49 protein-coding genes (1 of these 49 cut by a window edge) are annotated in these 52028 nt (G+C 73.5%); 25 read left to right on the top strand and 24 right to left on the bottom strand.

Annotated elements, in window-relative coordinates:
- Nucleotides 1-226: hypothetical protein (locus Asi03nite_RS09420; RefSeq protein WP_203678176.1), on the bottom strand; the 226-nt coding region annotated here is incomplete at its 3' end.
- 185 nt (nt 227-411) lie between these two features.
- On the opposite strand from Asi03nite_RS09420, the gene Asi03nite_RS09415 reads away from it, so the two are divergent.
- Nucleotides 412-786, top strand: a complete 375-nt coding sequence (locus Asi03nite_RS09415) for a response regulator transcription factor (protein ID WP_203678175.1) — start codon at nt 412-414, stop codon at nt 784-786.
- 92 nt (nt 787-878) lie between these two features.
- On the opposite strand, the gene Asi03nite_RS09410 is transcribed toward Asi03nite_RS09415, so the two are convergent.
- Complete coding sequence (locus Asi03nite_RS09410; RefSeq protein ID WP_203678174.1) at nt 879-3053, bottom strand: glycoside hydrolase family 3 C-terminal domain-containing protein; 2175 nt, start codon at nt 3051-3053, stop codon at nt 879-881.
- Between the two features lie 100 nt (nt 3054-3153).
- Here Asi03nite_RS09410 and Asi03nite_RS09405 point away from each other — a divergent pair, with 100 nt between their 5' ends.
- Complete coding sequence (locus Asi03nite_RS09405; protein WP_203678173.1) at nt 3154-3750, top strand: TetR/AcrR family transcriptional regulator; 597 nt, start codon at nt 3154-3156, stop codon at nt 3748-3750.
- Between the two features lie 105 nt (nt 3751-3855).
- Here the strand turns inward: Asi03nite_RS09405 and Asi03nite_RS09400 are convergent, their stop codons facing one another.
- The 3 genes from Asi03nite_RS09400 to Asi03nite_RS09390 are packed head-to-tail and all read right to left on the bottom strand — an operon-like array spanning nt 3856 to nt 5783.
- Complete coding sequence (locus Asi03nite_RS09400; RefSeq protein ID WP_203678172.1) at nt 3856-5076, bottom strand: NYN domain-containing protein; 1221 nt, start codon at nt 5074-5076, stop codon at nt 3856-3858.
- A gap of 48 nt (nt 5077-5124) precedes the next feature.
- On the bottom strand, nt 5125-5394 hold the full coding sequence (locus Asi03nite_RS09395) for a GlsB/YeaQ/YmgE family stress response membrane protein (RefSeq protein ID WP_203678171.1): 270 nt from the start codon (nt 5392-5394) through the stop codon (nt 5125-5127).
- Nucleotides 5395-5405: 11 nt separating this feature from the next.
- Entirely contained in the window at nt 5406-5783 is a 378-nt protein-coding gene (locus Asi03nite_RS09390; protein ID WP_275409350.1) for a YccF domain-containing protein, read from the bottom strand.
- A 101-nt stretch (nt 5784-5884) separates the two neighbouring features.
- On the opposite strand from Asi03nite_RS09390, the gene Asi03nite_RS09385 reads away from it, so the two are divergent.
- Nucleotides 5885-6469, top strand: a complete 585-nt coding sequence (locus tag Asi03nite_RS09385; RefSeq protein ID WP_203678169.1) for a hypothetical protein — start codon at nt 5885-5887, stop codon at nt 6467-6469.
- 140 nt (nt 6470-6609) lie between these two features.
- Here the strand turns inward: Asi03nite_RS09385 and Asi03nite_RS09380 are convergent, their stop codons facing one another.
- Nucleotides 6610-7878, bottom strand: a complete 1269-nt coding sequence (locus Asi03nite_RS09380; RefSeq protein WP_203678168.1) for an alpha-hydroxy-acid oxidizing protein — start codon at nt 7876-7878, stop codon at nt 6610-6612.
- A 66-nt stretch (nt 7879-7944) separates the two neighbouring features.
- On the opposite strand from Asi03nite_RS09380, the gene Asi03nite_RS09375 reads away from it, so the two are divergent.
- The 4 genes from Asi03nite_RS09375 (at nt 7945) to Asi03nite_RS09360 (ending at nt 13889) form a co-directional block, all read left to right on the top strand.
- Nucleotides 7945-9393, top strand: a complete 1449-nt coding sequence (locus Asi03nite_RS09375) for a DNA polymerase IV (RefSeq protein ID WP_203678167.1) — start codon at nt 7945-7947, stop codon at nt 9391-9393.
- 164 nt (nt 9394-9557) lie between these two features.
- A complete protein-coding gene (gene ctaD / locus Asi03nite_RS09370; RefSeq protein WP_203678166.1) occupies nt 9558-11300 on the top strand; it encodes an aa3-type cytochrome oxidase subunit I in 1743 nt (580 codons plus the stop codon).
- Between the two features lie 115 nt (nt 11301-11415).
- Nucleotides 11416-12924 (top strand): serine/threonine-protein kinase, encoded by a 1509-nt coding sequence (locus Asi03nite_RS09365; protein ID WP_203678165.1) that lies wholly within the window; start codon nt 11416-11418, stop codon nt 12922-12924.
- A 404-nt stretch (nt 12925-13328) separates the two neighbouring features.
- On the top strand, nt 13329-13889 hold the full coding sequence (locus Asi03nite_RS09360; RefSeq protein ID WP_203678164.1) for a TetR/AcrR family transcriptional regulator: 561 nt from the start codon (nt 13329-13331) through the stop codon (nt 13887-13889).
- A gap of 187 nt (nt 13890-14076) precedes the next feature.
- Here Asi03nite_RS09360 and Asi03nite_RS09355 read toward each other — a convergent pair whose 3' ends face one another.
- The 8 genes from Asi03nite_RS09355 to Asi03nite_RS09320 all read right to left on the bottom strand — a co-directional run bounded on the left by Asi03nite_RS09355 (nt 14077) and on the right by Asi03nite_RS09320 (nt 22636).
- Complete coding sequence (locus Asi03nite_RS09355) at nt 14077-14916, bottom strand: GtrA family protein (RefSeq protein WP_203678163.1); 840 nt, start codon at nt 14914-14916, stop codon at nt 14077-14079.
- A gap of 424 nt (nt 14917-15340) precedes the next feature.
- Nucleotides 15341-16222, bottom strand: coding sequence for an NAD-dependent epimerase/dehydratase family protein (locus tag Asi03nite_RS09350; protein ID WP_203678162.1), 882 nt, complete (start codon nt 16220-16222; stop codon nt 15341-15343).
- On the bottom strand, nt 16219-17358 hold the full coding sequence (locus Asi03nite_RS09345; RefSeq protein ID WP_203678161.1) for a cytochrome P450 family protein: 1140 nt from the start codon (nt 17356-17358) through the stop codon (nt 16219-16221). Before Asi03nite_RS09345 ends, Asi03nite_RS09350 begins: the two co-directional genes overlap by 4 nt.
- Nucleotides 17355-18113 carry a glycosyltransferase gene (locus Asi03nite_RS09340; RefSeq protein WP_203678160.1) on the bottom strand — a complete coding sequence of 253 codons (759 nt, stop codon included), beginning with the start codon at nt 18111-18113 and terminating at the stop codon, nt 17355-17357. The genes Asi03nite_RS09345 and Asi03nite_RS09340 overlap by 4 nt, the downstream gene beginning before the upstream one ends.
- A complete protein-coding gene (locus tag Asi03nite_RS09335) occupies nt 18110-19546 on the bottom strand; it encodes a class I adenylate-forming enzyme family protein (protein ID WP_203678159.1) in 1437 nt (478 codons plus the stop codon). Before Asi03nite_RS09335 ends, Asi03nite_RS09340 begins: the two co-directional genes overlap by 4 nt.
- Nucleotides 19547-19552: 6 nt before the next feature.
- The gene (locus Asi03nite_RS09330) at nt 19553-20287 is read right to left on the bottom strand and encodes a glycosyltransferase family 2 protein (RefSeq protein WP_203678158.1); all 735 of its coding nucleotides are present in this window, start codon (nt 20285-20287) and stop codon (nt 19553-19555) included.
- Nucleotides 20284-21279 (bottom strand): 3-oxoacyl-ACP synthase III family protein, encoded by a 996-nt coding sequence (locus Asi03nite_RS09325; RefSeq protein ID WP_203678157.1) that lies wholly within the window; start codon nt 21277-21279, stop codon nt 20284-20286. Before Asi03nite_RS09325 ends, Asi03nite_RS09330 begins: the two co-directional genes overlap by 4 nt.
- A 16-nt stretch (nt 21280-21295) precedes the next feature.
- Nucleotides 21296-22636, bottom strand: coding sequence for a serine/threonine-protein kinase (locus Asi03nite_RS09320; protein ID WP_203678156.1), 1341 nt, complete (start codon nt 22634-22636; stop codon nt 21296-21298).
- Nucleotides 22637-22847: 211 nt separating this feature from the next.
- On the opposite strand from Asi03nite_RS09320, the gene Asi03nite_RS09315 reads away from it, so the two are divergent.
- Complete coding sequence (locus Asi03nite_RS09315; RefSeq protein ID WP_203678155.1) at nt 22848-23456, top strand: TetR/AcrR family transcriptional regulator; 609 nt, start codon at nt 22848-22850, stop codon at nt 23454-23456.
- 29 nt (nt 23457-23485) lie between these two features.
- Nucleotides 23486-26311, top strand: a complete 2826-nt coding sequence (locus Asi03nite_RS09310) for a PAS domain S-box protein (RefSeq protein WP_203678154.1) — start codon at nt 23486-23488, stop codon at nt 26309-26311.
- A 220-nt stretch (nt 26312-26531) separates the two neighbouring features.
- On the opposite strand, the gene Asi03nite_RS09305 is transcribed toward Asi03nite_RS09310, so the two are convergent.
- The 3 genes from Asi03nite_RS09305 to Asi03nite_RS09295 all read right to left on the bottom strand — a co-directional run bounded on the left by Asi03nite_RS09305 (nt 26532) and on the right by Asi03nite_RS09295 (nt 30031).
- On the bottom strand, nt 26532-27170 hold the full coding sequence (locus Asi03nite_RS09305; protein ID WP_203678153.1) for a hypothetical protein: 639 nt from the start codon (nt 27168-27170) through the stop codon (nt 26532-26534).
- Between the two features lie 287 nt (nt 27171-27457).
- A complete protein-coding gene (locus Asi03nite_RS09300) occupies nt 27458-28693 on the bottom strand; it encodes an SLC13 family permease (RefSeq protein ID WP_203678152.1) in 1236 nt (411 codons plus the stop codon).
- A 39-nt stretch (nt 28694-28732) separates the two neighbouring features.
- Complete coding sequence (locus tag Asi03nite_RS09295; protein ID WP_203678151.1) at nt 28733-30031, bottom strand: hemolysin family protein; 1299 nt, start codon at nt 30029-30031, stop codon at nt 28733-28735.
- Nucleotides 30032-30359: 328 nt separating this feature from the next.
- Here Asi03nite_RS09295 and Asi03nite_RS09290 point away from each other — a divergent pair, with 328 nt between their 5' ends.
- The 4 genes from Asi03nite_RS09290 to Asi03nite_RS09275 all read left to right on the top strand — a co-directional run bounded on the left by Asi03nite_RS09290 (nt 30360) and on the right by Asi03nite_RS09275 (nt 33933).
- On the top strand, nt 30360-30818 hold the full coding sequence (locus tag Asi03nite_RS09290) for a putative universal stress family protein (RefSeq protein ID WP_203678150.1): 459 nt from the start codon (nt 30360-30362) through the stop codon (nt 30816-30818).
- 142 nt (nt 30819-30960) lie between these two features.
- Nucleotides 30961-32499, top strand: a complete 1539-nt coding sequence (locus Asi03nite_RS38460) for a methyl-accepting chemotaxis protein (RefSeq protein ID WP_275409348.1) — start codon at nt 30961-30963, stop codon at nt 32497-32499.
- 25 nt (nt 32500-32524) lie between these two features.
- Nucleotides 32525-33640 (top strand): WD40/YVTN/BNR-like repeat-containing protein, encoded by a 1116-nt coding sequence (locus tag Asi03nite_RS09280; protein WP_203678148.1) that lies wholly within the window; start codon nt 32525-32527, stop codon nt 33638-33640.
- Nucleotides 33637-33933: a MoaD/ThiS family protein gene (locus Asi03nite_RS09275; protein WP_203678147.1), complete on the top strand. Its 297-nt coding sequence runs from the start codon at nt 33637-33639 to the stop codon at nt 33931-33933. Before Asi03nite_RS09280 ends, Asi03nite_RS09275 begins: the two co-directional genes overlap by 4 nt.
- A gap of 70 nt (nt 33934-34003) precedes the next feature.
- Here Asi03nite_RS09275 and Asi03nite_RS09270 read toward each other — a convergent pair whose 3' ends face one another.
- Both Asi03nite_RS09270 and Asi03nite_RS09265 read right to left on the bottom strand, forming a co-directional pair.
- Entirely contained in the window at nt 34004-34384 is a 381-nt protein-coding gene (locus Asi03nite_RS09270) for a hypothetical protein (RefSeq protein WP_203678146.1), read from the bottom strand.
- Between the two features lie 90 nt (nt 34385-34474).
- Entirely contained in the window at nt 34475-35230 is a 756-nt protein-coding gene (locus tag Asi03nite_RS09265) for a hypothetical protein (protein ID WP_203678145.1), read from the bottom strand.
- A 160-nt stretch (nt 35231-35390) separates the two neighbouring features.
- On the opposite strand from Asi03nite_RS09265, the gene Asi03nite_RS09260 reads away from it, so the two are divergent.
- The 7 genes from Asi03nite_RS09260 to Asi03nite_RS09230 all read left to right on the top strand — a co-directional run bounded on the left by Asi03nite_RS09260 (nt 35391) and on the right by Asi03nite_RS09230 (nt 40809).
- Nucleotides 35391-35936 (top strand): TetR/AcrR family transcriptional regulator, encoded by a 546-nt coding sequence (locus Asi03nite_RS09260; RefSeq protein WP_203678144.1) that lies wholly within the window; start codon nt 35391-35393, stop codon nt 35934-35936.
- A 310-nt stretch (nt 35937-36246) separates the two neighbouring features.
- Entirely contained in the window at nt 36247-37443 is a 1197-nt protein-coding gene (locus Asi03nite_RS09255) for a DUF1444 domain-containing protein (protein WP_203678143.1), read from the top strand.
- A 143-nt stretch (nt 37444-37586) separates the two neighbouring features.
- Nucleotides 37587-38057 carry a nucleoside/nucleotide kinase family protein gene (locus Asi03nite_RS09250; protein WP_239102563.1) on the top strand — a complete coding sequence of 157 codons (471 nt, stop codon included), beginning with the start codon at nt 37587-37589 and terminating at the stop codon, nt 38055-38057.
- A gap of 45 nt (nt 38058-38102) precedes the next feature.
- The gene (locus Asi03nite_RS09245) at nt 38103-39038 is read left to right on the top strand and encodes an aliphatic sulfonate ABC transporter substrate-binding protein (protein WP_239102562.1); all 936 of its coding nucleotides are present in this window, start codon (nt 38103-38105) and stop codon (nt 39036-39038) included.
- Nucleotides 39035-39862, top strand: a complete 828-nt coding sequence (locus Asi03nite_RS09240; protein WP_203678140.1) for an ABC transporter permease — start codon at nt 39035-39037, stop codon at nt 39860-39862. The genes Asi03nite_RS09245 and Asi03nite_RS09240 overlap by 4 nt, the downstream gene beginning before the upstream one ends.
- On the top strand, nt 39859-40560 hold the full coding sequence (locus Asi03nite_RS09235) for an ABC transporter ATP-binding protein (RefSeq protein WP_203678139.1): 702 nt from the start codon (nt 39859-39861) through the stop codon (nt 40558-40560). Before Asi03nite_RS09240 ends, Asi03nite_RS09235 begins: the two co-directional genes overlap by 4 nt.
- Before the next feature lie 63 nt (nt 40561-40623).
- Complete coding sequence (locus Asi03nite_RS09230) at nt 40624-40809, top strand: hypothetical protein (RefSeq protein ID WP_203678138.1); 186 nt, start codon at nt 40624-40626, stop codon at nt 40807-40809.
- Here the strand turns inward: Asi03nite_RS09230 and Asi03nite_RS09225 are convergent.
- Nucleotides 40806-43013, bottom strand: a complete 2208-nt coding sequence (locus Asi03nite_RS09225) for an ATP-binding protein (protein ID WP_203678137.1) — start codon at nt 43011-43013, stop codon at nt 40806-40808. The two genes, Asi03nite_RS09230 and Asi03nite_RS09225, sit on opposite strands and share 4 nt — an antisense overlap.
- A 193-nt stretch (nt 43014-43206) precedes the next feature.
- Here Asi03nite_RS09225 and Asi03nite_RS09220 point away from each other — a divergent pair, with 193 nt between their 5' ends.
- Nucleotides 43207-45222, top strand: a complete 2016-nt coding sequence (locus Asi03nite_RS09220; protein ID WP_239102561.1) for a sensor histidine kinase — start codon at nt 43207-43209, stop codon at nt 45220-45222.
- Nucleotides 45223-45290: 68 nt separating this feature from the next.
- Nucleotides 45291-46520, top strand: a complete 1230-nt coding sequence (locus Asi03nite_RS09215; RefSeq protein ID WP_203678135.1) for a GAF domain-containing sensor histidine kinase — start codon at nt 45291-45293, stop codon at nt 46518-46520.
- Here the strand turns inward: Asi03nite_RS09215 and Asi03nite_RS09210 are convergent.
- Both Asi03nite_RS09210 and Asi03nite_RS09205 read right to left on the bottom strand, forming a co-directional pair.
- Entirely contained in the window at nt 46511-47308 is a 798-nt protein-coding gene (locus tag Asi03nite_RS09210; RefSeq protein ID WP_203678134.1) for an isocitrate lyase/PEP mutase family protein, read from the bottom strand. The genes Asi03nite_RS09215 and Asi03nite_RS09210 overlap by 10 nt on opposite strands.
- A 9-nt stretch (nt 47309-47317) precedes the next feature.
- A complete protein-coding gene (locus tag Asi03nite_RS09205; protein ID WP_203678133.1) occupies nt 47318-48295 on the bottom strand; it encodes an NAD(P)-dependent alcohol dehydrogenase in 978 nt (325 codons plus the stop codon).
- A 93-nt stretch (nt 48296-48388) separates the two neighbouring features.
- Here Asi03nite_RS09205 and Asi03nite_RS09200 point away from each other — a divergent pair, with 93 nt between their 5' ends.
- Complete coding sequence (locus tag Asi03nite_RS09200; RefSeq protein ID WP_203678132.1) at nt 48389-49054, top strand: TetR/AcrR family transcriptional regulator; 666 nt, start codon at nt 48389-48391, stop codon at nt 49052-49054.
- A gap of 9 nt (nt 49055-49063) precedes the next feature.
- Here the strand turns inward: Asi03nite_RS09200 and Asi03nite_RS09195 are convergent, their stop codons facing one another.
- Nucleotides 49064-49561 carry an FBP domain-containing protein gene (locus Asi03nite_RS09195; RefSeq protein WP_203678131.1) on the bottom strand — a complete coding sequence of 166 codons (498 nt, stop codon included), beginning with the start codon at nt 49559-49561 and terminating at the stop codon, nt 49064-49066.
- Nucleotides 49562-49831: 270 nt separating this feature from the next.
- Here Asi03nite_RS09195 and Asi03nite_RS09190 point away from each other — a divergent pair, with 270 nt between their 5' ends.
- Both Asi03nite_RS09190 and Asi03nite_RS09185 read left to right on the top strand, forming a co-directional pair.
- A complete protein-coding gene (locus tag Asi03nite_RS09190; protein WP_203678130.1) occupies nt 49832-50413 on the top strand; it encodes a cadmium resistance transporter in 582 nt (193 codons plus the stop codon).
- A 67-nt stretch (nt 50414-50480) separates the two neighbouring features.
- Nucleotides 50481-51362 carry a shikimate dehydrogenase family protein gene (locus tag Asi03nite_RS09185; RefSeq protein WP_203678129.1) on the top strand — a complete coding sequence of 294 codons (882 nt, stop codon included), beginning with the start codon at nt 50481-50483 and terminating at the stop codon, nt 51360-51362.
- Between the two features lie 121 nt (nt 51363-51483).
- Here the strand turns inward: Asi03nite_RS09185 and Asi03nite_RS09180 are convergent, their stop codons facing one another.
- Nucleotides 51484-52028: the 3' portion of a hypothetical protein gene (locus tag Asi03nite_RS09180; protein WP_203678128.1), read on the bottom strand. It continues 22 nt past the right edge of the window; 545 of the gene's 567 nt are visible here — the last part of the coding sequence; its start codon lies beyond the right edge, outside the window — the gene reads right to left on this strand; its stop codon occupies nt 51484-51486.

Genomic DNA, 52028 nt, shown 5'->3' with positions numbered 1-52028 from the left:
CGAAGGCGCGCCGGACCGCGGTGCGCGCCCACCGCATCCGGCCGAGGGCGCAGTCCGGGTGCTCGCCGAACTCCTGGGCCACCAGCGCCGCGCACTCGGACGCCCCGAGGCGGGAGACGGTAGCGGTGACGGCCTCTCTGATCAGCTCCGCGGTGGGTTCCTGGGAACGTTGTAAGTCCGAGGCGAAGAGCGCTTCGGTCAGTACGTCGTCGATCGTGGCGGGCATCGGTTCCTCCGGCTGAGTTCGGTGGCGCCGCGATGGGCTCGATGATCAGCACACCGCCGCCGGGTGGCGGGACGAGCGCACAGCGGTTGCAGCACGGTTGCACGCCACAATCCGCTAGCTCACTACAAGTGAGTTGATAAGCGGATATGGTCGTCGGAGAGTGACGCCGATCGAGGGGAGCTGCCGTGACCACGGTCCTGGTGGCCGACGACGACGCTGACATCCGTGACCTGGTGGCGTTCAAGCTGGAACAGGCCGGGCTCGAGGTGGTCACCGTCGGGGACGGCCAGGCCGCGGTGGACCAGGCCCGCGCCCTGCGGCCCACCCTCGCCGTGCTGGACGTCAGCATGCCGCTGCTCTCCGGCATCGACGTGTGCCGGATGCTGCGTGCCGACCCGGCCACCGCCGGCATGCTGATCATCATGCTCACCGCCCGGGTCCAGGAGCAGGACGTCGAGGGCGGGTTCAGCGCGGGCGCCGACGACTACGTGACCAAGCCGTTCAGCCCCCGCGAGCTGGTGTCCCGGATCCAGGCCCTGCTCACCAGGACGCGGACCTGACGACGCCCGGCGGCGCGTCCGCGCCACCGGGCGCTCGAAGAACCGGAAGCGGCTCGCGACCGTACGGTCGCGCCACTTCGCGTAGATACGTGCTAGCTGTTGGCGTCCTTGACCAGTTGATCGACGGCGGCCGGCGGGAACGGGCTGCCCGGGAACATCGCCATCCGGCTCAGCGGCAGGCTGTTCAGCATCATCAGCACGTTCGGATCGGACGCCACCGCCGACATCGTGGAGTCGCCGGCGGACGCCGCGGCCTCGGCGAACAGCGCCCCCAGCAGCTCGGCGCCGCGCGGGTCGGCGAACCACTCGCCGATGCTGGAGTCCGCGGTCAGCGGCACCCGCACCGGGTCCCCGCCGACGTGCCGGGTCACCGTGGCCCGGATGTCCCGCGACGACGCGCCGATCTCGAAGACGTAATCGCCGTCCTCGACGACCCACCGGCCGAGGCGGGTGTCCCAGTAGGCCAGATCGTCCCGCTCGACGTGCAGCACCACCTCCACCGTCGCGCCGGCCGGGATCGCCACGTTCGCGAACGCCTTCAGCTCGCGCGGGGCACGCCGCACCGCCGAACCGGGCAGGCTGACGTAGACCTGGACGACCTCGCGCCCGTCGCGCGAGCCGGTGTTGGTCACCGGCACGCGGATCTCCAGGCCCTCCCCGCCGGCCGGGCCGTAGGCGAACGTCGTGTACGACAGCCCGAACCCGAACGGGTACGACACCGGGGCCTGCCGGGCGTCGAAACCGCGGTAGCCGACGTGCAGGCCCTCGCCGTACCGCACATGCCCGTGCTCGCCGGGAAAGTCCAGGTAGGACGGGTGGTCCTGGAGGCGCACCGGGATCGTCTCGGCCAGCCGCCCGGACGGGTTGACCCGGCCGAACAGCACGTCCGCGAGCGCGCTGCCGCCGGCCTGCCCGAGCAGCCAGCCCTCCACGATCGCCGGCACCCGGGCCTCCCACGGGCTGGTCAGCAGCACCGCCCCGTTGGAGAGCACCACCACCGTGTTCGGATTGGCCTCGGACACCCGCTCGATCAGCGTCAGCTGCTCGGCCGGCAGGTCCAGCGACTCCCGGTCGGCCCCCTCGGTCTCGTGCGCGCTGCCCACGAAGACCAGCGCCACGTCGCTGGCCCTGGCCGCCTCGACCGCTTCGGCGACGTCGTCGTAGCCCGCGGCGAACGTGACAGGGGCGTCCGTCGACGCCTGGATCTGGCTCAGCGCGTCGTCCAGCCGCGTCGGCGTGATCTGGGAACTGCCGCCGCCCTGATAGCGCGGCGTCCGCGCGAACTCGCCGAGCACCGCGATCGACTGCCCCCGCTCGCGCAGCGGAAGGAGCCCGCCGTCGTTCTTCAACAGCACGATCGCCCGGCCGGCGATCTCCCGGGCCAGGGCGTGGTGCGCGGCCGCGTCATAGCCGCCGGCTTCGCGCCTCCCGGCCTTCCGGATCATCTCCCGTACCAGGTCAGCGGACTTCCGCAGCGCCGCGGCCGCCAGCGTGCCGGCCCGTACCGCGTCGACCAGCGCCCGGTCGCCGGCCGCGTCCGGGCCCGGCATGGTCAGGTCCAGCCCGGCGCGGACCGCGGCCACCCGGTCGACCACCGCGCCCCAGTCCGAGACGACCAGCCCCTCGAAGCCCCACTCGTCCCGCAGCACCTCGGTGAGCAGCCAGCGGTTCTGGCTCGCGTACACCCCGTTGACCTTGTTGTAGGCGCACATCACCGTCCACGGCTGCGCCCTGGTGACCACCCGCTGGAACGCCCGCAGATACATCTCCCGCAGGGTGCGCTCGTCCACGTCGGCGCTGATCCGCATCCGGTCGGTCTCCTGGCTGTTCACCGCGAAGTGCTTGAGTGACGCGCCGACCCCCTTGCTCTGCAGGCCCCGCACCCACTCGGTGGCCAGCACGCCGGTCAGCAGCGGGTCCTCGGAGAAGTACTCGAAGTTGCGGCCGCCGAGCGGGCTGCGCTTCAGGTTCACCCCCGGGCCGAGCAGCACGGCCACGTCCATCGCCCGGCACTCGTCGCCGAGCGCCTCGCCGAGGCGGCGCAGCAGCTCCGGGTCCCAGGTGGAGGCGCTCGCCACGGCCGGCGGGAAGCAGGTGGCCGGGATGCCGGCCAGCAGATCGCCGCTGGAGGCCTGCATGCGCACCCCGTGCGGGCCGTCGGTGACGGTGACGGCGGGGAGGTCCGCGGACTCGACGGCGGTGGTCCGCCAGAAGTCGCTGCCGCTGGTGAGGGCCGCCTGATCGGCGGTGCTGAGCTCAGGAGTCATGGATCGGCCCGCCCTTACTGAGTACCTAGTAGGTTTTAACTGATTGGTAACGTAGCCGCGGCCCGCACCGTGGGCAAGAGCCGCCGAGGGGAAGAACGCCGTGAACACCGCACCCCGCCGCCGCGACCGGACCCGGCTGCCCGCCGCCGAGCGCCGCCGCCAGATCCTCGACGCGACCACCCGGCTGATCGCCGAGCGCGGCTTCTGGGGCCTGTCGATGCAGGACGTCGCGGACGAGTGCGGGCTCACCGTGCCCGGGCTGCTGCACCACGTCGGCTCCAAGGACAACCTGCTGGTCGCGGTCCTGGAACACCGGGACGCCGAGGATCACCGGTCACTCGCCGACGAGCTGGGGCTGCCCGCCGCCGAACTGCCCGGCCGGGTGCCGCTGCCGTCGATCTGCGCCGCGCTGGTACGCCGTAACGCCGGCCAGCCGGAGATCGTGCGGCTCTTCGCGGTGCTGGAGGCCGAGTCGCTGGCCCCGGACCATCCGGCCCACGAGTACTTCCGGGCCCGTCAGGAGAGCACGATCACGTCGATGACAGCGTTGGCACGGGCCCACGGCGTACCGGAGCCGGAGATCCTGGCGCGGCGGGTGATGGCGCTGATGGACGGGCTGCAGATCCAATGGCTCCGCGATCCCGCAGGGATCGATCTCGTCGCGAGCTGGAACGCCGCGGCGACGGCTCTGTTCTAAACGAGACCCCCGCCCACCTCAGGGGGGCGACCCCGATCCCATTGTCCCAACCCGCCCAAGATCGCGCCGCCACCGTTGTGGACAACTCGCCGCTGTGCACAACCGCTAAGCGCCCAACCAGGCCCTGACCTCGGTGACCTCCTCCTCGCTCAACGCGATCGCCGCCGCCTCCGCCCGGCTGAGCACGTTGTCCGCGAACGCCGAAGCGATCTCCGCGGCCTGCGGCGGCGGCTGGCGGTAGAGCGGGGCGCCGCCGAACGCGGTGCCCCGGGTGACGAACGCGATGGCGCTGCGGCTCACGTCCACCCCCTGCGCCGCCAGCTGGTCCCGGGCCCAGCGGGTCGCCTCGGTCAGGTTGAAGTGGTGCCCGGCCGCGTAGTCGGCGAGCGCCTGATAGATCGGCTGCCACATCTCCCGGGCCAGCCGGGGCAGGCTGAGCAGCGCGGACAGCCGGTTGACCGGTTCCGGCGCGGGCACCGTGCTGAATCCCGACTCGGGCGGGTCGTGGTCTGCCGCGTTCCACAGGAAGTGATTGGAGAATTTCGCGTACGGCAGGCTCAGGCTCTCCAGCGCGCGGACGAACCCGCCGTTGCCGAACCAGTTCGTCTCGTCCACGCTCGGGCCGAGCTGGCGGCGCAGGTCGTGGGCGAGCGACGCCAGGTTCAGCGGGCCACTGGCCGCGTTGTACCGCCAGGCGACCAGATCGCGGAACTGCTCGTAGGAGACCGGCGTCTCCGGGTCGCCCGAGGTGACCGGCGCCTCGTCGCTCTCCACCGGCTCGCCTTGGACCAGCTCGAGCAGCTCCTGACTGGTGATCAGCCGGTCGGCGACCGCGGTGAACGCCTCGGCCGCGTCCGACGGGGAGACGATCGTGGTCCGCCGGTCGGCCCGGCGCAGCCGCAGCAGCAGCGGGGTCATGTCCGAGTCGCCGGAGCCGATCACGAACTCCTCGAACGTCACCGGGTCGGCGAGCGCGTCCACCGCGTCCACCACCATCCGGATGTCCGCGGCGTTCTTGGTGTGGGTCAGCCGCGGGCAGTCGATCACCTCGAAGCCGGCGTTCACGAAGAACGGCCGGAACTGCGAGTAGTAGAGCCGCTGCTGGGGCGCGTCGGTGTCCGGGTTGGGCACCCAGCCGCCGGGGTTCATGTAACAGCGCAGGATGAGCCAGCGGCGCGGGCCGTCCACGGTCAGCGACGTGGTCAGCCGGACCAACCACGCGGCCGGGTCCTTGGCGAACTGGATCGCCGCGTCCGGGTCCTGCTTGATCAGTCCGCTGAACACGTTGTCGAAGTCCAGATAGAGTGCGGCGCGTACGCGGGCCATGTCGCAGAACCTACCGTGCCCGCGCCGCCCGCACCGTGAACTGCCTGCCTAGATCCGTCGACGCCGCCCAGCGCCGGCGACCAGTGTCACGCCAACGGCGGCCAGGCCGACCTGCAGGGCCAGCTCGATCCAGTCGACGCCGTCGGTGTCGTCGACGCCGACCGCCGCCGCGACGAAGGTGCCGGCCAGGCCGGCGACGACGCCGACCAGCAGCGTCGCCCAGACCGGCAGGCGCTGTCTGCCCGGCACCACCAGGCGCCCGAGCGCGCCGATGATCAGGCCGAAGACGATGCCGGTGAAGATGCCGTTGATCTCCATGCCAGGACTCCCTAGTCGAGTTCGACGATCTCGCGGCCGAGCGGCCAGAAGGCCACCGGCGCCAGCTTGAAGTTCGCGATCCCGAACGGGATGCCGATGATCGTCACGCACTGGGCGACGCCCACGACCACGTGGTGCAGCGCGATCCACCAGCCGAACAGGACCACCCAGAGGATGTTCGCCACGCCGGAGGGCGCGCCGGCGCCCGGGCGGGACACCACGGTGCGGCCGAACGGCGCGAGCGAGTAGACCGCCAGGCGCGCCGCGGCGACGCCGAACGGGATCGTGACCACCAGGGCGAAGCAGATCAGGGCCGCCAGACCGTAGCCGAGCGCCATGAGGAAGCCGCTGCCGAAGATGAACCACAGGACGTTGAGGATGAAGCGCACAGGAACAGCATGAACCCGGGTGGCCACCCTTAGGGGTACGCCCGGGCCGTGTCGCACAACCGGGACGGCGCCCGGACGTACGGCCCTCGTTGGGTGTTGCCGTGCGACTCGCCCACGTGCTCGACATCCTGCAGGACCTGCACCTCGCCAGCGGCCACCCGGAGATCGCCGCGGTGCAGCGCTTCGGCGCCGACGCGATGCCGGGCGGGCCGTCGCCCTCGGGGCTACGGGTGCGTTACGACACCGGGTCCGAGGCGTACCTCTGGGGTGCGGTCTGGCCGGGGGAGACGGCCCTGCCGATCCCGGAGGTCCTGCCTCCGCCGTCCCGGCGCGCAGAGCGCGCGGCCGTCTTCGCCGCGCGGCTGCTGGAGGCCGCGCGTCCCGGCGCGTTCCGCGCCTGGGACCTGGTCGCGCTGCCAGACCTGGGCCCGGTGGGCGGGCGTGGCAAGGTTCCCCTGGGGTTGCGGATCAACTGCCTCGACGGTACGGCGTTGCTCCTGCGCGCCACGGCCGCCGGCGGCCCGCGTCGCGAGCCGGACACGGAGCCCCACCCCCCACTACCGTTTCCCCGCCCGACCCCCGGACACTTCCCAGCCCCTGCCGTCCACCGCCGGCCGGCGGCGAGAGGCCCTTCGAGGCCGTGCGGCGGCTCCGAGCGCCAGCCGGCGGTGGACGGCTGGGCGTGAGGGGATGGGGGTGGAACAGGTCGGCGGAGGGTGAAGGCCTCACCGCGTGGAGTGAGCGGCGGTCGTGCCCGCCGGCCGGGGATCCGGAGCACGCCCGGCGGGAACGCGGCCGCGCCGGGAGAGCAGGAGCAGCCGCCGGATCATCTGCCGGTCTCGCGCAGCCGCTCGCGGGTGATCTCCGCGATCGTCCGGGCGCCGCTCAGCGCCATGGTCAGGTCCAGTTCGGCCAGCACGTTGCGGATCACCTCGGCCACGCCGTGCGCGCCGGCCAGGGCGAACCCGTACAGGTGCGGGCGGCCCAGCAGGACCGCGTCCGCGCCGAGCGCCACAGCGGTGAAGACGTCCGCGCCGGTGCGGACGCCGCTGTCGAACAGCAGCACCGGCTCCGGCCCGACCGCCTCGCGGACGCGCACCAGCGCGTCCAGCGCGGCGATCGCGTTGTCCACCTGGCGCCCGCCGTGGTTCGAGACCACTATCGCGTCCACGCCGATCTCCAGGGCGCGGCGGGCGTCGTCCGGGTCCAGGATCCCCTTGAGCACCACCGGGAGCGCCGTCCGGCGCTTGAGCGTGGCCAGGTGCTCCCAGCTCAGGCCGGGGTTGGAGTAGATGTCCAGGAAGGTCTCCACGCTGGCCCGGGGGATCGGCGAGCGCAGGTTGGCCCAGAACCGGCCGGGGTGGTTGCGGGACATCGCCAGCAGCGTGCGGATCGCGCCCAGGGTGATCCGCGGGCGCTCCCGTGGCTGCCCGGCCCGTTCCGCGACGATCTCCTGGAACACCGGGTCGGAGGTGTACTGCGCGATGCCCAGCCCCTTGGCGAACGGCAGCGAGCCCAGGTTCAGGTCCTGCGGCCGCCAGCCCAGCACCGTGGTGTCCAGGGTCACCACCAGCGCCCCGGCGCCGATCCGCTCGGCGCGGGCGATCAGGCTGTCGACCAGCCGCTCGTCTTTGCTCCAGTAGAGCTGGAACCAGCGCGGCGTGCCGCCCATCGCGGCGGCGCACTCCTCCATCGGGTTGCAACCCTGGTTGGAGAGGATGTACGGCGTCCCGGTCGCGGCCGCCCCGGCGGCTATCGCGAGATCGCTGTCCCGGCCCATCAGCGCTCCGGCGCCGACCGGGGCGAGCAGCAGCGGGCTGGGCAGCCGGGCGCCCAGCAACTCCACCGACAGGTCGCGGTCCACCGCGCCGGCCGCCATCCGGGGCACGATGGCCCAGCGGTCGAACGCCTCCCGGTTGCGCCGCATGGTCCGGCCCTCACCGGCGCCGCCGGCCACGTAGGCCCAGGCCTCGGCGCTGCTCGCGCGTTTGGCCAGGCGTTCCAGTTCGGCGAAGTCGCAGGGCACGGCCGGGCGGCGGCCCAGCGTGCCGGCGCGGTAGACGGTCGACTGACGGGCCAGTCCGGTGTCCGGCATCTCCAGGCTCCTCTTCGTTCTCCGTGCCCGGTTCTCTTGTCGTACCCGGTGCGTAGGCTGCGGGTCGTGAGGGGGGATCCGAGCATTCTGCACGTCGACCTGGATGCGATGTTCGCCGCGGTCGAGCAGCGGGACAAGCCCTCCCTGCGGGGCAAGCCGGTCGTCGTCGGCGGAGTGGCCGGCCGCGGCGTGGTCTCCACCGCGTCGTACGAGGCGCGCGTCTTCGGCGTGCGCTCGGCGATGCCGATGGCGCAGGCCCGCCGGCTCGCCCCGTGGAACACGGCCTATCTCTCGCCCCGCTTCGCGGCCTACAAGCGCACCAGCGAGGTGGTGATGCGGCTGCTCGGCGAGGTGTCCCCGCTGGTCGAGCAGGTCAGCATCGACGAGGCGTATGTGGATCTCGCGCCGACCGGCGCCGACCCGAGCGTCACCGGCGTCACCGAACTGGCCCGCGCGCTGAAGGCGGAGATCGCCGCCGCCACCGGCGGCGTCACCGGGTCGATCGGCGCGGCCTCCTCCAAGCTGCTCGCCAAGATCGGATCGGACCTACGCAAGCCGGACGGCCTGACCGTGGTCCCGCCCGGCGAGGAGCTGGCGTTCCTGCACCCGTTGCCGGTGAGCCGGCTCGGCGGGGTCGGCCCGGCCACCGAGCAGCGGCTGCACCGGTCCGGTGTGCGCACGGTCGGCGACCTGGCCGCGGTCCCGCTGGAGCACCTGGTCGACTGGTTCGGCCAGGCGCACGGGACGGGGCTGTTCCGGCTGGCCCGCGCGCAGGACGACCGGCAGGTGGTGAGCGAGCGGGAGGCCAAGTCGGTCTCCGCGGAGGAGACGTTCGACGTCGACGTGACCGACCCGGTGCGGCTGCGGCGCGAGCTGGATCTGCTGTCGGCGCGGGTGGCCGGCCGGCTGCGGTCCGGCGGGCTCGCCGGGCGGACCGTCAACATCAAGGTGCGGCACGGCGACTTCACCACGGTGACCAGGGCGTTCACCCGGGATCACCCGACTGACGACGGCCGTCTGGTAGCGCAGCTGGCCCGCCGCCTGCTCGGCGAGGTGGACACCTCGGGCGGCATCCGGCTGCTCGGCGTGGGCGTTTCCACGCTCGCCGACTTCGCTCAGGACGACCTGTTCTTCGAGAGCCGCTCCGATCTATTCGCCGCCGTCCCGGTCGCGGCCGATCCGGACGCGTCCGCCGTCTCCGGGGAGCCGGCGGCGGCCGCGCACGTCGCCGCCGCGACGCTGCCGGATCCGGACCCCGGACCGTCCGCCGCGGGACCGTCCGCCGGGGCGTCGCCCGGCGGCGCGGACCTGGCCGGCGCCGAGCCGGTGGGGTGGCGGCCGGGGCAGGACGTGTGGCACGACGACCTGGGCGCCGGGTGGGTGCAGGGCAGCGGCCTGGGCCGGGTGACGGTGCGCTTCGAGGGTCCGCGGACCGGGAAGGGGCCGGTGCGCACCTTCGCGGTCGGGGATCCCCGCCTGCGGGCGGCGGAGCCGCCGGACTGGGTGGAGTCGTGACGGTGCCCCGGCCGTACGGGAGCGGGCCGTTGATCTGAGTTTTGCTGGTTTTTCGGATGGTGCGGCTCGGCAGGGTTGACCGAGAACGATGGATGTGGCGCGGTTGGCAACGCGATTTGGGGGGAGTACGAACAGGTTCGAGCGCTTTCCGGCAGGAGGCCCCCATGACCACCGTCGCGCCGCGACCTGTCCAGACCCGCCCGTGGCCGGTCCGCCGGCAGGTTCGCGGGTCCTGGCTGGCCCGCACTCTGCGCACCACGGACGCCAAGCAGATCGGGATCATGTATATGGCGACCGCGTTCGGGTGGTTCGTCATCGGTGGCCTGCTCGCTCTGATCATGCGAGCCGAGCTGGCCCGGCCCGGCATGCAGCTGCTCTCCCCGGAGCAGTACGACCAGCTGTTCACCATGCACGGCACGATCATGCTGCTGTTCTTCGCGACGCCCATCGTGTTCGCGTTCGCCAACTTCGTCGTTCCGATCCAGATCGGCGCGCCGGACGTCGCGTTTCCCCGGCTCAACGCGTTCGCCTACTGGCTGTACCTGTTCGGCGGCCTGATCGCGCTCGGCGGCTTCGCCACGCCCGGCGGCGCCGCCGACTTCGGCTGGACGGCGTACGTGCCGCTCAGCGACTGGGAGCACTCGCCGGGCTACGGCGGCAACATGTGGGTGGTCGGCCTGGCGATCTCGGGCGTCGGCACCATCCTCGGCGCGGTCAACATGATCACCACCATCCTGACCCTGCGCGCGCCCGGGATGACCATGTTCCGGATGCCGATCATGACGTGGAACATCCTGCTCACCAGCCTGATGGTGGTGCTGGTCTTCCCGTTCCTGGCGGCCGCGCTCTTCGCCCTCGCGGCGGACCGGGTGCTGAACGCGCACGTGTACGACCCGGCCACCGGCGGGCCGATGCTCTGGCAGCACCTGTTCTGGTTCTTCGGCCATCCCGAGGTGTACATCGTCGCGTTGCCGTTCTTCGGCATCATCACCGAGGTCATCCCGGTCTTCAGCCGCAAGCCGGTGTTCGGCTACAAGGGCCTGGTCTCGGCCACCCTGCTGATCTCCGCGCTGTCGATGAGCGTCTGGGCGCACCACATGTTCGCCACCGGTCAGGTCCTGCTGCCGTTCTTCAGCCTGCTCAGCTATCTGATCGCGGTGCCGACCGGGATGAAGTTCTTCGTCTGGATCGGCACCATGTGGCGCGGCCAGCTGTCCTTCGAGTCGCCGATGCTCTTCGCCGTCGGGTTCCTGGTGACCTTCCTGCTCGGCGGCCTGACGGGAGTGTTGCTGGCCAGCCCGCCTGTCGACTTCCACGTGCACGACAGCTACTTCGTCGTGGCGCACTTCCACTACGTGCTGTTCGGCACGATCGTGTTCGCCGTCTTCTCCGGCATCTACTTCTGGTTCCCGAAGATGTTCGGCCGCAAGCTCGACGACCGGCTGGGCAAGGTCCACTTCTGGCTGACGCTCATCGGCTTCCACACCACGTTCCTGGTGCAGCACTGGCTGGGCGCCGAGGGCATGCCCCGGCGGTACCCCGACTATCTGCCCACCGACGGCTTCACCACGCTGAACACCGTCTCGACGGTCGGCTCGTTCATCCTCGGGGCGGCGACGCTGCCGTTCCTCTACAACGTGTGGAAGTCGTACCGGGTGGGCGAGGCGGTGACCGTGGACGACCCGTGGGGCCACGGGAACTCGCTGGAGTGGGCCACGTCGAGCCCGCCGCCGCTGCGCAACTTCGACCGGATGCCGCGGGTGCGGTCGGAGCGGCCGGCGTTCGACAACAGGTTCCCGCACCTCGCGGCCGGGGCGCAGACCGAGCCCGGCCCGCCGGAGGGCGGGGCCCGGCCACTCACCGAGGAGTCGCACAGCGGGGCGACTTATCCCGAGGATGGGCATTAATAGGTATTTGCCGGTATGCCCGAATCGTGAGCGCATGCCGCGGTGGCCGTAGCCGGATGAAGGGCTGCTCCGATGACACATCGGACACTTCCTCCTTTATCCGGAAGGACGCATCATGCCGATCCCCCGCCGTGCTGTCGCCCGCCCTCTGGGGGCCGTCACAGCCGCCGCTCTCGCCCTCGCCGGACCGGCGACCCCCGCGTCAGCCGGCGGGTCAGCCTGCACCATCGGGAAGTTCACCGCCACCTCCCAGGCCGACCTCGCCAAGATCTCCGTCCTGGACCCCGGCCCGCTCGCTCCGGACCTGCCGGCGCTCGCCGACGTCCGGATCGCCCCCGCCCACGGCGACGTCACCGCCGGCCGCAGCCTCGCCACCGCCTCCTACACCCACGGCGAACTGCTCGGCCTGCCGTCGCCCGGCGCGGTCGCCACCGATCGCGCGCCCGGCTCCCCGGCCGGCGGCGTCCACGTCCCGCTCGCCGCCCTGAACGCCGGTGGACTCGCCTCCGCCACGCTCGGCAAGGCCACCGCCGAGGCGACCTGGACCGACCGGTACAGGTGCGGAAGGACCGGCCCGCTGACCCGCGCCACGACCATGGTCGAGGGGCTGAGCGTGCTCGGCGGGACCCGCACCGTCCCGGCCATCCAGGCGGTCAGCGCCACTCAGGCGGCCAGCCGGACCAGCCTGCTCCGGGTCGGCCCGACCGGCTCCACGCAGAGCGCCACCGACCTGGTCGAACTCGCGGGCGGGCGGATCGGCGTACGCTCCGGCGCCGGCATCGCCCTCGGCGGCCTGACCCTGTTCGCCGGCACCCCGCAGGAGATCTCCGCCAAGGTGGTCACACAGCCCACGCTGGAGGTCGTCGCGGGCGGCAGCCGGAAGCGCTCCACGGTCACCTACCGGCCCGCGGTCCTCGCGGTGACCTCCGCCGGCAAGGCGGTGCCCGGCCTGGACGGCGACCACACCAGCGTGTCGCTCGACCTGCTCGGCAAGATGGCGGCGGACCGGCCGGCGTCCCGGTTGTCGGTGCGCCTCTCGCTCGGCTCGCCGAACCAGGAGATCACCGATGCCGAGGTACGGGCGGACGCCGCGGCGCTGCGGGTCGAGGTCCGGACCGGGCCGGCCTGTCTGCTGGACGTGGCCCTCGGTCACCTGTCGGTGGCGGCGGCAGCGCCGGGCCGGGTCGGGGCCTCGGTCCCGCGCGACCAGGTCCCGGCGGACGCGTCCGATCCCTACGGCTCGGGCCGGGGGGCCGACTCCCCTGGCTCCGGCCTGCCGGGCGCCGACTCGCCCGGTTCCGATGCCGCGGATGCCGACTCGCCCGGCTCCGATGTTCCGGACGCCGACTCGCCCGGCTCCCCCTCTCCGGGCTCCGACTCGCGGGATACCGGCGGACCGGTGGCCGGTGAGCCGGTCGGCCTGCCGGCGCGGACGGCTCCGTCCGGGCCGGTGGCGGCCGGAGGGAACCCCGGATCCGGCGCGCCCCCGGCCGGTGGCCTCGCGCTGACCGGGGCGAACGCGGCCGCGGTCGGGCTCGGCGGGCTGGCTCTGGTGGTGGGTGGCCTGGTCACGCTGTTCCTCACCCGGCGTCGGCGGACCGGCGCCCACACCGCCCAGCGCTGATCCCGGCGCCCGCGCCGCGCCGCCCCCTGCCCACCCCGATGTCCTCGATCCTGCCTGCTCATCCTTTTGTTCCCGCTGCCCCAGGATGAGCGGCACGGATCCGCGGCGCGAAGCGTTCCGGCCCGGCGCCGGTTGCCCTCGGGACCCCGACGTGGTCGGGTCCGCGTCCACCGAGGAAGTCACTCGGTGAGCCGATCGGGTCGGCGTGCTGATCGGGGCCGGCGCGCGGGGTCCGGCCGGTGAGCGCTCCGGCGGCCGGTCACCGCCCCGGCTGGGGATTCGCTCCGGTGGCCGGCCGCCGGTATCTCCCGGACCGCCCTGTTTCCGCCACGCGGCCGGAAGACCCCCGCGAGTGTGCCGATGGGGCCGGTGAGCTCACTGGGAAACCGCCATAAGATGATCGTGTGCCGCCGCAGAACCTCCCACCCCGTGACGCGATTCGTCGCGCGGCCGGGGAGCTGTTCGTCCGCGACGGTTACGCGGCCACCACGGTCCGGGCCATCGCGGCGGCGGCCGGTTGCGATCCGGCGCTGGTGATCCGGCACTTCGGCTCCAAGGAGGGGCTGTTCCTCGCCACGGTCTCGGTCTCCGGGGACCTGAGCACGATCCTCGCCGGCCCGCTGGAGTCGATCGGCCGGGAACTGGTCCGCTACGTCCTGGAGGGCGCCGAGAGCCCGGTCGCCGGGGTGTACCGGGCGATGCTCAGCGCCTCGGACCGCCCGGAGATCAAGGAACGCCTCCGCGCCTCCATCCACGACGTCTTCGTCGGGCCGCTCGCCGAGCGCGTCGGCGGCGCCTACCCGGAACTGCGCGCCCGGCTGGCCGCCGCCCAGTTCGCCGGCCTGATCAACGCCTTCTGGCTGGTCGGCGACCCGGCCCTGGTCCGCGGCGAACGAACCGCCATCATCACCCTCTACGGCGACGCCATCCAGCGCCTGCTCACCTGCGAAGACCCCACCCACTGAATCCCGGTATCCCGAGCCGCCCGCCGCGGGCTCGTCCTGGAGTGCGTCTCAGCCGGTTGAACACACCACCGGCGCCCGGCCGCACGGCGCCGGCTGGTCCCGGAGTGTGTCTCCGGGTCCCGGACACACTCCTCGCTGCCAGCCGAGGTTCTGCGGCTGGGTCCTGACGGGTGGGTGCCCGGAAGGGTCAGCTGCGGGCGGTGAGGTGCTGACGGCGGTTGCGATGCCAGGTGCGCAGGCGGCCGGGCGGGCGCTGGTTGAGGACACCGGGGCTCGGCTGGCCCAGGCAGAGACGGGCCGTGGGGATCGGGGCCAGCGTGCCGAGGCAGGCCAGTGCCGCCGAGAGGTCGTCGGTGGAGCGGTAGGCGTGGGAGGCCGGCGTGGTGACGGGAGTAGCGGTCGTCCCGGCCGGGGCGGTGTTCTGGCGGAAGGAAAGCGGGCGGCCACGCGGGTTCCGCCGGGTGCGACGGTCCGGTGCGGGCGCGGCGAGAGGTGCGCAGGAAGCCGTCGCCGCGGGCGCCCGGGAAGCGGCGGGCGCCGGGGCGGCGGTGGCCGGCGGTGTCGCCGGAGCCGGGGAGGACTTCGCGTGGCGGCGGGTGGAGAAGACCCAGCCGCGGAGGACGACGTAGCGGGCGCCGCCCACCAGGCTGCCGGTCAGGGCCAGGACCAGGGACTCGGTCAGCGAGGACGGGTGCGGACCGGCGAGGCCGGTGAACCACGGGGCCACCACCAGGTTGGCCAGGTAGACGGCCACCGAGGTGAGACCTGCCTCCCAGTGCAGGCGGCCGACCGCGGTGGTGGTGACGTTGAACGTGATGCGGCGGTGGGCCTCGGTGTTCGCCGGGGTGACCACGAGCAGCGCCAGCCAGCTCGCCCAGGTGGCGGCGAGCACCTCGCGGACGGAGACGTACACGATCGTCTGCAGGACCGTGCTCAGTGCGCCGACCAGCATGAACCAGAAGAGCTGGCGGGGCACTGTCGCGTTCCACGCGGGTGGGCGGGCGAGCCGTCCGGAAGGACTGGACATGACTGAACGCTTTCGGACACCGATGGTTACTGCCGTAGTGTCAACATCGTTGACGGCCCATGTCAACGACGTTGACATGGTGATACGGGTTACCCTGTGCCATCGCATGGTGGCGGTCTGAGGTGCTTTCTGTCCGGTTTCGTAGACCGACTCAGGGTAGAAGATCCCGTTTTGCCGGTGCGGTTCGTGCGGCTCGACGCGCGGGCGCGCCGGGCAGACTGCAACCTTGCCGTTACCGCTCTGTTTCCGATCAGGGATGCCGCGGCGAGACGGGGCTCACGTCTCGCGTCGGAGGGCGACGAGGCGGGGCAGGTGCGGCGCGGGCGCCATCGAGGCGGGACTGGTCCGCGGTGTGGCGGGCGCTAAGAGGGATTCCTATCTTCCTAGGATGCTATAGACGGCGACGCGGATGGCATAGCGGTGATCAGGTGCGCACGGTAGCCAGATAGTCCGCGAATGATCGGGCGGGCCGCCAGCCCTGCGCGCGGGCGCGGGAGATGTCGAGCACCACCGGCGCGGTGAGCTGCTCCAGGGCGTACCGGGACAGGACCGGCTCCCGCCGGGTCAGCCGCGCCACCGCCGTGCCCACCCCGGCGACCGCCTGGGCCAGGGACAACGGCACGTGCCGGACCGGCACGCCGCAGGCCGCCGCGACGGTGGCGTCACGGGGATAGGGCTCGGCGTCGGTGATGTTGTACGCCGCGGGCGGCCAGCCGGGCGCCGCCAGGCACGCGTCGGCAAGGTTCTCGACAGCGGTCAGGCTCAGCCGGATGTCCGGTCCCGGCATCAGCACGCGGCCGCCGCGCACGGCCCGGCGCAGGCGCGGGAGCAGGTGGGGATCGCCCGGCCCGTAGACGGCGCGCGGTCGCAGGATGACGGCCCCGGCGGCCGAGGCGAGCCTGTCGCCCGCGGCTTTCGACGCGCCGTACGCGGTGAGCCCGCCCAACGGCTGGTCCTCGCGGATCGGCCGCGGACTGGGGGAGTACACGCTCGCGCTGCTCACCCAGACGAGCGGCCGCCCCGCCACGGCGTGCAGCAGGCGGGCCGTGCCGTCCACGTTCACCGCGTGGAAGGCGGCAGCGGCGGCCCGGCCCGGCGGCGGATCACCGACCGCCGCGGCCAGGTGCAGCACCAGATCGGCGCCGCTGAGGTCGGGGAGCGTCCGGGTGGCGTCCCAGAAGCGGTGTTCGCCCACCGGTCCGGGGCGGCGGCCGAGACAGATCACCCGGGCGCCGGACGCGGCCGCGGCCCGGGCGACGGCGGAACCGCAGAACCCGCTCGCCCCGGTGACGGCGATCGTGGTCATCGGGTGGGCGCCAGGACGAGCCGGGCCCAGCCGGGCAGGGCGCTGCGGCGGTCCACCCGCGCGGTGACCACCCGGGGGCGGTGGACGGCCAGGGCGCGGAGCGCGTCGGCGAGCTGGAGGCGGGCCAGGCGGGCGCCGGGGCAGGCGTGCGGGCCGGTGCCGAAGACCAGCTGGGCCACCTGCGGCGGGGCCGGGTCGGCGGGGTCCGGGTCGGTGCGGTGCGCGTCCACGGCGTGCCGGGCCACCAGGATCAGGCGGTCGCCGGCGTGGACCGGGCAGCCGCCGACCGTGCCGGGGGCCGCGGCGACCCGGGGGAGCAGCGGGGTGGGGGCGGTGACGCGCAGCAGTTCCGAGGTGAGCGCTTCGGGGTCGGTCTCCGCGAAGGACCACAACCCGGCGTCGGCGCACCAGGCAGCGGCCCGGGGCAGGGCGGCGACCGTGGTGTTGATCGCGGCCACGGCCAGCATCGCGGCCAGCCCGGGGTCCGGCCGGGCGGGCCCGTCGTCGGGGTGGGACGGCCCGAGCAGGGCGATGAGGCGATCGGTGGCGGCCCGCGCGGCCCGGCGGGCGCCGGGCCGCGGCGGTCCCGGAAGGTGCTCGCGGGCGGCGGCGGCCGCCGCGGCACGTGCGGCGGCGGCCAGGGCCCGGGCGTCGGCGTCGGCGCCGAGCAGGGCGGCGGCGGTCGCGCCGGCAAGCTCGGCGGCCACCGCGACGAGATCGATCCGGCCGCCCGCGGCCAGCGGGGCGAGGCGGTGGTCCAGGACGGCGGTCCAGACCGGGCGCAGGCGATCGACGCCTTCGGCGTTCAGCGCCATCGCGGCGGTACGGCGGGTGCCCCGATGCCCCGCGCCGTCCTGATTGAACAGCAGGTCGCCGCCGGCCAGGTCGCTCGCCGCGCCACCCGTGGTCCGGGCGGCGGCGCGGTCCAGCGGGACGCCGACGAGCCCGTCCCGGAACGCCTGTGCGGAGTGGGCCAGCACGGTCCCGCCCAGCCGTAGCGCCGGCCACCGCCGGGTCGCCGCGAGCAGCGCGAACAACACCGGATGGCTGCCGAGGTACACCCGCCGGTCCCGCCGCCGGGCATGCCGCAGGTCGCGCCGGGCGGCGGCCGGGCGGGAAGCGGGCGGGCGCGTCATCTGACGTGCACCTCGGACGGCGTGGGCGGGCGCCACCGCCGGTCCCAATACCAGAGCAGCGTCCGCCGGGCCCCCCAGGCCCGCAGCCGCCGCAGGCTGTTCTCCACCACCAGATCCTCCGCGCGCACGATCCGCCCGGTGTGGCGCCGGGCCCGGTTGAGCAGCGTCAGGTCCTCCGACCCGTCCTCGAGGCGCTCCCGTGGGGTCCCGCCGCAACGCTGGTACAGGTCCGCGGTGATGGCCAGATTGTGCCCGTGGATCAGGACATAGGGGGTACGGAATCCACCCCGCCGGTGCGCGGCCCGGTAGCGCCCGTAGAGCGCCGCCAGCCGCACCACGGCCGGGAACACGTGGCGTTCCGCGAACGACGGCCGCTCGTCCCGCCGCGGCACACTGCGGCCGCACACCAGTTCCGCGCCCGAGCACAGGTGGCGGCGGGCGGTGGCCACCCAGTCCACCGCCGGCCGGCAGTCGGCGTCGGTGCGGGCCAGCAGCACGGCTCCCCGCGCGATGGCGTGCCGGAAGCCGGTGTCGGCGGCGGTGCCGGCCCCGCGCTCGGGTTCGGTGACCACTTCCACCGGGAACGGCGCGGCGAACCCGCGCACCACGCCGGCCGTGTCGTCTGTCGACCCGTTGTCGACCACGACCAGCGTGAAGTCGGTGTCGGTCTGGGCGGCGAGCGCGGCGAGCGTGGCGCCGATCGACCCGCTCTCGTTGTACGCGGGGACGACGACCGCCAGTTCGGGACGGCTCACCGCCGTACCGCCGAGTTGGCGAGGGCCGCGGCGGCCGCCCGGTCCGGCTTGCGGGACCGCCCGGCCAGCGGCACGGGCGCGAAGAGCACCCGGTCCGGGCGTGCCGCGCCCATCCGCCGCAGCGGGTCGCGAAGCGCGGCCCGGACCGCCGCCCGGTCCGCGCCGGGCGACGTCTCCACGATCGCCACCAGGTTCTCGTCGCCGTCCCGGGCGGGCACGCCGACCAGCACGGCCAGCGACACCCCGGGCACGTGCAGCGCCGGCTCGTAGAGGCCGGGATAGATGTTCTCGGCCCGACGCAGGATCATGTCCTTGGCCCGCCCGGCCAGTACCACGCGCCGCCCGTCGAGCCGCGCGACGTCGCCGGTGGACACCCACTCGTGCGGCGGCGAGCCCAGGTAGCGATCGCACACTCCGGCTCCGGCCAGCCGCAGCTCGGCGGTGCCGGACAGGTCCGCGCGGACGCCCGGCAGCAGGTCGCCGACCAGGTCACCCTCGCTCCGGTGGGCGGCTTTCACGGTGGCCTCGACCGCGGCGGCCGGGAAGACCTCGGTCAGCGCGTAGACGCACCACGCCTCGTCCGCCCCGGCCGCCCGGACCCGGTCGAGCAGCGTCGCCGACACCGGCGCGGAGCCACTGTAGACACGGCCGTGGCAGGGCACGCCGGCGTCGAGCGCGGCGCGCAGTTGCGGCGGCGTCAGGTAGGTGGCCTGTGGCCGCAGCGAGACGACCTGGCGGGCCAGCGATCGGGGCCGGCGGGCCGGCGCGGCCACCGGCGCGCCCGACGCCAGCGCCGGGACCAGCACGAAGAACATCCCGCCGAGGACCGGCACGCCGGCCCGCGGCCGGACGAGCTCCGCGACCGACCGCATACCGGCGCCCAGCCCGGCGCGCGTGTGCACCACGGCGCGTGGGCTGCTGGTCGTCCCGGAGGTGAAGATCACCACCGCGTCCCCGTCGCCGTCGAAGGCCGGGGGAGGCGGGCCGCCGGGTCGCAGCGCCGGCGCGGAGCCGGGCAGGCGGCGGCCCACGGTGACGGCCGGGGCGATGCGGGACAGGTCGGGCAGCGCCAGGCCCGCCCGCCGGGCCAGCGGCGCGGCCCAGCCCGCGACGGCCTGCGCGGCCGCGTCCGCGACGACCAGGGCCGGCGAGGCCAGCCGGAGGCGGGCGAGCAGGACGTCCGGGCCGGCCGAGGGGTCCAGCACGGCGATCCGCAGACCCATCCGGTACGCCGCGAGCAGCACCGCCAGGGAACGCGCGCCGGGTCGTACCGCGACTCCCAGCGTGTCCCCGGGTCGCAGCCCGCGGGCGTGCAGCGCGCCCGCGTACCGGTCGCGCAGTTCCGCGAGGTCTCCCCGGGAGACCGTGCGGCGTCCCAGCAACGCCGGGGTGTCGTCGCCGGGCCGCAGGCCGGCGTTCAGCTCATCGAGCATCGTCGCTCACCTCGGGTCCGGGCCGAGCCGGCCGCTGCCCTTGTCGAGGTACCACTTCGCGGAGCGGACCACGCCGTATGCCCGGATCCGGCGGGTCGAGTTCTCCACAACCATGTCGCGGCGGTACGCGATGGCCGCCGTCGTGCCGCGCACCCGGTTGAGGAACATCCGGTCGGTCGGCGACGGTCGCCGCGGCATCCCGCCGCAGGCCAGATAGAGCTCGGCGGTGATCGCCATGTTGTTGCCGGCGTGCATCCGGTACGGCGCGAGGTAGTGCGGGCCCCGGTGTGCGGGGCGGATCCGGCCGAACGCGGCGGCCACCGTGACCAGGGCGGCGAAGAACGCGCGCCCGGCCGGCCCGTGCTCGTCGCGCCGCGCGGTGATCCGCCCGCAGACCATCCCGGCGCCGCCGCCGAGCGCGTCGCGGGCCGCGGCGACCCAGCCCGGGCGGGGCAGGCAGTCCGCGTCGGTGCGGGCGATCATCCGGGCGCCGGAGGCGATCGCGTGCCGGAAGCCGGTGTCGACCGCGCAGCCCACGCCCTTCTCCGGCTCGGTGAGCACGTGTACCGGGAACGGCGCCGCTAACTCCCGGACGATGTCGGCCGTGCCGTCGGAGGACCCGTTGTCGACCACCAGCAGGGTGAGCTCGGTGTCGGTCTGCGCGGCGAGCGCCCGCAGGGTCGCGCCGATCCGGGCCGCCTCGTCGAACGCCGGCACGACCACCCACAGGTCGCCGGTCACGAGCGCTCCCACACCATGGTCATGATGCTGACCCCGCCGCCCAGGCCCAGGAACAGCACCCGGTCCCCGGGCTCGAGATCCGGGAGAACACGATCCAGTTGTACGCCCAGGGTCGCGCTCGCCACGTTGCCCAGCTCGGCGACCGTGACCTCGAGCCGATCGCGTGGCACACCCGTCACCTCCAGGAACCGGTCCAGGTAGGGCAGTGTCACCTGGTGCACCAGGATCCTGGCGAAGTCGGTGTGTTCCAGTCCGGTGCGGGCCCGGACCCGGTCCAGGATGCTGGCGCCGACCTTCTCGAACACGCCGCGCAGCCGGTGTCCGTCGCCGGCGAAGTAGGTGTGCTCGTCGCCGCGCGGGTGCCGGGAGCCGCCGCCCGGGATGCCGCCGACCGTCCAGTGCCGCGAGTGCGTCTCGGTGTCGATGTCCAGGATGCCGCCCCGGTGCACGGGCTCGACCACCACCGCCGCCCCGGCGTCGCCGAAGGTGAACCCGGCGAACGAGCGGCGGGCCTGCTCCCGGCTGTCCACCCGGCCGCGCATCACCCGGCTCGGGGTCTCGCCGGTGACCACCAGAGCGCGGCGGGCCCGGCCGGCCAGGATCATCGAGCGGGCCAGGTCGATGCCGTTGACGAAGCTGTTGCAGGCGTTGGTGACGTCCAGCGCGTGCGCGCGGCCGCCGAGTTCGGCCTGCACGATGTGCGCGGTGGCCGGCTCCACCATGTCCCGCGAGGCGGAGGCGAACAGCAGCAGGTCGATGTCGAGCGGGTCGAGGTCGGCGCGGGCCAGCGCGGTGCGGGCGGCGTGCACGGCCAGCGTGGACGCGTACTCCCCGGGGCCGGCGACGCGGCGCCGTTCGATGCCGGTGAGCCGGGCGAACAAATCGCGGGGCAGGCGGATGCCGCCGGCCCGGGACACGCCGTCCTGCAGCTCGGCCGTGGTGATCTCGCGTTCCGGAAGGTACGCGCCCACCCCGGTGATCCCGACATACATGGCTGCACATTCTGCCCTAGCCGAAAGAGTCCAGGACAATAGTGAGTTTGGGCAGGTCAGCCATCCATTCGGACCGTGGTGTGCGCCACTCGACGAGGTATGTCCCGCCGGCCGCGCCGGCCACCCGCCGCACCCCGCGCATCGGCCCGGTCTCCGGGTCGGTGAACGTGTACTCCCAGACCGCGTCCGGTGGCTCCGGCAGCGCCTCGATCCGCACCCGTCGGTAGTCCGGCAACCGGATCGACCGCTCCTCGGCGAGCAGGGCGGCGACCACGTCCCCGGGCGGGTGCGGCCAGCGGCTGATCCGCAGCGTGGCCCGGTCGCCGGGGCTGCTGAAGGTGACCCCGCCGAAGGTCCGGCCCGGCGTCCAGCCGGACGGGACCGCCAGCGCGAACCCGGCCGGGTCGGGCCACCAGGTGAATCCGGCCGGCGTCGGGCCCGGCCGGGCCCGTTCGACGCCCTGCGCGCCGCCTCCGACGACCAGCGTGGCGATCAGGGTGAGCGCCGTGGCCATCGCCGGCACCCGCCGCCGGACCCGCGAGCGCGGCGGCTCGGCGATGCGGTGCAGCAGCTCGGCGGCGCGCGCGTGGTCGATGCGCCGGGCCGGCTCGGAACGCAGCAGGCCGGCCAGCACCGGGGTGAGCGGGCCGGCCCGGCGCGGGGCGTCCGGCGGGCCGCTGGCCAGGGCGCGCAGGGTGGCGGCGGTGCTGCTGCGCGCGTACGGCGGCCGGCCCTCCACCGCGTGGTAGAGCGTCGCGCCCAGCGACCACAGGTCGGAGCGGGCCGTCGAGGAGCGGCCGAACAGCCGTTCCGGGGCGATGTACTTCGGCGAGCCCAGCACCACCCGCGCCGCGGTCAGTGCGGCGATCCCACCCGCGGTCACCGCCGGGCCGAAATCGATCAGCACGATCCGGCCGTCGTCGCCGACCAGCACGTTGCCCGGCTTGACGTCGAGGTGCAGCAGCCCGGCGCGGCCGGCCGCGTTCAGCCCGGCCAGCACGGCCAGGCCGATCCGGGCGACCCGGGCCGGCGGCATCGGGCCCTCCTTCTGGATCACCTGTTGCAGCGAGCGGCCGGCCACGTACTCCATGATCAGCCAGGGGCCCTCCGGCGCGGGCAGTACGTCCAGCGTGCGGATCACGTTGGGGTGCCGGATCCGGGACACGGCCCGCGCCTCGCCGGCCGCCCAGGCCCGTACCACGTCCTGCTGGTCCGGGTGCAGGCCGGCGGGCACTGTGCACTGTTTGATCGCGACATCGATGTGCCGCACGTCGTCATGGGCAAGCCAGACGTGGCTCATCCCCCCGGAGCCGAGCGGCCGGATGACCCGGTAACGCCCGGCGATGACCGCTTGCACCGTGACCACTTTCGACCCCCGGTGTAGGCCAACAGTAATCGTCACGTTACCTGGCGTAGCCGCCTGGTGGCCTGTCGGATATCGGGCGGTGCGGCTCCTTCGTGGACGGCCGCCGGCCCGTACCGCCGATCGTGGGCCTGGAGAAAGAGTGAAGCTGATGACATTCTCATTACCGGCCGGTAACGTGACTCGTCGGTAAGGGGGTGGGACGTTGCTCTACGGAACCCCGACTGCGCGTCGCCGGGACGCCCAACGCAATCGTGCGGCCATCGTCCTGGCAGCCAGCGAAGTGCTGACCGGGCCCGACCCGGTCGCCCTGATGCCGGAGATCGCCCGCCGCGCCGGGGTCGGCCAGGCCACGCTCTACCGCCACTTCCCGGACCGGCAAGCGCTCACCACCGCCGTCCTCGAACACCAGCTGGACCTGCTCGCCGAGGCCGTCGCCGGCCCGGCCGGCGAACCCTGCCAGTTCCGCCGGCTCCTGCGCTCGGTGCTGCACACCCAGATCGCCATGCGCGGCCTGGTCGCTCTGGTCCGCCGTCTGGACGTGCCCACCCGGCGCCGCTACCGGCAGCGTGCGCTGACCGCGCTCAGCGGCCCGCTGCGCCGGGCCCAGGAACACGGCCACGTCCGCGCCGACCTGGTCCCCGAAGACCTGGCGCTGCTGTTCACCATGGTGCAGGGCGTCGCCGAGGCCACCGCCGACGCGGCCGCCGCCCGGGCCGCCGCGGACCGCTCGGTGGACCTGATGCTGGACGGCATCTGCCTGACCGGTCCCGACCGGCCCGCTCATCTCCCGCCGGGAGCCGCCGATACCTGACCTCGGAACGGACATGAGGGTGGGTGGCTGTGCGGGTTCCCGAGGGTGTGGCGCTGGACGTGTCGGAGCGCATGGAGCTGGAGCGGCTGCGCCGGGCGATCGCGCACGCGCCCGACGGGTTCGTCGGCATCGACGAGGCCGGGCTGGTCACCACCTGGAACGCGGCCGCGACCCGGCTGCTCGGCTGGGCGCCCGACGAGATCGTCGGCCGGCCCCTGGGCGAGGTCCTGATCCCCGAGGAACTACGCGCCGCACACCGCGCCGGAATGCTGCGTTACCTGGACGGCGGCGCCCCGGCGGTGCTCGGCCGGCCGGTCGACCTGCCCGCGCTGCACCGCGACGGCCACCGGGTGGTGGTCGAGATCACCATCTGGCCATCCGGCGCCCCCGAGGACCGCAACTTCCACGCCTTCCTGCGCGACACCGCGCCCCGCCGGGCCGCCGCCGAGCAGTCCGCCCGGCAGACCCGGGCGCTGCTGGCCGCCGTCGAGACGCAGCGCGCGGTCACCGCCGTCGCGCAGGACCGCGACCAGGTGCTGCGTGTGGTGACCGAGCGGGCGGTGGCCGTGTTCCCGGCCGCCTGCGGCGCCATGATCGAGCTGATCGAGGGCGACCTGCTGCGGTACGTGGCCGGCGCCGGGACGCTGGCCGCGCACGTCGGCAAGCACCAGACCATCGCCGACTCGGTGAGCGGGGCGGCGCTGACCGAGGGCCGCGCCACGCACTGCACCGACGTGGAGACCGACGACCGGGCGAGCCGGGGCATCTGCCGGGCCACCGGGGTGCGGTCGATGTGCGTGAGCCCGCTCTACCACGGCGACCGGGCGATCGGCGTGCTGAAGATCGCCAGCAACCGGCCGCACGCCTTCGACGCCGACGACGCGTACCACCTCGACCTGGTCGCCGGCACGGTCGGCGCGGCGCTGCGGCACGCCGAGGACTACGAGGCCAACGTCGCGCTGCTGGCCGAGCGGACCGGCAACCTGGCCGCGCTGGAGGCGATCCAGACCCGCTTCCGGTACACCTTCGAGAGCTCGCCGCTCGGCCTGAGCCTGTGCAGCCTCGACGAGCGGACGTTCGGCCGCTTCCTGGAGGCCAACTCGGCGATGACCGAGATCACCGGGTACACCGCCGAGGACCTGGCCGGGATGTCCTTCCAGGACCTGCAACACCCGGACGAGGTGGCGACGGCCGAGGACGCGCTGCGCCGCCTGGCCGCCGGGGACGCCGAGACGATGCAGGTGGAGCGGCGGTGCCTGCGCAAGGACGGGAAGCACATGTCGGTGGTGGTCCGGGTGGCGCGGGTGCGCGACACGGTGGGCGCCGAGCAGCCGTACGTCGTGGTCCAGGTCGAGGACGTCACGGGCAGCCGCGTCGCCGACGCCGCCATGCAGCGCCAGGCGCGCCTGCTGGAGCTCATCCCGGCCGCGGTGATCGTCCGCGACCTGTCCGGCGGGATCCTCTGGTGGAACACCGGCGCCGAGCGCCTGTACGGCTGGTCCGCGGACGCCGCGCTGAGCCGGATCACCCACCGGCTGTTGAACACCACCATCCTGGGTGGCGCCACGCTCGCCGAGCAGGACGAGGCTTTGCGGCGCCACGGCCACTGGGACGGCGAGATGCAGCACCTCACCGCGGCCGGCCGCACCGTCACCGTGCTCAGCCGCCAGGTCGTGCACCGCCCCGCCGACGGCGGGGTCCAGGTTCTGGAGATCAACACCGACGTCAGCGCGGCCCGCGCCGCCCAGCAGGCGGTCGCGCTCAACGAGCAGCGCTTCCGAGCCCAGTTCACCCAGTCCACGGTCGGTCAGGTGGTCTGCGGCCTGGACGGCACGCTGATCGCGGTGAACAAGGCGTTCGCCGGCATGCTCGGCCGCCGCGCCGAGGAGGTGGCCGGCACCACGGTCGAGGAGCTGATTCACCCGGACGACCGCCCGGTCGCGCACCGCAACCTCGCCCGCCTGTTCACCGGCGAGGCCGACGGGTACGCCCACGAGGTCCGGCTCCGGCACGCGGACGGGCACTGGGTCGACGCCGAGGCGACGATCTCGGTGGTCCGCGGCCCCGGCGGCCGCCCCAAGCACCTGATCGTCGTGGCCACCGACATCTCCGCCCGCCGCGCCGCCGAACGGGCCCGCGACCAGGCCGCCGCCGCGCTCTCCGAGCGCAACCTCGAACTGGAGGCCGCCGACCAGTTGAAACTCGACATGATCGGCATGCTCGGCCACGAGATTGGCAACCCGCTGTCGTCCATCCTCGGCTACAGCGACCTGCTGGCCGACGAGATGGACCCGGAACACCCGCACGCCGGCCTGATCAAGATCATCAACCGTCAGGCCGAACGCCTCGACGAGATCGTCCGCGAGGTGCTGGCCATGGTCACCCTCGACGCCGGCAACATCAACGCGGTCCGCTCGACGCTCTCCCTGCGGGCCGAGGTGGCCCGCGCCCTGGAGGGCACCGACAACCGCCACATCCCGATCCTCGGACCGGACGCGGACGTCCTCTTCCACGTGTCACATCTGCAGCAGGTGGTCGTCAACCTGCTGTCGAACGCGGCCAAGTACGCCGGGGGAGCCGGCGCCCTGCGCATCGAGCCGGCCGGCGACCGCGTCCACCTGCGCGTCGAGGACTCCGGTCCGGGCGTGCCGCCGGAGTTCCGCCCGCGCCTGTTCGAGCGGCTGGCCCGCGCGGACGACACGGCCGGGACCGTGCGCGGGACCGGTCTGGGCCTCTACATCGTGCGGAACCTGGCTCGCGCGAATGCCGGTGACGTCCGCTACGAGCCCAACCCGGGCGGCGGCTCGGTCTTCATCCTGGAAGCCGACAGCGCCCCACCCGCACAACACCCCTGACCGAGCCGGGGCATCACGCGATCCAGCACCAGCCCCGACGAACGCGGCTGCCCGGCAAGGGTCTCTCGCGCCCCCGCAGGGATCTCCCCGCGCCGGCCGCCGGCTCGCGGCCGGCAGTGAAGGGAGGGTCCCTCGCGGCCCGGAGGGGCCTCTGGCCGCCAGCCGGCGAACGCCCTTCCCGCATCAGCGCCACCCCCCGTGTTCGGGCAGCCGTGGACGATCAGCGGTCGCCGTCTTCCTGGAGGACCTTCTGCCAGGTGATGGTCTTGCCGAAGACGTAAGCGGTGGTGGCGATGATCGTGGTGCCGGCGAGCAGCAGGACCGGGCCCCACGCCCGCGCGTCGTAGGAGCAGAAGTCCTTCAGCGGCGTCGTCGGCAGCGAGAGGGCCCAGATCAGGTACGCCGACGCGGCCGCGGCCGGCTCGACGAGCGGCACCCGGAAGCGCGAGTCCGGGGCCACCTGCTTCTGACTGCGGTACGACAGGCCCAGCGTGAGCAGCACCGTTGCCACGCCGAGCAGGACCAGCCAGACCCACCGCGAGGTGAAGTCGGCCTGGCACTCGGCGCGGCCGGGCGGGGCGGTGACCGTGCCCAGAGCGGCCTGGACGGCGAGATAGACCGAGATCGTCTCGGTGGGCACGTACTTCACCAGCTGGGTCAGCACCGACCCGGCGACGCTGGTGCCGGACGCCGAGCGGGCCGCGTTCTCGCCGGCGGTCTTGGCGTCGGCCGGCGGCGCGCCTTTCGCCATCTCCTCGGCGGTGACGGCGGCGGCGGTGGCCGCGGCCGCCCGCGGCGAGACGCCTGGGGTGCCCTGCAGACGCAGCGCGGCGTCCTCGGCCATCGACGACAGGCTCATGACGCCTCCGAATCCGCGCGATAGTTGCAAATCGATGCGACCCTAGAGGCGGTCGCCATACCTGTCAATGAACGACGTCCGCGCTGGTAGACCGGATGATTGACCGGCCCCGGAGAGGGGTGTCGACTTCGTGACGTGCCGATCGGGAGGTACGGCGTTCTGCGGGCGGCGGTGATCGATCGCCGGATCGAGAGCACGGGTGCTCGGCGAAACGTACGCCCAGGCGTACGTTTTCGGGCAGGCCTGGGCGCCGGAAGTTCTCTCCGGCCCGGTGAGGGACCGCCGCCCTACGCCGCGTGGCCGCTGATCCGCAGCCCCGCCCAGAGCGTTACCACTGCGGCGACCAGGCACAACGGCACGGTCGCGACCCCCAGGGACAAGAATTCGGCGGTACGCGGCGCGGCGTCGCGCGCGTGCAGGATGCGCCGCCACAGCAGGGTGGCGAGCGAACCGGCGTAGGTGAGGTTCGGGCCCACGTTGACCCCGATCAGCACCGCCAGCAGCAGCCCCGGCGAGTGGCTGGCCGCGGGCAGCAACACCAGCGTCGCCGGCAGATTGTTCAGCAGGTTGGCGAGCACCGCCGCCAGCCCGGCCACGACGAGCAGCCCGAGCAGGTCGGCGTGCCGGGGCACCAGCCCGTCGATCCAGTCGCCGAGCCCGTTGTCGCGCACCGCGAGCACCACCACGCCCAGTCCCAGCACGAACGCGCAGAACATCGGGTTCGCCTCGGTGACCAGCGTGCCCACCCGCAGGCGGCGGGCCAGCGGGGCGGCCAGCGCGACCGCCCCGGCCGTCGCCACCCAGGCCGGCTCCACCCCGAGCGGCTGCAGCGCGGCGAACCCGGCGAGCGTCGCGGCGAGCACGGTCAGGGCGTACCGGGGAGCCGGCCCGGGCGCGGCCGGCGGCTCGGCGCGGCCGTGCAGGTCACGGGCGAAGAAGAAGCGGAACACCAGGTACTCGGCGACGACCACCATCAGCCAGGGCGCCGCCATCAGCGCCGCGAACCCGGCGAAGCTCAGCCCGCTCGCCGCGAACGCCAGCAGATTCGTCAGATTCGACACCGGCAGCAGCAGCGACGCCGAGTTCGCCAGGTGGGTGCAGGCGTAGACGTGCGGGCGGGGCCGCACCCCGGCCCGGGCGGCGACGGTCAGCACCACCGGGGTGAGCAGCACGACCGTGGCGTCCAGGCTGAGCACCGCGGTGGTCACCGCCGCCGCCGCGAAGACCGCGGTCAGGAGCCGCTTGGGGCGGCCCTGTCCGAAACGGGCCACCGCCGCGCCGGCCCACCCGAAGACCCCGTGCACCTCGGCGAGATGGGCCAGGACCAGCACGGCGGCGAGGAACAGCACGGTCGGGAGCAGAGCCCGTACCTCATCCAGGGCCTCTCGGGCGGAGACCAGCCGGCAGGCGACGCAGAGCAGCGCCGCGGGAACCGCGGCGACCGCCTCCGGAAGGCCGCGCGGGCGGGCGACGGCGAAACCGAGCACCGCGCCCAGCAGCACGAGCGCGATGATCGTGGACACCGCCGAAGCCTGCCCGGTCCGGCCGGCGGGCAAACGCCGCTAGGAAACTGTGGCCGGGCTCTCGGTCTGCACCGGGCGCAGCCGCAACTGGGTGATCGCCCGGCCGGTGATCTCCACCACCTCGGCGGTGTGCCCATGGATCGCCACCGTCTCGCCAGGCGCCGTCGGGATGTGCCCCAGGCGGGCCAGCACCAGGCCGGCCACCGTCGTGTAGTCGCCCTCGTCCTCCTCCTCGATCTCCACGCCGATGTCCGGCAGATCGTGGATCGGGAACGTGCCCGGCAGCAGCATCGCGCCGTCGTCCTCATGGACCACCGATTGCACGTCGCGGTCGGTCTCGTCGTAGATCTCGCCGACCACCTCCTCGACCAGGTCCTCCATCGTGACGATCCCGTCGATCGCCCCGCGCTCGTCGACCACCAGGGCGAACTGTTGGCGCTGGGTGCGCAGCTGGCGCATCGCGTCGGCGATCTTCAGCGTCTCGGGCAGGAAGGTCGGCGTGAACATGTGGTCGAGGACGTGCCCCTCGGAGCCGATCAGGTCGCGCAGGTGGACCACGCCGAGCACGTCGTCCAGACCCAGCGGCCCGGTCACCGGCGCCCGCGAGTGACCGCCGTCGACCAGCACCTGCAGCGCCTCGGAGGAGCGCATCACGGCGGGCAGGATCAGCACGTCGCGGCGCGGCACCAGGATCTCGCGCAGCGTGCGGTCGGCGATGTCGAACGCGCCGCTGATGATGGTGCGCTGCTCCGGGGTGAACTCCTGCTGCTGGGCGACCATGTCCCGGATCTCCTCGGCGCTGACCTCCTCGCGGCCCGCCTCGGGGTCGCCGCCGGTCATCCGCACCACCAGGTCGGTGGCCTTGCCGAGGAACCAGACCACCGGCCGGGACAGCGTCGCCAGCACGTCCAGCGGCCGGGCCACCAGCAGCGCCCACCCCTCGGCCCGCTGCATCGCGATCCGCTTCGGCGCCAGCTCACCCACCACCAGCGTGAAGAACGTGAGCAGGATGGTCACGATCACGATGGCGATCGGCTCGGCCGCCGTGCCGAGGAACCCGAGCGGCTTGATCAGCGGCTGCGCGAGCGAGACCGCCGCGGCCGCCGACGCCAGAAATCCGGCCAGCGTGATGCCGATCTGGATGGTGGCGAGGAACCTGTTCGGATCCCGGGCCAGGCGCGCCAGGGTGCGGCCGGCACGGCTCTGCCGCTCCAGGCGCTGGAGCTGGCTCTCGCGCAGCGAGATCAGGGCCATCTCGCTGCCGGAGAAGGCCGCGTTGAGCAGCACGAGAACCATGACGAGGACGACTTGCCACCCGTATCCGCCCACGGCGGACATCAACTCCTTCGTAGGGATCACCGACTCGGCGCCGGAGACCGGAGCCGAGTCAGGTCAAGGTACCCAGTCAAGCTGAAGGCCATTCTCAGGAAACACGTTTCGTGGCGACCCGGCGACCCCGCTGCGCGCCTCCGGCGACCAACCGCGCGGCCGCGGCTGGCCGCCGGGGGTCCCTCCCGGCTCGGGACACACTCCAGTGACCAGCCGCACGCCCCCGGCTGGCCGCCGGAGGTCTCTCCAGAGGCGGGACACACCCTGCGGGGCAGCCGGGCGTCGCGCAGGCGAGTGTGGGTGGCGGCGGCGGCGAAGGGCTGCAAGTCTTCTGACCGTGGACGTACTGGTGTGGGTACGGGAAGGCGTCTGGCCGGCAGCCGTGGACGCGGCGCGGGACCTGACCGGCCCGGACGACTCCGTGACCCTGGTGCACGCGCTCGACCCCGCCATCGCGGCCGGGGCGCACGGCGCGTATGCCGGCCTGCTCGGCCGTGGCGGGTGGCCGCATCGCGGCCATCAGGACCCGGGGACCGTGGTCGAGGCGGCCGGGGTGGCGGCCGAGAACGAGTTGATGACGGCCGCCCAGGAGCGGTTCGGCCGGGCGGCCCGGACCGTGTTCCGGCGCGGCCGCGTCGAACGCGAGGTGGTCGCCGCCTGTGCCGGGATGGATCTGCTGGTGGCGGCGCGGGACGGGGACGTGGACCGGCCGGGCCCGAAGAGCCTCGGACCGGCCAGCCGGTTCGTGGTCGACCACGCGCCGTGCCGGGTCCTGTTGGTCTGGCCGCAGCGCTGAGGACGGGGGGCCCGCGGTCCGCCGGGCGGCGCGGACGCCCGGAACGGCCGGCGTGCCGACCGGGTGGTCCGAGCTTTCACTACATCTGCGCGCCCCGGGGCCGATGGATGGACGAGGATCCGGATGGTGGAGGAGTAGCAGCGTGCGGTGGTTCGGTTCCCAGCAGCCCGGTCCGGAGGCCACCCGGCCCATCCCCCGTGACGTCGAGGCCCTGGAAGAGTTGGTGCTGGCGCTGGAGACGGCGACCGACGAGATCAACGCCTGGCGGATCACGGTGGCCAGTACCGTGGAGTCGTACGGTTTCGGCTACGGCGCGATCTGGGTGCCCGACGGCCGGCAGCTGCGCCTGGTCCACGAGACCGGCCGGCTCACCCCGCAGCTCCAGGCGGCGACGCCCGGCAGGTCGCTGCCGATGGACAGCGGGTTGCTCGGCCGGGCGTACCGGACCCGGCAGCTGACCAGCGCCGAGTCGCTCGCCGAGTGCGGCGGCTGCCGGCGCTGCCAGACCGCGCTGGGCAGCGGCATGGTCGCCGGCCTGGTGCTGCCGGTCACCAAGGGCAACGAGGTGATGGGCGTCCTGGAGTACTACTCGCCGGTTCCGCTCTACCTGGACGACGCGCGCAAGGAGAAGTTCGCGACGATCGCCCGGATCGCCGAACGTGCCCGCAGCGCGGCGATCGCCGCGGCCGAGCTGCGCCAGGTCGCCGACGACCGGATGGCGGTCACCGCTGTCGTGACCCGGCTGGGCGCGTCCGTGGACAGCCAGTCGGCGCTGCGGGCCGCCCTGGACGCGGTGCGCTCCGCGTTCGGGTGGGCGTACGGGTCGTACTGGGAGGTCGACCCGGACGCGAACGTGCTGAGATTCGAGGTCGAGTCGGGCTCGGCCGGCGAGGAGTTCCGCCGGGTCACGCTGGCCGCCACGTTCGCGGAGGGCGTCGGGCTCTCCGGGCGCGCCTGGCGGGCCCGGGACCTGGTCTTCGTCCGTGACCTGTCGGAACTCACCGACTGCGTGCGGGCGCCCGCGGCGGGCCGTGCCGGAGTGCGTTCCGGGGTCTGCTTCCCGATCACCAGCGGTGACCGGGTGGTCGGCACCATGGACTTCTTCACCACCGAGTACATCGATCTGTCCGAGTCCCGCGCGGCCGCCCTGCGCAACGTTCAGCAGCTGGTCAACCAGCGGCTCGACGTGCTGCGCGGCACTGAACGGGCGGCCGCCAACGCCCGCGCCCTGCTGGACACCGTCGAGCGGCTGCGCGACGCCAGCGGCGACGCCACCGAGGTCGCCGAGCAGGCGGTGACCCGGGCTTCCGCGATGACCGCCGAGGTCGCCGCGCTGGGCCAGGCGTCCACCGCGATCGGCGACGTTATCAAGATCATCGAGTCGATCGCCGAGCAGACCAACCTGCTCGCGCTCAACGCCACCATCGAGGCGGCCCGCGCCGGTGAGGCCGGCAAGGGCTTCGCGGTGGTCGCCGGGGAGGTCAAGGACCTGGCCCGGGAGACCGCCGAGGCGACCCAGCGGGTGGCCGAGCAGATCGCCGGGATCCAGGCCAGTGCGGAGACCGTGTCGGCCGGCATCCACACCACGGCGGAGACCATCGGAAAGATGGACGCGGTGCAGGTGCGGATGAACGAAGTGCTCGCCGAACAGGCGGAAATGGCCCGCGCCTTGGAGAGATGACCGTTTTCTGCGGCACAGTGAGGCCATGACTGGCGTACGGCTACTGGTAGGCACACGCAAAGGCGCGTTCATCCTGACCTCGGACGGGACGCGCCAGGACTGGACGATCGACGGCCCGCACTTCGCCGGCTGGGAGATCTACCACGTGAACGGTTCTCCGGCCGAACCGGACCGGATCTGGGCCTCCCAGACCTCCGGCTGGTTCGGCCAGATCATGCAACGCTCCGACGACGGCGGCAAGAACTGGCAGGCGGCCGGCAACGACTTCACTTACGCCGCCCCCGTCGGTGACCACCTCTGGTACGACGGAACACCCCGTCCCTGGGAGTTCAAGCGCATCTGGCACCTCGAGCCGTCCCGCACCGACCCGGACACCGTCTGGGCCGGCGCCGAGGACGCCGCGCTCTACAAGTCGACGGACGGCGGGCAGAAGTGGGAGGAGCTGACCGCCCTGCGGCAGCACCGGACCGGCCCGTCCTGGCAGCCCGGAGCCGGCGGGATGTGCCTGCACACGATCGTGCTGCACCCCACCGACCCGGAACGGATGTACGTGGCGATCTCCGCGGCCGGCGCGTTCCGTACCGACGACGGCGGTGCGACCTGGCAGCCGATCAACGCGGGCCTGCGCTCGGACGGCATTCCCGACGAGGACGCCGAGGTGGGGCACTGCGTGCACCGGCTCGCCATGCACCCGTCCCGGCCGGACACGCTGTTCATGCAGAAGCACTGGGACGTGATGCGCACCGACGACGCGGGTGGCCGGTGGCACGAGGTCAGCGGGGACCTGCCGACCGACTTCGGCTTCCCGATCGCGGTGCACGCGCACGAACCCGAGACGATTTACGTGGTGCCGATCACCAGCGACTCCCTGCACTACGTGATGGACGGCAAGCTGCGCGTCTACCGCAGCCGCAGCGGCGGGCACGAGTGGGAGCCGCTGACCGCCGGACTGCCGCAGTCGCACTGCTACGTCAACGTGTTGCGGGACGCGATGGCGGTGGACACCCTCGACGGGTGCGGCGTCTACTTCGGAACCAGCGGCGGCCAGGTGTACGCGTCGGCGGACAGCGGCGACACGTGGACCGCGATCGTGCGGGACCTGCCGCCGGTGCTCTCGGTGGAAGCCCAGGTGCTGCCGTGATCCGGGTGGTCCTGCCGGTGCACCTGCGCACGCTCGCCCGGACCGGCAAGGAGGTCCAGGTCGAGGTGGACGGGCCGGTCACCCAGCGCGGTGTGCTGGACGCGGTGGAGCGCGACTATCCGATGCTCGCCGGCACCATCCGCGACCGGGGGACCGGGCAGCGGCGTCCGCTGGTGCGCTTCTTCGCCTGCGAGGAGGATCTGTCCAACGAACCGCCGGACGCGCCGTTGCCGGACCGGGTGGCGCGCGGCGAGGAACCCTTCATGGTGGTCGGCGCGATGGCCGGCGGCTGATCGGAAAGATGGGCGGCCGGGGGGCGGGACCCCCGGCCGCCGCTGATCGCTTGCGGTCCGCTCGGCTCTTTCAGCCGTTTGCGGAGGTACGGCCCCCCGGCCCGAACGGAACGGTGACGCTCCCGGATGGGCTGTTGATGTTCAGCACCGCCGGCAGGTTCGTCAGACGGTGCAGATCCGGCAGGTCCAGGTCGAGGTCCAGGTCCGTGAACGGCCACCAGCCCTGGTAGTTGACCGTCCGTACCGAGGTGGTGCCGCGGTTCACGTGCCAGTTCGCACAGTCCTGGCGGGGCCAGAGGCCGGTCTCGGCGCCAATCCGGTTGAAGGTGTCGCAGGCGGCCTTGACATCTGGGTCGTCGTTGCGCGGACCGGCCTGTGCCGGCCCGGCGGTCAGCGCCAGCGCGGCCAGCAGCGCGCCGCCGGTGATGACCAGTTTCGTCGTCGTTCTCATGTCTCCCTCCCTTGTTCGCACGTCGGTGGATTCAGCCGATCACGACAGCGGCGGCCGCTTCCCGGATCGGGGAAGTGGCCGCCGGCGGGGTCAGCGCACGGAGGTGGCGGGTGGGGTTCCGCCGGTTCCGGTGGTGCCGGTCCCGGTCGTCGTGGTTCCGGTGGTTCCGGTGCCTGTGCCCGTGGTGCCGGTTGTCCCGGCGCCGGTGGTCGTGGCTCCGGTGCCGGTGCCCGTGGTTCCGGTGGCTCCGGTTCCGGTGCCTGTGCCCGTGGTGCCGGTGGTCGCGGTGCCGGTGCCCGTGGTGCCGGTTGTCCCGGTGCCGGTGCCCGTGATTCCGGTGGTGCCGGTTGTCCCGGTGCCGGTGGTCGTGGTTCCGGTGGTCGTGGCTCCGGTGCCCGTGGTGCCGGTGCCCGTGGTTCCGGTGGTTCCGGTTCCAGTTGTCCCGGTCCCGGTTGTCCCGGCGCCGGTGCCGGTGGTGCGGGCTCCGGTGTCACTGGGAGCCGTCCCGCCCGCCGGCGCGCCAGGCCAGCTTGGTAACTCCGGTTGTTGCTGACTATCAAAGTCGGCCACCAGCACGAATATTCGGCGCACTCCGTGGAATGCCTCCCGGCAGTCGGTGCTGTCCCACGCTCCGACCGCCGCCCCGAGCTGGCTGATCGACTCACATGCGGTTCTGGAGTCGTAGAAGCCGAAGATGTCGTCCGGAAGTAGGTTCTGCGCCTGGCTTCTGGTCGCGCGTGCGTTGTCCGGCACGTTCGCCGGCGCCGCCTGCGCGGGACCGGTCAGCGCGGCACCGGCCAGAATGCCCGCTCCGGCGATGGTCAGGCTTCGTGTCGTCTTGCGCATCGTTTCCCTTTCTCCGCAGTTGCATGTCGGGGAAAGCTGAACACGGAAACGCCGATCAGTTCACACGATCGAAGGAATCTGCGGGATTTTTCCCCAAATAAGGGATCTGACGCGGTATGGAACCGCGATCCCCGCCCGGAGCGCGGCATACCATCAGGGAATGGTGAGGCGTACGGGCGCGGCGACGCGTGAGGAGATTCGCTCGGCGGCGACCCGGCTCTTCCACGAGAAGGGTTACTCCCGCACCTCGGTGCGCGACATCGCGGCCCTTGCCGAGATCAATCCGGCCCTGGTGATCCGCCATTTCGGCAGTAAGGAAATGCTCTTCCTGGACACCATGCGGCTCACCGTCGACGACGATCCGCTGCTCGACGTGCCGCCGGCCGAGTTCGGCGAGCGCTTCGTCGAGCGACTGCTGGCCGACGACGACATGCGCGGCGTTTACCTGGCCCTGGTCCGGGGATCCGGCGAGCCGCAGATCAAGGGACGTCTCCGGGCCATCCACGAGCACACTCTCGTCGTCCCCGTGCGCTCCCGCCTGACCGGCCCGGATGCCGACCTGCGTGCCCGCCTGGCGGCGGCGGTGGTCGGCGGCCTGTTCCACGCCCTGTGGGTGGTGGGCGACGCCGAGCTGCTCGCCGCCGACCCGAAAGACCTGGTCACCCGCTACGGCGCCGTCCTCCAGCGACTGATCACCCCGGCCTGACCCAGGCGCGCGTCGCACCGCGAGGCCCAGCCGGCGCGTCGGGGTGATCGCCATGCTTGTTCCTTCCGGCAGCCTGCGGAGCCGGGAGTCTGCGGAGCCGGGAGTCTGCGGAGCCGGGAGTCTGCGGAGCCGGGAGTCTGCGGAGCCGGGAGTCTGCGAAGTAAACTAAGTTTACTTCGTAGGCTGACGTGGTGGGCCCCACCAATTCGAGCGGGCAATCTGGGACAGCATGCGCAAAGCCGGACATCAGCGGACCAGGATCCACCGGCCGAGCCTGATCCCGGCGCGCCGGGTCGGCTAGGGTTCCGCCGTGGGATTGCTGGACCGGTTCGTCTCTCCCCGGCGCCGATTCGCGGCGCTGGCCCTCCGCGTGGCCCGGAGCACACCGGGGGTGGAGCGCGCGGAGAGCCGGCCGGAGGAGTTCGCCATCGCGATCTACCGCACCGGCGCGTCCGGGCCGGCGCACCTCTATCTGGCGAACATCTTCCGCGAGACGGAGGGCGCGACGCCGGCGGAGCGCAAGGAGCGCCTCGCGAAACTGGTCCGCATCATGGCGGCTCCGCCGCCTCAGGACGATTGGGATTCGGTACGCCCGAAGTTGCGTCCCGTGCTGCGCCCGGTCACGTTCGGCTCGGCCGGCCCGCCGGGGATGCGTCCGCCGATCTCCCGTGCCGCCCTGCCGTACCTGAAGGAGCTGGTCGTCGTCGACCAGCCGGACGCGATGGCCTACGTCGTCCCGGACCGGGTCGACGAGTGGGGCGTCTCCGCCGAGGAGGTCTTTGCCGCCGCCCGCGCGAATCTCGCCGAGATGGCCCGCAACTCGCTGGACCAGCCCTGGCCCGGCGGCCAGCCGCTGATCAGCATGTTGGACGACGGCGACGCGTATTTCACCTCGCTGCTGCTCGCGCCGGGCTGGCTGGCCGAGGTCGGCGAGCGGCTCGGCGGCCCGGTGCTGGCCTTCGCGCCGGACAACAACACGCTGCTGCTCTGCCCGCTGCCGGAGACCACCGCCGAGCCGTTCTACGCGCTGGTCGACCAGCATTTCAAGGAGGCCTCGCGGAGCCTGTCCCCGGTCGGTTACGTGGCTGGCCCGCACGGCCGCACGATGGCGTACTCGCCGCCGCCGGGCCACCCGCACCACCTCTCCGCGCGCCGGGCCGAGACCCTGCTGGCCCTCACCGAGTACCACGGCCAGACCGACTGGCTGGCCGGGCAGTACGCGCAGGCCGGCGTCGACGTGCACGTCGGCGGCCTGCTCGCGGCCGAGCCGATGGGCGGCGTGCCGGAGACCATCGCGGTGTGGACCGCGGGGGTCAGCACGCTGCTGCCGAAGGCGGACACCATCGCGTTCGTGCACCCGGACGCCGGCCCGCAGTTCCGCGCGCCGTGGGACGCGGTCGCCGAGCGGGTCGGCCTGGAGGCGGAGCCGCTGCTCGCCCCGCCGCGGTACCGGGTGGAGGACTGGCCGTCCCCGGAGGTCCTGGCCCAGCTGCGGACGAACGCCTAGTGTGCGCCGGGGCCGGCCCGCCGCGCCCCGGCGGCCCGTCGGCCGGTGACGGCGCCTCGCCGGCTGCGAGGTGGCGGGAGCCCGCCGCCGAGCGGGTCGTCGCCTGGGCACGGGGCCGCGAGCCGTCCGCGGGGAAGCGGCGGGTGCTCGCCGTCGAGGGGCGCTCCGGTTCGGGCAAGACGACGCTGGCCCGTGCCGTCGCGGAGCGGCTGGACGCGCCGCTGATCCACATGGACGACCTGTACCCCGGATGGGACGGCCTCGACCAGGGTGTGCACAACCTGCGTGAGTGGGTGCTGGAGCCGCTCGCGCGGGGCCGGGCCGCCCGCTGGCGGCGGTGGGACTGGGCCGCCCACGGGTACGCCGAGGAGCACCCGGTCCCGGACGCCGACTGGCTCGTGGTCGAGGGGGTCGGGGCCGGGGCGGGCGTGCTGCGGCCGTACCTCAGCGGGGTGGTCTGGTTGCAGAGCCCCGCAGCGGTGCGCAAGCGGCGCGCCCTGGCCCGGGACGGGGAGGCCTATGCCCCGCACTGGCGACGGTGGGCCGCGCAGGAGGACGCCTTCTACGCGCGCGGCGACGTCGCGGCGGATCTGATCGTCGAGAACGGCGAGTAGTTTCACTCTGCCGATATGTCCTATCGACTTGATAGGATCAGGTCCATGCGTCGATCCCTTGCGCTCTGCGCGGCGATGATCCTGGCCGTGGCCGGTTGCGGCGGCTCACCCGGCGGCGACGACCGCGGCGGTGACGTGCTGCGGATCGGTTACCAGCGATTCGGCGGCCTCAGCCTGGTCAAGGCGCGGGGCGACGCGCCGGGGGTGGAGTGGTCGCTGTTCGAGAGCGGTCCCGCGCTCACCGAGGCGATCAAGGCCGGCGCGATCGACATCGGGCAAACCGGCGAGGCCCCGCCGATCTTCGCGGCCGCCGCGAAGACGCCGTTCGTGATCGCCGCGACCGGCGCGCCTTCGCCGAAGAGCGAGGCCGTGCTGGTCAAGGCGAGCAGGGGGTACAAGTCGTTCGCCGACCTGCGCGGCCGGACGATCGCGCTGAACAAGGGCTCGAACGTGCACTGGCTGCTGGTCAAACTGCTGGAGGCGAACGGGATGACGCTGCGGGACGTGACAGTGAAGTACCTCAAGCCCGCCGAGGGGCGCCCGGCGTTCGACAACGACCAGGTGGACGCGTGGATCATCTGGGACCCCTACTTCGCGCTCGCCGAGCAGCCCGGCGTGCGGGTACTCGCCGATGCCACCGGTCTGGCCAACAACCGGGAGTACCTGCTGGTCGCCAAGGACTCCGCGGAGAAGAAGACCGAGCAGATCAAGACCTTCCTGGCGACGTACGAGAAGACCACCGCCTGGGGGATCGCTCACCCGGCCGAGCGCGCGAAGGTCCTCGCCCCGGAATTGAAGATCGACGAGGCCACCACCGAGCGGGCCCTGGCCCGCGCCGCGCAGCCGGTCGCCCCGCTCACCCCGGCCGTCGGCGACGAGCTGCAGGCCATCGCCGACGGGTTCACCGAGTTGGACCTCATTCCCGGCAGGGTGGACGTCAGGTCGCTGATCGACACCAGGTTCTCCGGAGCGGCGCAGTGACGACGATCGCGGCGCCGGACGCCGCGGTCGCCGGCGGGGCGGCCGTGGGGAACGCGCCCCGGCGCAAGCGGGTCCGCTGGCAGCGGGCGATCAGCCCGGTCGCGATCCTGGTGCTCTGGGAGGCCGGCGGCCGGGCCGGGCTGATCCCCGAGGACAAGCTGCCGGCGCCCACCGCCGTGCTGCGCACCGGGTGGCGGCTGGCCGCCGACGGCACGCTCGGCGAGCACCTGCTCAGCTCGCTCAGCCGTGCCGCGATCGGGCTGCTGATCGGCGGGTCGCTCGCGCTGGCGCTCGGCGCGGTCGCGGGTCTGCTGCGGCTCGGCGACGACGTGGTCGACCCGCCGGTGCAGATGGCCCGGATGCTGCCGCACCTGGCGCTGGTCCCGCTGCTGATCATCTGGGTCGGCATCGGTGAGTCGATGAAGATCACCCTGGTCTCGCTGGGCGCGTTCTTCCCCCTTTACTTCAATCTCTACGCCGGGATCCGCGACATCGACGAGCGGCTCGTCGAGGCGGCCCGGACCTGCGGCCTCGGCACCTGGGCCCGGATCCGGCACGTGGTGCTGCCCGGCGCGCTGCCGTCATTGTTCCTGGGCCTGCGGCTGGCGATCGGCGCGGCCTGGCTGAGCCTGGTGGTCGGCGAACAGACCAACACCCAGAGCGGCATCGGCTTCCTGATGATGGAGGCCCGCGAGTTCAGCCAGACCGACGTCGTGGTCCTGGGCCTGTTCGTGTACGCGGCGCTGGGCCTGATCTCCGACGTGCTGCTGCGCGTCGCCGAGCGGCGGGCGCTGGTCTGGCGCCGCGGATTGCAGGCGTCATGAGCGTGGTGGTGGCCGCGAGGATCAGCCGGTCGTTCGGCGCCACCCGGGTGCTGGACGGCGTGGACCTCACCGTCGCGAAGGGGGAGGTGGTCGCGCTGCTCGGCGGCAGTGGCTCGGGCAAGAGCACGCTGCTGCGGATCCTGGCCGGGCTGGACCCGGAGGCGGGCGGCGAGTCCACCGTGCCGGCCCGGCGTGCTGTCGTCTTCCAGGAGCACCGGCTGCTCCCGTGGAAACGGGTGGTCGACAACGTGGGCCTGGGCATCCGGGATCCGGGCGCCCGCTCCGCCGACGCGCTCGCCGAGGTGGGGCTCGCCGACCGGGCCCGGGCGTGGCCCGCGGAGCTCTCCGGCGGCCAGGCGCAGCGGGTGGCGTTCGCCCGGGCGCTGGCCCGCGAGCCCGAGGTGCTGCTGCTCGACGAGCCGTTCGGCGCGCTGGACGCGCTCACCCGGCTGCGGATGCAGGAGCTGTTCGGGCGGCTGCGCGCCCGGCACGGTTTCGCGGCGCTGCTGGTCACCCACGACGTCGACGAGGCGCTGCTGCTCTCCGACCGGGCGCTGGTGCTGGCCGGCGGGCGGATCGCAGCCGAGGTGCCGGTCGGGCTGCCGTATCCGCGGGTGCCGGACGCCCCCGGGTTCGCCCGGCTCCGCCGCCGGCTCCTGGACCTGCTCGGAGTACCGCTCGCGGCGGGTGCGGGCTGAGCGGCCGACGGTCCGGCCCCGTCGATCTCCGCCGGCTCGAACAGCTCGGCCGGCGGGGTCCGCATGAGGCCGCTGGAGGATGAAGACCGCCACCGGCGGCGTGACCACCACGTTGATCAGCATCAGGCCGGTCAGGCTGTCACGCGGCCGGAGCCGGCCGAACGGGACGTACCGCGGGATGATCATCGCCTGGGCGGGCGCCGCCAGGCCGAGCGCGAAGATCCCGAAGCGATCAACAAGATTGACTAGGGTAAATGCACGTGAACAGGCGACACCTGGCTCTCGGCCGACCGGAGCGGTTCTGGTGCATGCGTCGCCGCGCCCGGCAGCGTGAATGCGAAGATCGTGCCGCCACCCGGGTTCGGGGCGGCCTCGATGCGCCCGCCGTGCCGCTCGACGATCCGCCGGCAGATCGCCAGGCCCAGCCCGGTGCCGGGGTGCGCGGCCCCGTTGCTGGCCCGGTGGAAGCTGTCGAAGACCGCTGCGTGCTCGCCGTCCGGGATGCCGATGCCCCGGTCGGCGATCCGGATCCGGACGCCGCCGTCCTCGTCGGTGCGCGCGGTGATGTCGATCCGCGGCGACTGCCCCGGCGGGGTGTACTTGATCGCGTTGCCGACCAGGTTGTCGATCACCTGCCGGAGCAGCACCGGGTCGGCGTGGACCTCCGGCAGCGGCCCGACGAACACGTCCGGCCGGGCGCCCGGCTCCTGCTCCGGCGCGTCGGTCCGGGTGGTGACCACGTCGTCGACCAGGGTGGGCAGGCTCAGCCGCTCGATGCGCAGGGTGGCGTCGCGGGCCGCGGTGTAGTCCAGCAGCTCGGTGATCAGCCGCTGCATCCGGGCGGCGCCGTGCAGCACCTTGGCGGTGCCCTGGCGGGCCTGTCCCAGGGTGGGCGCGCCGGCCCCGGCCGCCAGGTCGTCGAGAGCCTCGGCGACCAGCTCGGCATATGCGCTGACCAGGGTGAGCGGCGCCTTCAGGTCGTGCGCCACCACCCCGGCGAAGCCGCGCAGCTCGGTCTCCACCCGCTTGCGGTCGGTGATGTCGTGGAACACCGCGACCGCCCCACGCCTGCCGCTCGCGGTGTCGATCGGCCGCGCCGACACGCTGAGCACCCGGCCGTCCGGATGGGTGGCGTTGCGGACCACCATCTCCACGTGGTCCACGCTCTCCCCGGCCAGCGCCCGGACCAGCGGCATCTCCGCGGTCGGGAACGCGGTGACGCCGTCCGGCCGGTACAGCCCGAAGTGCCGCTGCCAGCTCTCCGCCCCGCAGTCCTGCGCCGCCTCCCGGCCCAGTATCTGCCGGGCCGCCGGGTTGTGCAGCAGGAAGTGACCGTCCGGGCCGATCACCCCGACCCCGTCGCTGATGCTGTCCAGCACCGCGCGCAGCAGCACCGCCTGCCGCTTCGTCTCGGACTGCTCCTCGACCAGTTGGGCGGTCCGTGACCGGACCCGGGCGCGGGCCCGTTCCCGGCCGGTGGCCAGCACCCAGACCAGCACCGTGGTCAGCAGCGTGAGCAGCACGCCGCCGCCGGCCACGGCCGCCGGCAGGCCGGTGTCCGCGCCGGGCAGACTGCCCCGGCGGGCGGCCAGCCGCAGGGTCCACATCGAGTCGGCGACCGGCGCCTCCACGGCGCGGCGCAGATCCGCCCGGCCCTCGGCGGTGTCGCGCACGGTGGCGACGGTGACCGGCCGGCCGTCCGCGTTGTCCGCCTCCAGGCGCAGGTCGGCCAGCCCGGATCCGGCTGCCCGCAACGTGGCGCCCATGAAGTCCTGGCCGCGCACGCCGAGCACCAGCCAGCCCAGGAAACTCTGCCCGATCCCCTGCTGGACCGGGGCGGCCAGGACGAACGAGTGCTGCCGCTGAGCGGCCGGCACCCCCTGGTCGACCAGCAACTGGTAGGTGTCCGAGACGGCGACGTCCCGGCTGCGGCGCGCCTCGGCCAGCACCGCCGCGGGGGCGGCGGCCTGCATCATGTCCAGCCCGGCCGTGGCCGAGCCGCCGTCCAGCGGGACGGCCAGCACCGAGAAGGCGTGCTCACCGGTGCCGACCGGGCTCAGACGCAGGCCGTGCGCGCCGCGGTCGCGCCAGGTCCGCTGGACCCGCTCGACGTCGCGGTGCCCGGTCGGCACGACCAGGGCGATCGAGGTGGCGCCGGCCAGCTTCATGGTGTGCAGCGGCGCCATGACGGTGGCGTACTCGCCGGCGGTCAGCGTCTGCTGGGCGCCGACCGCGGCGGCGGTGGTGCGCAGCGTTTCGACGTACCGCTGGGTCTCGGCCCGGACCACGGCGGCGGCGGAGGCGGCCCGGCGGTCCATCTGCACGCCCGCGGTGGACCGCTCGTCGCGGCGCAGCACCGCCCCCATGCCCAGCGCGACGGCGCAGCCCACCACGGTGACCAGGGCGCTGACGGCGACCGCCCAGCTCCGTGGTTGACCACGTCTCCGGCTCACCTCCGACTAATCGTCGGGGGCGGCGGATCCCTAAGCGCGAGCCGCCGGCGAGGGGCCGCCTGCCACTTTCCTCCAGGTTCGATACCTCTTCGAGGGAGTCCTCACGTCCCGGATGTTCAGCCCTTCGCCGTTCGTGCCGAAAGGGGAGACAGAGCTCTCGACGAGACCCGAGGCGATCACTGTGCGTCTTCCGATGATCCCGAGCACCGCGCGGTTCGCGGCGCTCTACCTGGTGGCGATCGTGGCGGGGCAGCTCACCGTGCTCGGCAAGCCCGAGGCCATGCCGGTGATCTGGCCGGCCACCGCGGTCGCGGCGGTCTGGCTGGTCAACCGCAACGACTCCGGCTGGCGGCTGGTGGACGCCGGCGTGCTCGGGGTGCTCACCGTACTGGCCCTCGCGGTCACCGGGATGGACGCCGGCTCGGCCCTGGTGCACGGCGTGGCCGCGGTGACCGAGGCGCTGGTCTTCGCGTTCGCGGCGGCCCGCTGGCTGCCCGGCGTCTGGGTCTCCGGCGGCCGGCCGCTCACCTCGCTGGACGACCTGGTCCGGGTGCTGCTGGTGGCCACGGTCGCGGCGCTGAGCGGGGCGGTGCTCGGCGGCCTCGGCGACTGGCTGGTCACCGGCGGCCTCACCGCCACCGACGTGGCCGTCCTTCTGGTCCGGGACATCGTCAGCGTGCTGCTGTTCGGCGCCGCCGCGCGGCGGATGTGGGAGTTGCCGCCGGACCGGGAGACCTGGCTGGAGGGCGTGATCATCTTCGCCCTCTCGGCGGCCGCCTACTTCTACGTGTTCTTCGTCAACCAGTACCTGCCGATCGGGTTCGTGCTGGTGGCCATCACGGTCTGGGCGGCGCTCCGGTTGCCCACCGTGCTGGTGATCGCGCACGTCATGGTCTTCGGCACCGCCGCCGCCGTGTTCACCCTGCACGACCGGGGCCCGTACGCCGCGGCCGGCTCCAGCAGCCTGATCGTCCAGCTCTACATCGCGGTGCTGACGCTTGTCGGCCTCGCGCTGGCGTTCAGCCGCGACGAGCGCGCCGGCCTGATCCGGCGGCTGCGCGCCTCCGAGCACGAGGCCACCGAGAAGGCCGGCCTGATGACCACGATCGTCAACTCGATGACCGAGGGACTGGCCATCCTCGACCAGAACGGTCGTCTGGTGCTCCGCAATCCGGCCGCCGGGCGGTTGCTGGGCAGCACCGACAAGGTGGCCGGCGGCGCGCTGCTGGGCAGCGACTACGGCTTCTTCCAGCCGGACGGCGCCCCGCTCGCCGACGCCGAGCTGCCCTACCAGCGGGCCCTGGCCGGCCAGGACGTGCAGCCGATGGACGTGCTGGTCCGCAACGCCGCGGTGCCGGAGGGGCGGATCGTCCGGTTCAACGTGGCCCGCCTGACCGGTCCGGGCGCGCAGCAGCACGTGGTGGTGGTGTTCCACGACGTCACCGCGGACCGCCGGCACCGCGACGAGCTGATGTCGTTCGCCGGGGTGGTCGCGCACGACCTGCTCAACCCGCTGACCACGATCGAGGGCTGGGCCGAGGTGCTGGAGTCCGAGCTCGCCGGGTACCAGCCGGCCGAGCGGGTGGCCCGGATCCAGCGGGCCGCGGCGCGCATGCGGACGTTCCTGAACGGGCTGCTGGCATACACCGCGGCCCGCGACGGCAAGCTGATGCCCACCACTGTCAACCTGCAGCTGCTGCTCACCGACATCGCCAACAGCCGGTACGACCAGGCGGAGAGCGCCGGATCCCCGCCGCCACGATTCGCGCTCGGCCGGCTCGATCCGGTCGAGGGCGACCCGGTGCTGGTCCGGCAGCTGCTGGAGAACCTCGTCGACAACGCGCTGGAGCTGGTCCCGCCGGGCGTCCCGCCGCAGATCAGCGTCGCCGCGCAGCCCACACCGAACGGCCTGGTACGCGTCGAGATCCTGGACAACGGGCGGACCATCCCGGCCGGCCTGCTCCAGGCGATCTTCACCAACTTCCACCGCGGCGAGGGCACCTACGGCTCCGGGCTGGAGCTCGCGGTGTGCAAGCGGATCGTGGAGCGGCACGGCGGGACCATCGAGGCCACCGCGAATCCCTACGGCAGCGGCAACCGGATGACCTTCACGCTGCCGGCCGGGCGCTCGGCGTACGCCCGCACGCTGGACAGCGGATGGCAGCAACGGCAGCAGTCGTCCGGGGCGACCGCCCTGCACCCGAGGTAGATCTCATCACCCGGCCGCGGTGGCCGACCTGTAGGGGTGAGGGAAGCGGCGTCGCGAGGGGGAGTGGGATGGCGGCCACGCAGTACGCCGGCGCGATGCTGGAGGAGGAACGTCTCGCCGCACTCCGCGAGTACGAGATCCTGGACACCCGCGCCGAGCGTGACTTCGACGACATCGTGGTGCTCGCCGCGCAGGTCTGTGACAAGCCGATCGCCCTGATCAGCCTCATCGACGCGGACCGGCAGTGGTTCAAGGCGCGGGTCGGCACCGACGTGTGCGAGGGCCCGCGGGACACCTCGATGTGCGCGTACGCCATGCACGACCAGGGCGTCATGCAGGTCCCGGACGCACGGCTGGACCCGCGGTTCGCGGACTGCCCGACCGTCTCCGGCGACCCGTTCATCCGGTTCTACGCCGGCGCGCCGCTGCTCACCCCGCACGGCAAGCCGATCGGCACGCTCTGCGTCGCCGCCCCGGAGCCGGGCGTGCTCACCGCGGCCCAGCGCAGTGGCCTGCTGGCGCTGGCCCGGCACGTGGTGACCCAACTGGAGCTGCGCAAGTACGCCCGCGACGTGCACGCCCTCCACCAGCGGCTGAACAGCGCCGAGCGGATCAAGGACGAGTTCATCGCCCGGGTCAACCACGAGTTCCGCACGCCGCTCACCGCGATCAACGGTTACCTGGAGATGCTCGGCGACCCGGAGCTGCCCTCGGAGAGCCGGGACGGCTTCCTGCGGCGCGTCCAGCGCAACTCCGACCGGCTGCTCGCGCTGGTCAACGACATGCTGCTGGCCGCGCAGGTGAGCGCGGACAGCAGCCAGTTCGACCGGGTGCCCACCGACCTCGCGGTGCTCGCGCGGACCGCTGTCGACGCGAACCGCCCGCTCGCCGAGGCGAAGGGGCTGACCATCGCCGCGGACACCAGCGGGCCGGTCTTCGCCGACGTCGACCCGAGCCGGATGGCCCAGGCCCTGGAACGGCTGATCCTGAACGCTGTCAAGTTCACCCCGGCCGGCTCGATCACGGTACGGGCCGAGGCCCGCGACGGGCACGCGATGCTGCTGGTGTGCGACACCGGGGTCGGCATCGGCGCGGAGGACCGGGCCCGGGTGATGGCGCCGTTCGGCCGCTCCGCCGACGCGGAACGGCAGGAGGTGCAGGGGCTGGGACTCGGACTGAGCATCGTGAAGGCGATCGCCGAGGGGCACGACGGCGAGGTCACCATCGAGAGCGAGCCGGGCGACGGCACGACGGTCGGGATCGCCGTGCCGTCCACCGGCCCCTACCCTCAGCCCTGACCGAAGGCCGTCTCGATCTCGTCGTCGCGCAGGGCGCGGTCGCGGAACGTGGTGGTGCCGGCGGTGAGCAGCTCCCGGGCGGCGTCCCGCATCGCGCCGTAGGCGGCCCAGGCCAGGGCGCCGCCGGTGGAGATCCGCCGGACCCCGAGGGCGGCCAGCTCCGGCACGGCCGGGGCGCCGCCGACGGCCAGCACGTTGACCGGCGCCGGGACCTCCGCGACGACGCGCCCGAGGTCGGCGGGAGCCCGCAGGCCCGGGGCGTAGACGACGTCCGCGCCGGCCTCCCGGTACGCCCGCAGGCGGGTGATCGTGTCGTCGAGGTCGTCCCGCCCGTACAGATGGTTCTCCGCCCTCGCGGTGAGCACGATCCCGTGGCGGGCGCAGGCGCGGGCGGCCGCCGCCACCCGCTCGGCGCCGGTCTCCAGCGTCTCCAGGCGGCCGGTGACCGGGTCGTAGTCCTCGATCGAGATGCCCGCCGCGCCAGCCTCGGCCAGCAGGTCCACCGTCTCGCCGATGCCGGCCGCGGTCTCCGCGAAGCAGCGCTCGGCGTCCACGTTGAGCGGGACGTCCACCGCGGCGGTCAGCGCGGCCACGTGCGCCACCAGCTCGTCCCGGGTGACGTGCTGGTCCGGCTTGCCGAGCGTGGCGGCGAACCCGGACGACGTGGTGGCCAGCGCGGCGAAGCCCAGGCTCGCGAGCAGCCGTGCCGAACCGGCGTCCCACGGGTTCGGCAGGAGGAACGTGCCGGCCTCGTGGAGTTGTCGAAAACGCTCCCGCACCGCAGTCATCCCACGACCTTAGACGGTGAGCACGACCTTGGCGCCGGCGTGCTCGGTCTCCAGGTAGCGGATGGCCTCGGCGGCCTCGGCGAGCGGGTAGGTGCGGTCGATCGCCGGGGTGATCCGGCCGGCGGCGGCCAGCTCGCACAACGCGTCCAGAGTGGCCCGGCTCGGGTCGGGCGTCGGGGCGATCAAGCGGCGGCCACGCAGCAGCGGGGCGATCAGCCGGCCCCGGACGAACAGCGGCATCGGGCCGATCAGGCTGCCGCCGGTGGAGACGCCGCCGCCGGAGAGCACCAGCGTGCCGCCCGGCCGCAGCAGCCGCAGCAGGTCGCTCAGGCGGCGGTTGCCGACCAGGTCGAGGACCACGTCGTACCGCGCGGAGGTCGTGGTGAAGTCGGTGGTGGTGTAGTCGACCACCTGGTCCGCGCCGAGCCGGGTGACCAGGGCGTGGTGGCGGGCGCGGCAGACGGCGGTGACCCGGGCGCCACGCGCTCGGGCGATCTGGACCGCGAACGTGCCGACCCCGCCGGACGCGCCGTTGATCAGGACGGTCTCCGCCGGGCCGGCCTCGCGCAGGCAGGCCAGGGCCGTGCCGCCGGCCAGCGGGAGGGCGGCGGCCTGGACGAACGTGAGGTTCGCCGGGATCGGGGCGACCCACTCGGCGGGGACGCGGACGAACTGGGCGAAGGCGCCCTGCGGATGGCCCGCGTCGCCGAACACCCGGTCGCCGGCCGCGAACCCGGTGACGCCCGGACCGACGGCGACGACCTCGCCGGCGACGTCCCGGCCGCGGATCCGGCGGCGCGGGCGGGTCAGGCCCATCTCCAGGCGCATCAGGTACGGGTCGCCGCGCATGAGGTGCCAGTCGTAGGCGTTCAGAGCGGCCGCCCGCACCCGGATCAGCACCTCCCCGGAGCCCGGGACCGGGGTCGCTACGTCTGCCATGCGCAGTTGCCCAGGGCCGCCGTATCGGTCCTGCACGATCGCCTTCATCTCCGCCTCCCTCCAGGTGTACGGCGTACACCGTTGAGGTCGAGAGTAGGTGTACGGCGTACACCCGTCAATCGGCGAGGTTAGGGTTGGCACGTGGATGTTGCCGAGCGGCGGGCTCCGCTCAACCGGGACCGGGTGCTGCGTGCCGCCGTGGAGCTGGCCGACCGCACCGGGATCGACACGCTGAGCATGCGCAACCTGGCGCAGGAGCTCGGCGTCGTGCCGATGGCGCTGTACAAGCACGTGGCCAACAAGGACGAACTGCTCGACGGGATGCTGGACGCGGTGATCGCGTCGATCGGGTCGGCGCCCGGGGCACCGGACGGCGGCTGGCGCAGCGCCGTCCGGTCCCGGATCCTCGGCGCCCGGCAGGCACTGCTGCGCCACCCGTGGGCCTGGCGGCTGCTCGACTCCCGGGCCGACCCGACGCCCGCCATGCTCGGCTATCTGGACTCGGTGATCGGCCTCTTCCTGGCCGGCGGGTTCACCCCGGACCAGACCCACCACATCGTGCACGCGCTCGGCACCCGGCTGCTGGGCTACACACAGGACCTGTTCGACGACTCGCGGCCGGCGGCGCCGGAGGCCCGGCTGGCGCTGGCGCGCGCGCTGGCCGACAGCCACCCGAGTCTGGCGGCGATGGCGCGGGCCGCGGCGCACGACGAGTCGTCGGTGGTCGGATCCGGGTGCGACGACCAGTTCGAGTTCGAGTTCGCGCTGGACCTGCTCCTGGACGGCTTCGACCGCTTACCGCACTGATCCGGCGGGTCAGGCCGCGGTGATCCGGGAGGTGAAGGCGGTCAGCTTGAGCAGGGCCCGGTCGATCCTCTCGGCCAGGGTGAGGGTCTCCTCGAAGCGCACCAGCCGCATCCTCGGTTGTCGCTTCCCCCGCAGGTACAGCGAGCAGGCCAGGTCCGAGCAGAGGTACTCGCCGACCGAGTTGCCGTTGCGCCCGGCCGCGCCCGCCAGCGGCGCCGTGAACAGGGACACCCCGCCGGCCGCGTGGTCGGTCAGGCACACCTGGCACATGGTGGACCGGGCCGCGGATCCCCGGCCGCCGGCGCGTTCGGCCTTGCGCAGCAGGATGGAGACCCCGGGCATCGCGATCACCGCCCGCTGCGGGGCGGCCGGATCGGTCCAGCCGAGGAAGTCCAGGTCGGCCCAGGGGGTGTCACGGAAGTCGGTGGGCAGCTTGATCCGTGCCGCCTCACCCTTGCTGCAGTTGACGAACGAGGCCCGGATCTTCGCCTCGCTGATCGGTTCCATGAGGTCGGACCCTCGCACATCGGCCGCCGGACGTCACCCGATTTCGGCGATCCCCAGGAGCAGGCTGAAGACGCACCCGTCCGGGCCACTGGCGGCACCGCGAGCCGGGCTTTCCCGTCCGGCCGCCAGTCGCCCGGCGGCCGTGGTGGTCCGTGCCGGCTTTCCCGCGGGCCGTCCGGCGGCCGGTGGTCGTGGCGGCCGGCGACTGTCCCTGTGGAATCATGTGGCGCCGGACGAATGACCGGAACCGAACGGTGGTGAACCGACCGCGTGCTGACCACGATCGGGCAAGCGGTGGTGCTGTTCGCCGTCACCAACGTCGACGACATCCTGATCCTGGCGCTCTTCTTCGCCCGGGGCGCCGGCCACCGGCACACCACCCGCGACATCGCCGCCGGCCAGTACCTGGGCTTCACCGCCATCCTCGCGGTCGCCACCGCTGCCGCGTTCGGCGCTACCTTCCTGCCGGAGCGTGCCGTCCCGTTCCTCGGGCTGCTCCCGCTGGCGCTGGGGATCCGGGCCGCGGTCCGGGCGTGGCGGCTCCGGCACGACGCTGGCGAGGACGAGGAGCCCCGCGCCGGCGGCCCCGGCCCGCTCCAGGTGGCCGCGGTGACCTTCGCCAACGGCGGCGACAACCTCGGCGTCTACGTCCCGGTCCTGGCCACGGCCGGGGTGGGCGGGATGGCGGCGTACCTCGTCGTGTTCCTGATCCTGGTCGCGGTCTGGGTCGCCGCCGGCCGGTTCTTCGCCACCCGCCCGCCGGTCGCTCGGGCGCTCGGCCGGTGGGGTCACCTCCTGCTCCCGATCGTCCTGATTGGAATCGGCCTGCTGATCCTTGCCGAGGCTCTGTGACATCCCGGCTGGGGCCCTGTGGCGAGGTGCCCGTCGAGGTCCTCGCGGCTGCGGATAGCGTGAGGTCGTGTCCACGGTGTGGTTCGTCGGGGTGTCGACCGGGCAGTCCCTGATCAACGAGGCGTTCCCGGTCTGGATGAAGGACCTCGGCCGGGAGGCGCGGCTGGTCGGGCGCGACCTGCCGGTGGGCGCGCCCGCCGGGGCCTACCGGGAACTCGTCGGCGAGCTGCTGGCGGACGGCGAGGTGCTCGGGGCGGTGATCACCACGCACAAGGTGGCCCTGGTGCGCGCCGCCGGCGACCTGCTCGGGACGCTGGATCCGCTGGCCGCCGAGTGCGGCGAGGCGAACTCGCTGCGGCGGCGGGGAGGCGTTCTGGAGGGCTTCGCCCGCGATCCGCTGTCGATCGGCCGGGTCGTCGACGAGATCTGGCCCGCCGGGGGAGAGGTGATCTGCCTCGGCGCGGGCGGGAGTGCTGTCGCGCTCGGGCGCCACCTGCTGACCCGGGCGACGACGCCGGCGCGGCTGGTGTTCGCCGATCGGGACGAGACTGCGGCGCGGCACCTGCGCGGCGTGCTGGCGCCGTGGGCGCGGCGGCGCGGCGGCGACGTGAGCGTGCTGGTCGGGAACGGGCCGTGGGACGAGCTGGTGGAGTCGGGTACGGCGGGGACGCTCGTGGTGAACGCGACGGGGCTCGGGAAGGACCGGCCGGGCAGCCCGCTCAGCTCGCGGGTGCGGTTCCCGGCGGGCACGGTGGTCTGGGAGCTCAACTATCGCGGCGATCTGGCGCTGCTGCGGCGCGCGCGGAAGCGCCCGGACCTGGTGACACACGACGGGTGGGGACTGTTCTGCCACGGGTGGGCGGCGGCGCTCGGCCCGATCCTGGACCTGCCGGACGAGGTGGCGACCGCCCGGCGCTTCGCCGAGCTCGCCGCGCCGCTGCGCCCCTGAGCGGAGACCGCACGCCGTTGCGCCGGCCGTCGCCGCGGGGCCGGTGCGGCGGAATCGGCGGGTGGTGGGGGATCGGCGGGGTGGTGGGGGCGCAACCGGAGGGCCGGAGGGGCGGAATCGGTCAGGGGACCGCGCCGAGCATGGTGAGGACGTCGGTGAACATCGTGGTCGTCGCGACCGGGTTCAGGTGTTCGGCCTGCCAGCCACGGGACCGGACGCCCTGCAGCACGGCGATCATCGTGGTCCGGACGGTGCGCAGCGTGGCCGGGGAGAGCAGCACCGCCGAGGTGCCGTCGGCGTGCGCCGCCCGGGACGCCGCGCCCAGGGCGACCAGGGCCGCGGCCGAGCCGTTCAGGATCTGGGCGACGTGCAGGCGGTCGCGGTCCAGGTTGAAGGCGGCGACGTGCACGGCCAGGCCCAGCGCGGCCAGCAACCGGCCGGTCTCGTCGCCGCTGAGCACGGCCGGCATGGTGGCGGCGTCGCTCTCGGTGGCCGCGATGCCCTCGCCGAGGCCGGTCACCAGCTCCGCCGCGATCTCCGGCGGGACGCTCATGCCGGCCAGCGGGACCCCGGGCAGGCGGCGCCGCAGCGCGGCCTCGACGGCGTCGCGGATCACGAAGCCCGGCACCACCCGGTGCTGCTCGGCGAGCCGTCGCATGATCACCG

It is taken from the genome of Actinoplanes siamensis (assembly GCF_016862395.1).
GTDB lineage: Bacteria > Actinomycetota > Actinomycetes > Mycobacteriales > Micromonosporaceae > Actinoplanes > Actinoplanes siamensis.
Note: the sequence above shows the minus strand (reverse complement) of the source record. Positions and strands in the feature narration are given on the sequence as shown.

Bases quoted from the DNA above. Each gene is read 5' to 3' on its own strand.
- Asi03nite_RS09410 (WP_203678174.1), bottom strand. From the start codon at position 3,053: ATGACTCCTGAGCTCAGCACCGCCGATCAGGCGGCCCTCACCAGCGGC.
- Asi03nite_RS09400 (WP_203678172.1), bottom strand. From the start codon at position 5,076: ATGGCCCGCGTACGCGCCGCACTCTATCTGGACTTCGACAACGTGTTC.
- Asi03nite_RS09395 (WP_203678171.1), bottom strand. From the start codon at position 5,394: ATGGAGATCAACGGCATCTTCACCGGCATCGTCTTCGGCCTGATCATC.
- Asi03nite_RS09380 (WP_203678168.1), bottom strand. From the start codon at position 7,878: ATGCCGGACACCGGACTGGCCCGTCAGTCGACCGTCTACCGCGCCGGC.
- ctaD (WP_203678166.1), top strand. From the start codon at position 9,558: ATGACCACCGTCGCGCCGCGACCTGTCCAGACCCGCCCGTGGCCGGTC.
- Asi03nite_RS09365 (WP_203678165.1), top strand. From the start codon at position 11,416: ATGCCGATCCCCCGCCGTGCTGTCGCCCGCCCTCTGGGGGCCGTCACA.
- Asi03nite_RS09355 (WP_203678163.1), bottom strand. From the start codon at position 14,916: ATGTCCAGTCCTTCCGGACGGCTCGCCCGCCCACCCGCGTGGAACGCG.
- Asi03nite_RS09350 (WP_203678162.1), bottom strand. From the start codon at position 16,222: ATGACCACGATCGCCGTCACCGGGGCGAGCGGGTTCTGCGGTTCCGCC.
- Asi03nite_RS09345 (WP_203678161.1), bottom strand. From the start codon at position 17,358: ATGACGCGCCCGCCCGCTTCCCGCCCGGCCGCCGCCCGGCGCGACCTG.
- Asi03nite_RS09335 (WP_203678159.1), bottom strand. From the start codon at position 19,546: ATGCTCGATGAGCTGAACGCCGGCCTGCGGCCCGGCGACGACACCCCG.
- Asi03nite_RS09325 (WP_203678157.1), bottom strand. From the start codon at position 21,279: ATGTATGTCGGGATCACCGGGGTGGGCGCGTACCTTCCGGAACGCGAG.
- Asi03nite_RS09305 (WP_203678153.1), bottom strand. From the start codon at position 27,170: ATGAGCCTGTCGTCGATGGCCGAGGACGCCGCGCTGCGTCTGCAGGGC.
- Asi03nite_RS09295 (WP_203678151.1), bottom strand. From the start codon at position 30,031: ATGTCCGCCGTGGGCGGATACGGGTGGCAAGTCGTCCTCGTCATGGTT.
- Asi03nite_RS09280 (WP_203678148.1), top strand. From the start codon at position 32,525: ATGACTGGCGTACGGCTACTGGTAGGCACACGCAAAGGCGCGTTCATC.
- Asi03nite_RS09270 (WP_203678146.1), bottom strand. From the start codon at position 34,384: ATGAGAACGACGACGAAACTGGTCATCACCGGCGGCGCGCTGCTGGCC.
- Asi03nite_RS09265 (WP_203678145.1), bottom strand. From the start codon at position 35,230: ATGCGCAAGACGACACGAAGCCTGACCATCGCCGGAGCGGGCATTCTG.
- Asi03nite_RS09260 (WP_203678144.1), top strand. From the start codon at position 35,391: ATGGTGAGGCGTACGGGCGCGGCGACGCGTGAGGAGATTCGCTCGGCG.
- Asi03nite_RS09245 (WP_239102562.1), top strand. From the start codon at position 38,103: ATGCGTCGATCCCTTGCGCTCTGCGCGGCGATGATCCTGGCCGTGGCC.
- Asi03nite_RS09235 (WP_203678139.1), top strand. From the start codon at position 39,859: ATGAGCGTGGTGGTGGCCGCGAGGATCAGCCGGTCGTTCGGCGCCACC.
- Asi03nite_RS09230 (WP_203678138.1), top strand. From the start codon at position 40,624: ATGAGGCCGCTGGAGGATGAAGACCGCCACCGGCGGCGTGACCACCAC.
- Asi03nite_RS09220 (WP_239102561.1), top strand. From the start codon at position 43,207: ATGATCCCGAGCACCGCGCGGTTCGCGGCGCTCTACCTGGTGGCGATC.
- Asi03nite_RS09215 (WP_203678135.1), top strand. From the start codon at position 45,291: ATGGCGGCCACGCAGTACGCCGGCGCGATGCTGGAGGAGGAACGTCTC.
- Asi03nite_RS09210 (WP_203678134.1), bottom strand. From the start codon at position 47,308: ATGACTGCGGTGCGGGAGCGTTTTCGACAACTCCACGAGGCCGGCACG.
- Asi03nite_RS09205 (WP_203678133.1), bottom strand. From the start codon at position 48,295: ATGAAGGCGATCGTGCAGGACCGATACGGCGGCCCTGGGCAACTGCGC.
- Asi03nite_RS09195 (WP_203678131.1), bottom strand. From the start codon at position 49,561: ATGGAACCGATCAGCGAGGCGAAGATCCGGGCCTCGTTCGTCAACTGC.